Annotated in this window: 50 protein-coding genes and 1 pseudogene (2 of these 51 only partly in view); 21 read left to right on the top strand and 30 right to left on the bottom strand. The window is 65.8% G+C overall.

Going from position 1 to position 56,383, the window contains the following annotated elements:
- A protein-coding gene (locus BMY12_RS04670; RefSeq protein ID WP_177188841.1) for a glycosyltransferase family 25 protein crosses the window boundary here: on the top strand, nt 1–729 show its 3' portion. 6 nt of this gene lie to the left of the window's left edge; the window shows 729 of its 735 coding nt (coding positions 7–735); its start codon lies beyond the left edge, outside the window; its stop codon occupies nt 727–729.
- A gap of 285 nt (nt 730–1,014) precedes the next feature.
- Entirely contained in the window at nt 1,015–2,058 is a 1,044-nt protein-coding gene (locus BMY12_RS04665) for a glycosyltransferase (protein WP_093282724.1), read from the top strand.
- Here the strand turns inward: BMY12_RS04665 and BMY12_RS04660 are convergent.
- Nucleotides 2,036–2,758 carry a hypothetical protein gene (locus BMY12_RS04660; RefSeq protein WP_143068844.1) on the bottom strand — a complete coding sequence of 241 codons (723 nt, stop codon included), beginning with the start codon at nt 2,756–2,758 and terminating at the stop codon, nt 2,036–2,038. The two genes, BMY12_RS04665 and BMY12_RS04660, sit on opposite strands and share 23 nt — an antisense overlap.
- Nucleotides 2,759–2,855: 97 nt before the next feature.
- Here BMY12_RS04660 and BMY12_RS04655 point away from each other — a divergent pair, with 97 nt between their 5' ends.
- The 4 genes from BMY12_RS04655 to BMY12_RS04640 all read left to right on the top strand — a co-directional run bounded on the left by BMY12_RS04655 (nt 2,856) and on the right by BMY12_RS04640 (nt 7,192).
- Nucleotides 2,856–3,956 (top strand): glycosyltransferase, encoded by a 1,101-nt coding sequence (locus tag BMY12_RS04655; RefSeq protein ID WP_093282717.1) that lies wholly within the window; start codon nt 2,856–2,858, stop codon nt 3,954–3,956.
- A gap of 234 nt (nt 3,957–4,190) precedes the next feature.
- Nucleotides 4,191–4,940, top strand: a complete 750-nt coding sequence (locus tag BMY12_RS04650; protein ID WP_093282715.1) for a polysaccharide deacetylase family protein — start codon at nt 4,191–4,193, stop codon at nt 4,938–4,940.
- Entirely contained in the window at nt 4,937–5,965 is a 1,029-nt protein-coding gene (locus BMY12_RS04645; protein WP_093282712.1) for an NAD-dependent epimerase, read from the top strand. The genes BMY12_RS04650 and BMY12_RS04645 overlap by 4 nt, the downstream gene beginning before the upstream one ends.
- A gap of 123 nt (nt 5,966–6,088) precedes the next feature.
- Nucleotides 6,089–7,192, top strand: coding sequence for a glycosyltransferase family 4 protein (locus BMY12_RS04640; protein WP_093282710.1), 1,104 nt, complete (start codon nt 6,089–6,091; stop codon nt 7,190–7,192).
- 178 nt (nt 7,193–7,370) lie between these two features.
- Here the strand turns inward: BMY12_RS04640 and BMY12_RS04635 are convergent, their stop codons facing one another.
- From BMY12_RS04635 to BMY12_RS04615, 5 genes are all read right to left on the bottom strand, one after another.
- Nucleotides 7,371–8,168 carry a glycosyltransferase family 2 protein gene (locus BMY12_RS04635; RefSeq protein ID WP_093282707.1) on the bottom strand — a complete coding sequence of 266 codons (798 nt, stop codon included), beginning with the start codon at nt 8,166–8,168 and terminating at the stop codon, nt 7,371–7,373.
- An 8-nt stretch (nt 8,169–8,176) separates the two neighbouring features.
- Entirely contained in the window at nt 8,177–9,223 is a 1,047-nt protein-coding gene (locus BMY12_RS04630; protein WP_093282704.1) for a glycosyltransferase family 9 protein, read from the bottom strand.
- A gap of 78 nt (nt 9,224–9,301) precedes the next feature.
- A complete protein-coding gene (rfaD, locus tag BMY12_RS04625; RefSeq protein ID WP_093282702.1) occupies nt 9,302–10,261 on the bottom strand; it encodes an ADP-glyceromanno-heptose 6-epimerase in 960 nt (319 codons plus the stop codon).
- A 59-nt stretch (nt 10,262–10,320) separates the two neighbouring features.
- Nucleotides 10,321–11,205, bottom strand: a complete 885-nt coding sequence (locus tag BMY12_RS04620) for a glycosyltransferase family 2 protein (protein ID WP_093282700.1) — start codon at nt 11,203–11,205, stop codon at nt 10,321–10,323.
- Nucleotides 11,186–11,854 (bottom strand): sulfotransferase family 2 domain-containing protein, encoded by a 669-nt coding sequence (locus BMY12_RS04615; RefSeq protein WP_093282696.1) that lies wholly within the window; start codon nt 11,852–11,854, stop codon nt 11,186–11,188. The genes BMY12_RS04620 and BMY12_RS04615 overlap by 20 nt, the downstream gene beginning before the upstream one ends.
- A gap of 92 nt (nt 11,855–11,946) precedes the next feature.
- Here BMY12_RS04615 and rlmKL point away from each other — a divergent pair, with 92 nt between their 5' ends.
- The gene (gene rlmKL / locus BMY12_RS04610) at nt 11,947–14,151 is read left to right on the top strand and encodes a bifunctional 23S rRNA (guanine(2069)-N(7))-methyltransferase RlmK/23S rRNA (guanine(2445)-N(2))-methyltransferase RlmL (RefSeq protein WP_093282692.1); all 2,205 of its coding nucleotides are present in this window, start codon (nt 11,947–11,949) and stop codon (nt 14,149–14,151) included.
- A gap of 198 nt (nt 14,152–14,349) precedes the next feature.
- Nucleotides 14,350–15,063: a hypothetical protein gene (locus BMY12_RS04605; protein WP_143068843.1), complete on the top strand. Its 714-nt coding sequence runs from the start codon at nt 14,350–14,352 to the stop codon at nt 15,061–15,063.
- 33 nt (nt 15,064–15,096) lie between these two features.
- Here BMY12_RS04605 and dcd read toward each other — a convergent pair whose 3' ends face one another.
- Nucleotides 15,097–15,660: a dCTP deaminase gene (dcd, locus tag BMY12_RS04600; protein ID WP_093282687.1), complete on the bottom strand. Its 564-nt coding sequence runs from the start codon at nt 15,658–15,660 to the stop codon at nt 15,097–15,099.
- 81 nt (nt 15,661–15,741) lie between these two features.
- A complete protein-coding gene (gene apbC / locus BMY12_RS04595) occupies nt 15,742–16,824 on the bottom strand; it encodes an iron-sulfur cluster carrier protein ApbC (protein ID WP_093282684.1) in 1,083 nt (360 codons plus the stop codon).
- A gap of 128 nt (nt 16,825–16,952) precedes the next feature.
- On the opposite strand from apbC, the gene BMY12_RS04590 reads away from it, so the two are divergent.
- The 7 genes from BMY12_RS04590 to BMY12_RS04560 all read left to right on the top strand — a co-directional run bounded on the left by BMY12_RS04590 (nt 16,953) and on the right by BMY12_RS04560 (nt 24,484).
- Entirely contained in the window at nt 16,953–18,035 is a 1,083-nt protein-coding gene (locus BMY12_RS04590) for a capsular polysaccharide export protein, LipB/KpsS family (protein ID WP_093282682.1), read from the top strand.
- Entirely contained in the window at nt 18,028–19,329 is a 1,302-nt protein-coding gene (locus tag BMY12_RS04585; RefSeq protein ID WP_177188840.1) for a glycosyltransferase family 4 protein, read from the top strand. Before BMY12_RS04590 ends, BMY12_RS04585 begins: the two co-directional genes overlap by 8 nt.
- Before the next feature lie 49 nt (nt 19,330–19,378).
- Entirely contained in the window at nt 19,379–20,575 is a 1,197-nt protein-coding gene (locus BMY12_RS04580) for a polysaccharide biosynthesis/export family protein (RefSeq protein ID WP_093282676.1), read from the top strand.
- 68 nt (nt 20,576–20,643) lie between these two features.
- The gene (locus tag BMY12_RS04575; protein WP_093282674.1) at nt 20,644–21,813 is read left to right on the top strand and encodes a glycosyltransferase; all 1,170 of its coding nucleotides are present in this window, start codon (nt 20,644–20,646) and stop codon (nt 21,811–21,813) included.
- Between the two features lie 3 nt (nt 21,814–21,816).
- Nucleotides 21,817–22,998 (top strand): KpsE/RkpR family capsule polysaccharide export protein, encoded by a 1,182-nt coding sequence (locus tag BMY12_RS04570; protein ID WP_093282671.1) that lies wholly within the window; start codon nt 21,817–21,819, stop codon nt 22,996–22,998.
- An 8-nt stretch (nt 22,999–23,006) separates the two neighbouring features.
- A complete protein-coding gene (locus BMY12_RS04565; protein ID WP_093282669.1) occupies nt 23,007–23,840 on the top strand; it encodes an ABC transporter permease in 834 nt (277 codons plus the stop codon).
- Nucleotides 23,837–24,484, top strand: a complete 648-nt coding sequence (locus BMY12_RS04560) for an ABC transporter ATP-binding protein (protein ID WP_093282666.1) — start codon at nt 23,837–23,839, stop codon at nt 24,482–24,484. Before BMY12_RS04565 ends, BMY12_RS04560 begins: the two co-directional genes overlap by 4 nt.
- 38 nt (nt 24,485–24,522) lie before the next feature.
- On the opposite strand, the gene BMY12_RS04555 is transcribed toward BMY12_RS04560, so the two are convergent.
- The 10 genes and pseudogenes from BMY12_RS04555 to msbA all read right to left on the bottom strand — a co-directional run bounded on the left by BMY12_RS04555 (nt 24,523) and on the right by msbA (nt 36,876).
- Nucleotides 24,523–25,767, bottom strand: coding sequence for a glycosyltransferase family 9 protein (locus tag BMY12_RS04555; RefSeq protein ID WP_093282664.1), 1,245 nt, complete (start codon nt 25,765–25,767; stop codon nt 24,523–24,525).
- Between the two features lies 1 nt (nt 25,768).
- Entirely contained in the window at nt 25,769–26,560 is a 792-nt protein-coding gene (locus BMY12_RS04550) for an FkbM family methyltransferase (protein ID WP_177188839.1), read from the bottom strand.
- A 14-nt stretch (nt 26,561–26,574) separates the two neighbouring features.
- Nucleotides 26,575–28,419, bottom strand: coding sequence for a glycosyltransferase family 9 protein (locus BMY12_RS20960; RefSeq protein ID WP_218140087.1), 1,845 nt, complete (start codon nt 28,417–28,419; stop codon nt 26,575–26,577).
- Nucleotides 28,420–28,454: 35 nt separating this feature from the next.
- A pseudogene (locus BMY12_RS04540) lies at nt 28,455–29,907 on the bottom strand (mannose-1-phosphate guanylyltransferase/mannose-6-phosphate isomerase).
- Between the two features lie 33 nt (nt 29,908–29,940).
- Complete coding sequence (locus BMY12_RS04535) at nt 29,941–31,554, bottom strand: LTA synthase family protein (protein WP_093282660.1); 1,614 nt, start codon at nt 31,552–31,554, stop codon at nt 29,941–29,943.
- Nucleotides 31,551–32,915 (bottom strand): capsule polysaccharide biogenesis protein, encoded by a 1,365-nt coding sequence (locus BMY12_RS04530; protein WP_093282658.1) that lies wholly within the window; start codon nt 32,913–32,915, stop codon nt 31,551–31,553. The genes BMY12_RS04535 and BMY12_RS04530 overlap by 4 nt, the downstream gene beginning before the upstream one ends.
- A gap of 209 nt (nt 32,916–33,124) precedes the next feature.
- Nucleotides 33,125–33,895, bottom strand: a complete 771-nt coding sequence (gene kdsB, locus BMY12_RS04525) for a 3-deoxy-manno-octulosonate cytidylyltransferase (RefSeq protein WP_093282655.1) — start codon at nt 33,893–33,895, stop codon at nt 33,125–33,127.
- Nucleotides 33,892–34,074 (bottom strand): Trm112 family protein, encoded by a 183-nt coding sequence (locus BMY12_RS04520; protein WP_093282653.1) that lies wholly within the window; start codon nt 34,072–34,074, stop codon nt 33,892–33,894. The genes kdsB and BMY12_RS04520 overlap by 4 nt, the downstream gene beginning before the upstream one ends.
- A gap of 7 nt (nt 34,075–34,081) precedes the next feature.
- Nucleotides 34,082–35,089, bottom strand: coding sequence for a tetraacyldisaccharide 4'-kinase (gene lpxK / locus BMY12_RS04515; protein ID WP_093282650.1), 1,008 nt, complete (start codon nt 35,087–35,089; stop codon nt 34,082–34,084).
- Entirely contained in the window at nt 35,086–36,876 is a 1,791-nt protein-coding gene (gene msbA / locus BMY12_RS04510; RefSeq protein ID WP_093282646.1) for a lipid A export permease/ATP-binding protein MsbA, read from the bottom strand. Before msbA ends, lpxK begins: the two co-directional genes overlap by 4 nt.
- A 67-nt stretch (nt 36,877–36,943) precedes the next feature.
- On the opposite strand from msbA, the gene BMY12_RS04505 reads away from it, so the two are divergent.
- Nucleotides 36,944–37,285, top strand: coding sequence for a histidine triad nucleotide-binding protein (locus BMY12_RS04505; RefSeq protein ID WP_093283201.1), 342 nt, complete (start codon nt 36,944–36,946; stop codon nt 37,283–37,285).
- Nucleotides 37,286–37,589: 304 nt separating this feature from the next.
- Here BMY12_RS04505 and BMY12_RS04500 read toward each other — a convergent pair whose 3' ends face one another.
- From BMY12_RS04500 to BMY12_RS04475, 6 genes are read right to left on the bottom strand one after another with little or no spacing between them, the layout of a single operon-like run.
- On the bottom strand, nt 37,590–38,753 hold the full coding sequence (locus BMY12_RS04500; RefSeq protein WP_143068841.1) for a PepSY-associated TM helix domain-containing protein: 1,164 nt from the start codon (nt 38,751–38,753) through the stop codon (nt 37,590–37,592).
- A 23-nt stretch (nt 38,754–38,776) separates the two neighbouring features.
- Nucleotides 38,777–39,202: an ExbD/TolR family protein gene (locus BMY12_RS04495; RefSeq protein ID WP_093282641.1), complete on the bottom strand. Its 426-nt coding sequence runs from the start codon at nt 39,200–39,202 to the stop codon at nt 38,777–38,779.
- Nucleotides 39,203–39,204: 2 nt separating this feature from the next.
- Entirely contained in the window at nt 39,205–39,948 is a 744-nt protein-coding gene (locus BMY12_RS04490; protein WP_093282639.1) for a MotA/TolQ/ExbB proton channel family protein, read from the bottom strand.
- 2 nt (nt 39,949–39,950) lie between these two features.
- Nucleotides 39,951–40,601: an energy transducer TonB gene (locus tag BMY12_RS04485; RefSeq protein ID WP_093282636.1), complete on the bottom strand. Its 651-nt coding sequence runs from the start codon at nt 40,599–40,601 to the stop codon at nt 39,951–39,953.
- Nucleotides 40,598–41,278 (bottom strand): Fe2+-dependent dioxygenase, encoded by a 681-nt coding sequence (locus BMY12_RS04480; protein WP_093282633.1) that lies wholly within the window; start codon nt 41,276–41,278, stop codon nt 40,598–40,600. The genes BMY12_RS04485 and BMY12_RS04480 overlap by 4 nt, the downstream gene beginning before the upstream one ends.
- 17 nt (nt 41,279–41,295) lie before the next feature.
- Nucleotides 41,296–43,632: a TonB-dependent receptor gene (locus tag BMY12_RS04475; protein WP_177188838.1), complete on the bottom strand. Its 2,337-nt coding sequence runs from the start codon at nt 43,630–43,632 to the stop codon at nt 41,296–41,298.
- Between the two features lie 298 nt (nt 43,633–43,930).
- On the opposite strand from BMY12_RS04475, the gene hemP reads away from it, so the two are divergent.
- Together hemP and BMY12_RS04465 are read left to right on the top strand one after the other, a co-directional pair.
- Nucleotides 43,931–44,137 carry a hemin uptake protein HemP gene (hemP, locus tag BMY12_RS04470; RefSeq protein ID WP_093282627.1) on the top strand — a complete coding sequence of 69 codons (207 nt, stop codon included), beginning with the start codon at nt 43,931–43,933 and terminating at the stop codon, nt 44,135–44,137.
- A gap of 160 nt (nt 44,138–44,297) precedes the next feature.
- A complete protein-coding gene (locus tag BMY12_RS04465; protein ID WP_093282625.1) occupies nt 44,298–46,457 on the top strand; it encodes a TonB-dependent siderophore receptor in 2,160 nt (719 codons plus the stop codon).
- 7 nt (nt 46,458–46,464) lie between these two features.
- Here the strand turns inward: BMY12_RS04465 and BMY12_RS04460 are convergent, their stop codons facing one another.
- The 3 genes from BMY12_RS04460 to gltX form a co-directional block, all read right to left on the bottom strand.
- Entirely contained in the window at nt 46,465–47,301 is an 837-nt protein-coding gene (locus BMY12_RS04460) for a M23 family metallopeptidase (RefSeq protein WP_093282622.1), read from the bottom strand.
- Nucleotides 47,301–49,208, bottom strand: coding sequence for a threonine--tRNA ligase (gene thrS, locus BMY12_RS04455; RefSeq protein WP_093282619.1), 1,908 nt, complete (start codon nt 49,206–49,208; stop codon nt 47,301–47,303). The genes BMY12_RS04460 and thrS overlap by 1 nt, the downstream gene beginning before the upstream one ends.
- A 103-nt stretch (nt 49,209–49,311) precedes the next feature.
- Entirely contained in the window at nt 49,312–50,733 is a 1,422-nt protein-coding gene (gltX, locus tag BMY12_RS04450) for a glutamate--tRNA ligase (RefSeq protein ID WP_093282617.1), read from the bottom strand.
- Between the two features lie 133 nt (nt 50,734–50,866).
- On the opposite strand from gltX, the gene BMY12_RS04445 reads away from it, so the two are divergent.
- From BMY12_RS04445 to hisI, 3 genes are all read left to right on the top strand, one after another.
- Entirely contained in the window at nt 50,867–51,697 is an 831-nt protein-coding gene (locus tag BMY12_RS04445) for a 6-carboxytetrahydropterin synthase (protein WP_093282614.1), read from the top strand.
- Nucleotides 51,698–51,742: 45 nt separating this feature from the next.
- Nucleotides 51,743–52,255, top strand: a complete 513-nt coding sequence (locus tag BMY12_RS04440) for a hypothetical protein (protein ID WP_143068840.1) — start codon at nt 51,743–51,745, stop codon at nt 52,253–52,255.
- Between the two features lie 120 nt (nt 52,256–52,375).
- Nucleotides 52,376–52,852 carry a phosphoribosyl-AMP cyclohydrolase gene (gene hisI / locus BMY12_RS04435; RefSeq protein ID WP_093283199.1) on the top strand — a complete coding sequence of 159 codons (477 nt, stop codon included), beginning with the start codon at nt 52,376–52,378 and terminating at the stop codon, nt 52,850–52,852.
- Between the two features lie 36 nt (nt 52,853–52,888).
- Here the strand turns inward: hisI and BMY12_RS04430 are convergent, their stop codons facing one another.
- The 3 genes in view from BMY12_RS04430 to BMY12_RS04420 are tightly spaced (at most 20 nt apart) and all read right to left on the bottom strand, a layout consistent with a single transcriptional unit that may run on beyond the window.
- Entirely contained in the window at nt 52,889–55,156 is a 2,268-nt protein-coding gene (locus tag BMY12_RS04430) for a DNA internalization-related competence protein ComEC/Rec2 (RefSeq protein WP_177188837.1), read from the bottom strand.
- Between the two features lie 20 nt (nt 55,157–55,176).
- Nucleotides 55,177–55,875, bottom strand: a complete 699-nt coding sequence (gene lolD / locus BMY12_RS04425; protein WP_093282607.1) for a lipoprotein-releasing ABC transporter ATP-binding protein LolD — start codon at nt 55,873–55,875, stop codon at nt 55,177–55,179.
- A protein-coding gene (locus BMY12_RS04420) for a lipoprotein-releasing ABC transporter permease subunit (RefSeq protein WP_093282604.1) crosses the window boundary here: on the bottom strand, nt 55,868–56,383 show its final stretch. It continues 732 nt past the right edge of the window; only the last 516 of its 1,248 coding nucleotides appear in the window; its start codon lies off the right edge, out of view; it ends in the stop codon at nt 55,868–55,870. Before BMY12_RS04420 ends, lolD begins: the two co-directional genes overlap by 8 nt.

Here is a 56,383-nt window from a genome sequence, read left to right as displayed (position 1 = left end):
ATCCACGTCATCAATCTCGAGCGATCCGCCGATCGCCGTCAGCACATGCGCCAGCAGCTCGATGGGCTGGGCCTGGACTATGAATTCTTCAAGGCGACGGACGCTTCGCGCGGCGAACTGGCCGGTGTGTCGCGCTACGACGAAGCGCAGGCCTTGTGGAAACTGGGCCATCCCCTCAGCCCCGGCGAGCTGGGCTGCTTTGCCAGCCATTACCGGCTCTGGCAGCTCTGCGCCAGCAGCGGCGAGCCGCTGGTGATCATGGAAGACGACATCAGCATCACGCCCGAATTCGTGCAGGCCTTTGCGCACACCGGCGCGCTGATCGCGCAATACCATCTGATCCGGCTCTGCGGCCTGGTGCAACGCAAGCGCAAGCGGATCCGCGAACTCGGCAACGGCCATCAGCTGATCCGCTATCTGAAAGGCCCGTTCGGCACACAGTGCTACGCGCTGTCACCACAAGGCGCCCGCGCCCTGCTCGCTCACAGCCAGGTGTGGATCGACGCCGTGGACATGGTGCTGGACGCTTTCTGGACGCATGGTCTGGCCTGCTATGCCATCGTCCCCTATCACATCCGCCACGACGAGCCCGGCGTCACACCGGCCTCGCTGATCGGCAATTCGCGCTTCGAACAGCGTCGCAGTCTGGCGCGCCGGCTGCGGCGCAAGCTCACGCGCATGGGCGATCACCTCCAGCGCGACTGGTTCAATCTCTGGCATAGGGACTAGGGCCTGTTAACATTCAATTCGAGCGCCGCGTTGCTGCCGGAAATCGCGCCACGCAAGGCGCGAAACGCAGGCCTTGGCCCAAAAGCGATTGACGGGGCCAAGGCCAAGTTTCGCAACGCCGCACGGCGCAATTTCTGGCGCAACCCAAAGGGACGGGGCCGTTTTGCCGCAGGGCGGCGTTGGCAGCCGCTGGCTTGGAACCACCAAGCGGCGCGTCTGCCGCCTTGCCCTGCGGCAAAACGACCTCCGTCGCAGCCCCCAAAGTGAACGTTAACAGGCCCTACGGTGCACATCGTCCATTACTCGCCCAATCCCTATCCCATTCCGCCGGTCGGTTACGGCGGCACCGAGCGCGTGGTCTACTGGCTGGTGCGTGCGCAGCACGCCATGGGCCTGAAAGTCAGCGTGATCGGCAATCCGGCCAGCACCGTCGAACAGGTGCTGCCGGGCGTGACGCTGATTCCGCGTCACGGCGAGGAAACCCTGCGCGAGCTGCTGCCCAAGGATTGCGATGTGCTGCATCTGCACAAGGCACCGCCGGACCTGGAGACGCTGCAGCAGCATCCCTATGTGCTCACCGAGCACAGCGTGCGCCCGCCCGAGGTGAAGCTGCTGCCCAATGCGGTGTTCGTCTCGCAGGCGCATGCGCGCGTGCATGGCCGCTCCTGCTTCGTGCGCAACGGCGTGCCGGTGCAGGACTACCGCTACAGCGAAGAGAAGGACCGCTTCATGCTGTTTCTCTCGCGCATGGAATGGCCGCACAAGAACGCGCGCACCGCCATCGATCTGGCACTGCAGCTGAAGGTGCCGCTGAAGATGAGCGGCAAGTATCCGCCCTGGATCCGTCCCAAGCTCTGGGGCGACTGGTGCCGTCATCCGCTGGCGGTGATGCGCTATGTGCAGCGTCTCGGCTACATCGATGGCGAGCAGAAGCTGCAGCTGCTGGCGCGCGCGCCCTTCCTCTTCCACGCCGTGAACTGGCACGAGCCCGGCGCCATCGCCGTGCTGGAAGCCCTGGCCAGCGGCACGCCGGTGCTGGCCACGCCCAATGGCTCGCTGGCCGAATTCGTCGAGCACGAGCAGACCGGCCTGATCGTGCACAACTACCAGGAAGCCCTGGACGCCAGCCGCCGCCTGCTGGACCTGACGGCGCAGGAACACCGCGAATGGGCGCAGCGCTGCCGCGAGCGTGTGGCCCGCATCGAAGATACGGTGAAGGGTTATCTCAAGCTCTACGAGCGGGTGATGGCCGGCGAAACCCTGTCCACGCCCGATGAGCGTCGGCCGGACACGCCGCGCCCGATCATCACGGTGCAGAAGGGCGCTTGAGCCATTTGAAGCGCCAGAAGGCCTTCCAGGCACGGCGCAGTCCGGCGCGCAGTTCCAGGCGCTGCGCCAGCTCCAGATAGCGGTGCGGCCCTTGATAGCGGCCGTCGAGCACATCCTGGCAGATGGCGCGAAACAGCGGCGTGTAGCGATCATGCCGCGACTGGAACAGATGCATCACGCCGCCTTCGTAGAAGGTGCCGATGCCGAACAGCCGCTCGCCATCGAGCTGCCACATCGGAATCAGGCTGGCGGTGGGCTGCAGCAATTCGATGGCAATGCCATGTTCACGCGCCACGCGGCTCAGGCTCTGCGCGACATCCTGTTGCGCGTCGGACTGCGCTGACGGTCGCCCCATGCGCTCCCAGGTCGCCTTGCTGATGCTCATGAACATCGGCGCCGCATAGACGCTGCGGTCCTGCAGATAGTTGGCCACCTGCGCACACCCGAACAGGCGCCCTTCCTGCGCCGCCAGCCGCGCGCGCTCGACGATGCCGGCATTGAGCGCGATGCAGTCGATATCCACGATCAGCAGGATGTCGTCCGGCGCCGCGGCTTCGAGCATCGCGTCCAGCCAGAGGCCATGCGCCATGCCCGTGCGCTCCTGCTGCTCGATGACATAACCCAGTTTGGCGAACACCTCGCGCTGCAGACGCACGAACTCGCGGTCCACGTTGTTCCAGTACATCGACAGGATTCGCATGGGTCTTTCAGGCTCTGCGCAGCGGCGGGCTGTGGCGACGGGCGGCCAGTATAATGGAGCCTGTTCCCCTCGCTTTTTCGCAGATCACAGACGGCCGATGCTCAAGCTGATGCACGTTGAAGGCGGCCCCAACTTCTATGGTGGCGCGCGCCAGGTGGCGTTTCTGGTCGAAGGCCTGGCGCGGCGCGGCGTGGAAAATTTCGTGGTGGTGCCGCAGGACTCGCTGACCGCACGGCGCATCGCGGCACTGCCGGTGCACTGCCTGCCGATTGCCATCGGCGGCGATCTCGATCTGGGCCTGATCGGCCGTCTGCGCCGCCTGATCCGCCAGCACCGTCCGGACATCCTGCATCTGCACAGCCGCCGTGGTCCCGAAGTGCTGGGCGCGATGGCTGGTCGGCTGGAAGGCGTGCCGGTGATCTATTCACGGCGCATCGACAATCCCGAAACCCGCCTGCTGGTGCCGCTCAAGTACCGGCTGTATGACCGCGTGATTGCGATCTCGCAGGCCATCGCTGACGTGCTGGCGGCGCACGGTGTGCCACGCGAGAAGCTGCGCGTGGTGCGCAGCGCCTTCATGCCGGAAGCGGTCGAGCCGCTCAGCCGCGAGGCGCTGCGCCATGAACTGGGCATGCCTGCCGACAGCTTCGTGGTTGCGGTGATTGCGCAGCTGATCCGCCGCAAGGGCCATGCGCTGCTGCTGCAGGCCATGCCGCAGCTGCTCGCCGCGATTCCGAATCTGCGCGTGGTGTTTTTCGGCAAGGGCCCGCTGGCCGAGGAGCTGCAGGCCGCCATCCAGGCGCAGAAGCTCAGCGAGCGCGTACAGCTCGCCGGCTTTCGCGAAGACCTGCCGCGCCTGATCGGTGCGCTGGATCTGGTCGCGCATCCGGCCTATGCCGAAGGCCTGGGCGTGTCGCTGCTGCAGGCCTCGGCGGCGGGTGTGCCGATTGTGGCGGCACGTGCGGGCGGCATACCCGAGGCCGTGCACGAGGGCGTCAATGGTCTGCTGGTCCCGCCGGGCGATGCGCAGGCCCTGGGCCAGGCCATCATCACGCTGGCGCAGGACCCGGCGCGTCGCGCAAGCATGGCCCAGGCCGCGCGCGCGCTGATCGCCGGCGAGTTCTCGGTGGACACCATGGTCGAGGGCAATCTCGCCGTCTACCGCGAGCTGCTCGCCGAAAAAGCACGATCCCGGTAGGCGCGGGCTTGGCCGCACGATCGGCCGATCAAGCGCAAAGAATCACGCAGAGACGCAGGGACGCAGAGACTCCAAGTAGAAAATGATTGTCATGCCCGCGCAAGCAGGCATCCAGTAGCACTCTTACTGAGCTTGCGGCGCCCGATCACGGGATTCCCGCTTGCGCGGGAATGACAAAGCTTTGCCTTTTTCGCCTCACGCCTCACGTCCCGCTGCCGCTAAAATCACGGCCCTATGCGCGGCATCAGCATCTTCATGTATCACCAGGTCGGGCGTTTTGCGCCGATGCGGACGCATCGTGCCAGTTACTGCGATGTCGGCCGCTTTGCCATGCAGATGCGCTATCTCAAGGCCGTCGGCGCACAGGTGCTGTCGATGAGCCAGGCCTGCACCCTGCTGCGCGAAGGCCGCGAGCCGCCGCCGCGCGCCGTGGTGCTCAGCTTCGACGATGGCTGCGACAACTTTTACGAATACGCGCTGCCGATTCTGCAGCAGCACGGCTTCCCCGCGATTCTCTACGCCATTGCCGGCATGGCGGGTGGTCGCGGCGAATGGCTGGCGGCTGACGGCCATCCGGTGCCAACCCTGATGAACTACGCGCGCCTGCGGGAACTGCCGGCGCGCGGCGTGGAAGTGGGCAGCCACGCCTATCACCACATCCGCCTGCAGGGCCTGCCGGCCACGCAGCTGCAACAGGAGCTGGTGGGCAGCAAGCGCCGGCTCGAAGATGAAATGGGCCGCGCGGTGCCGCATTTCTGCTACCCCTACGGTTCGCATGATCTGGCCACGGTCGAAGCTGCCGCCGAGGCCGGTTATGTCTCCGGTGTGACCTGTCAGCGCGGCGCCGCCACCGCTGACTTCGATCCCCTGGCCCTGCCGCGCAAGGCCATCTCCTACGGTGACAATGTGCTGGGCTTCGCCTTCAAGCTGCACGCGAAGAACCAGCCCAAGGGTCAGGCCGTCAAGCGAAACACACTGCCATGAAAATTCTCGTCACCGGCTGCGCCGGCTTCATCGGCTTTCACACCGCGCAGCGCCTGCTGGCGCGCGGCGATGAGGTCATCGGCCTGGACAACCTCAACGACTATTACGAAGTGAGCCTCAAGGAAGCGCGCCTGGCGCAGCTCCGCTGGCAGGCAAGCTTTCGCTTCCACAAGCTCGACCTCGCCGACCGCGCCGGCATGGCCGAGCTGTTCGCCCGTGAACGGCCGCAGCGTGTGATTCATCTGGCGGCGCAGGCCGGCGTGCGCTACTCGCTGCAGAATCCGCACGCTTATGTGGACAGCAATCTGGTGGGCTTCATGAACGTGCTGGAAGGCTGCCGCCAGCACGGCGTGGAGCATCTGACCTACGCCTCGTCCAGCTCGGTATACGGCCTCAACAGCAGCATGCCGTTCTCGGTTCGGCAGAACGTCGATCATCCGATCAGCCTCTACGCGGCCAGCAAGAAGGCCAATGAGCTGATGGCGCACAGCTACAGCCATCTCTACCGTCTGCCCACCACCGGCCTGCGCTTCTTCACGGTCTACGGCCCCTGGGGCCGGCCGGACATGGCACTGTTCCTGTTCACGCGCGCGATTCTCGAAGGCCGGCCCATCGATGTGTTCAACAACGGCGATATGCAGCGCGACTTCACCTACATCGACGATATCGTCGAAGGTGTGGTGCGCACCTCGGACCATGTGGCCAGCGCCAATGCACAGTGGCACGGCGCCACGCCCGACCCTTCCTCGTCCTCGGCGCCCTATCGGCTCTACAACATCGGCAATCATCGGCCGGTGCCGCTGCTGCGCCTGATCGAACTGCTGGAACAGGCGCTGGGCAGGACCGCGCAGAAGCGCCTGCTGCCGATGCAGGCCGGTGATGTGCCCAGCACCTATGCCGACATCGACGCACTGCAGCAAGCCGTCGGGTTTTCCCCGACCACCCCTATCGAGACCGGCATCCCGCGTTTCGTGGCCTGGTATCGCGAGCACTACGGCGTTTCGGAAAGCTTCCCGAAAGCCTGATGCCGCCTTGCGATACCTGCAGTCAGAACCCCTGCGCCGCGTAAGCACAACATAAGTTTGCAGGCCTAAGGTAGCGGCCCTGCGCAACCGAGCGCGGCAGACCGGCAGGGGCGGGACCGTCGCATGAAAATCGTCGTGGTGATGCATAGCCACAAGCTGGGTGGCGCGGAGCGTCATGTACTCAAGCTGCTCGACGCGCTGCGCGCGCGCGGCCATCTCGTACATTTCGCTGGCCCGCACAACGGCTGGCTGGGCGAGCAGGTGCTGGCCCGAAACATTCCCAGTCTGCATCTGCCGATGCGGGGCATGTACGACGCGCTGTCGGCGGTGAAGCTGGCGCGTTATCTGCGGAAGGTCGATGCCGACATCGTGCACGGCCATTCCATGCGCGGCACGCGCTACGCGACCTGGGCCGGACATCGCGTCGGCGTGCCCGCCGTCGGTACCGCGCACTCCACCACGGCCGGGCGCTGGCTGGCGGATACGCAAGCCCTGATTCCGGTGTCCTGGGCGGTGCACCTCAGCCTGCGCCAGCAGGGCTATGGCCGCTCGCTGGTGGATCCCATCTATCCCGGCATCGCCGACAGCGGCGTGCTGACCCTGAGCCAGCGCCGCGAATCGCGCGCCGCCCTGGGCCTGAAGGATGAGGACTGCGCGCTGGTGATGCTCGCGCGTCTGATTCCGGACAAGGCTCAGGATCTGGCCATCGCGGCGCTGAGCCGCCTGCGCGATCTGCCGCTGCAGCTGTTCCTGTACGGCGATGGCGATGCGGACTGGCAGGAACAGCTCAAGGCGCAGATCGAACGCGAACAGCTGCAAAGCCGCGTGCGTTTCCTGGGACAGCAGCAAGAGGCCAGCAAGACGCTGGCGATGTTCGACATCTTCCTGCAGCCTTCGCGGCGCGAGGCCCTGGGACTGAGCCTGCTCGAAGCCAGCGCGCAGGCCCTGCCGATCGTGGCCAGCGAGGTCGGCGGCATCCCGGAAGTGATCGAGCACGAATACAACGGTCTGCTGGTTCCCGCCAACGACGCCGAGGCGCTGGCCGCCGCCATCCGCCGCCTGCACGCCGATCCGGCCTGGGCCGCCGGGCTGGGCGCCGCCGCACGCCGCCGCTTCCTGCAGGAGTTCACGGTGAACGTGATGGCCGCGCGCATCGAAGCGGTGTACAAGCGCGCGCTGCACCCCTCGCACCCGGCGGCGCTGTCGCCGGCCAGCCGGCCGCACTAGTGCAGCGCGCGCTGCACTAGTGTCGTGAGTCAGAAATTCGCATGCGAATTCGCCGGTCTTTTTCGCGTCTGGCGGCGTTGCGCCTCCTCGCCATAGTCACCACTATGCCTCGTCGGCGCGCCTTGCCAGCCACGAAAAATCCTCGGCGACTTCATCAAGGAACTTCTGACTCACGACACTAGGTTCCGGATACTGGCGGCGACTCCAGGCTCAGGCTCGCCAGATAGGCGTACTTGAGAAACGCGTAGTGCGCCAGCAGCAGCGCCAGCTGCAGGCCAGGCGCACCATCGCGCCACAGTCCGCGCAGCAGCAGCTGCACGAACAGCTCCCAGCCGCCGCGCAACATCGCCATGCCCAGGCTGGCGCGCTTGCCGGCGGCGTACTTCTGCTGCGCGATCAGCCAGGCGTATTCGCTGTGCTTCTCATAGGCATGCCGCAGGTTGCGGAAACTGTGATGCGGCAGCCGCGCCTGCAGCAGCCCGGTGGGGCCCGGCGGCAGTATCGGCGCTTCATGCACCGGCAGCGGCGGCCAGCGCAAGCCTTCGCGACGGAACAGGCGCGTCTGCGGTGATTCGAAGCGGCCATGCCGGATGCGCGCACCCAGAAACCAGAATTCCCAGCGCAGCTGCCAGCTGCCGCAGGCCGGCTGCGCCTGCGCCAGCAAGGCATCGATCTCGGCGCGCAGCTCGGGCGTGGCGCGCTCGTCGGCATCGATGGAGAGAATGTAGTCGCCACTGGCTTTCTCCAGCGCACGCTGCCGCTGCGCGCCATAACCCGGCCAGTCGGTTTCATAGACTTGCGTGCTGTAGCGCCGCGCGATGGCCACGGTGTCATCGCGGCTGCCGCTGTCGAGCACGATCAGCTCATCGACCCAACCGGCCAGTGACTGCAGGCAAGCTTCGATGCGGTCCGCCTCGTCGCGGCAGATCAGCAGGGCCGAGAGACGGTGCCGGCGCGGCGGACGGGCGCTGAGCATGGTGGCACTCAGTCGCGCAGACAGCGCTGCGCCGCCTGCAGCAGCTGCTCGGGGCTGATGTCGAGTACGCCCTGCTCATCGTGCTCGCTGGACACGAAGGCCTCGCTGCCGGGTTCATCGGCAATCCATTCCGGCGTGCCGCGATGCTGGCGGATCCAGGACACGGTCGGCACGCCGAACAGGCGCGCGACGTGCACGCCGCCGGAGTCCGGTCCCAGATGCAGCGCGGCGCCGGACACCAGTCGCAGGAAGGACACGGTGTCCAGATCACCGGCGAACAGCGCGGCGGGCTCGAACCGCAGCAGCGGCGCCACCGCCTGCCATTTGCGCGACTCGCGCGCGCCGGGCCCCAGCGAAACCACGATGGCACGCGCCGGCTGCAGCTGCGCCAGCGCGTTGAGTGTCGCGGCCACCTGCGCATCCCGCAGCCCGCGCCGGTCTTCAGATGCGAAGGGACTGACGTGCAGATACGACTGTCCGGCAAGCGCCCGCACCCGCGCATCGACCAGCTCCCAGGGCGGTGGCTGGGCATTGAAATGCGGACGGCCACTGCGCGTCGGCGGCAGTGCCGGCACGCCGGCGTCGCGCAGCGCTTCCAGTTTCTGTTGCCACATGGGCCGGTCCGAATACCTGGCGCTGATCTCGCGATTGTGCATCAGGCGCCAGTGCAGCAGCCGCCCCTTGCGCGGCACGCGGCCCACGCGCAGCGCCGCGCCGGAGAGACCCGTGATCCAGCCGGAACGGTCATTGGAGCTGCTGTTGAGCACCAGATCGAAACGCTCGGCGCGCAGCTGTGCAATCAGCGCGCGGTGCTCGGCGAAGTTCGGCTTGCGCGGTATCACCGGATAGCGCCAGACACGATCCACCCAGGGCGTGGCGACGAACAGATCGGCGACATGCGCACGCGCCATCACCTGCAGTTGCGCCTGCGGCAGTGCCGCGCGCAGCTCGTTGAGCGCGGGCAGCAGCTGCACGTTGTCACCCAGGCCCAGGAGTTCCACCACCAGAATCTTGCGCAGGCGCCCGCGATGCGCGCCGAAGTCGAAGGCTTTCATCGATCTTGCGTGGCCACTTACGGCCGGTTGGCGGCGCGCAGTGGCAGCCGGGGGACCGGATTCTGCGCCGCAGTGCTTTCAATCACCCTGCCGTGCCAGCGCTTGCAGATAGCGCTGCGCACCGGCTGCCACATCGAGAAATTCCTGCGTGCACCCAGCCGCGCGCAGGCGACCCAGATCAGCCTGCGTGTAACTCTGATAAGCCCCTTTCAGATGCTCGGGGAACGGGATGTAACGGATGCTGCCGCGCCCCAGCGCGGCGATCACCGCTTCGGCTGCCTCACGGAAGGTCTGGCTGCGGCCGGTGCCGGCGTTGAAGATTCCGGAAACCTGCGGATGGCGCCAGAACCAGAGATTGAGGTCCACCACGTCGCCGACGTAGACGAAGTCGCGACGCTGTTCACCGTCGCCATAACCATCACAGCCTGCGAACAGCCGCGCTTCGCCGCTGTCGAGAATCTGCTTGCGGAAATGCCAGAACACACTGGCCATCGCGCCCTTGTGCTGCTCACGCGGGCCGTAGACGTTGAAGTAACGCAGGCCCACCACCTGCGAAGCCGTCGGTCCCAGCTGGCGCAGATACTGATCGAACTGCCATTTCGAATAGGCGTAGGGATTGAGCGGATGCTCATGGGCCGGGTCTTCGGCGAACACCGCGCCGGCACCGTACACCGAGGCACTGGAGGCGTAGATGAAAGGCCGCGCCTGCTCCAGACACCAGTGCAGCAGGCGCTTGGAGTAACGGTAGTTCACCTCCATCACATAGCGACCGTTCCACTCGGTGGTGGTGGAACAGGCGCCTTGATGAAACAGCACCCGCGGCGGCGGCAGGGCGCGGCGCTCGACCAGCTCGGCGAAGTCATCCTTGTCCAGGTAGTCGGCGATCTGCAGATCGGCAAGATTGCGGATCTTGTGGCCATCCGTCAGGTCGTCGACGACGATGATGTTGCGCTCGCCGGCGGCATTGAGCGCGGCCACCAGATTGGCGCCGATGAAACCGGCGCCACCGGTGACGATGATCGATTCAGGTTTGTGCATGCACTTAGTGTCCGGTGTACCCCGCCAGCAAGGCAAGCGGCCATCGCCGTCGACCGTGATCAGGGCGGCGCGTCGGGTGTGGCGGTCTCGCGTCGCTGCCGCTTGTCGGGCATGAACTCGGCGCGCGGCGCGGCGCCGCTGGCGCGCAGGCTCCAGAGCGCGGCGTACTTGTGAAACGCGTACTGCGCCTGGATCGCCGACATCAGCAAGCCGCGCCGGCCATCCAGCAGCGCGCCGCGCAGCAGATACTGCATCAGGAACTCGCCCAGGCCGCGCAGCAGCGCGAATTCCAGCGAGGCCCGCTCGCCGCGCGCATGCTTTTCCTGCGCCAGCAGCCAGGCGTACTGCGTGTGCTTGTCCACCACATGGCGGTAGTCGCGGAAGCTGTCATGACGCAGGCGTCCGCGCAGCACACCCACCGCGCCCGGCGGTCGGCGCAGCTTTTCATGCACCTGGGCCTGCGGGTATTCGGCGCCCTGCCGGCGGAACAGGCGCAGCTGCGGCGCCTGGAAGCGCCCGAAACGCAGCGGCCGGCCCATGAAGATCGGCTGCCAGCGGATCAGGTAGACCGCGCAGCGTGGCGTCTGCGCCGAGAGTTCGGCGTCGATCTCGGCGCGCAGTTGCGGCGTGACTTCCTCGTCGGCATCCACGGTGAGCACGTAGTCGCCGCGGCACAGGCGTAGTGCGCGCTGGCGCTGCGGCCCGAAGCCGGGCCAGTCGGTCTGGTAAACCTCGCTGCTGTAGCGGCGCGCGATGTCCACCGTGCCGTCACGGCTGCCGCTGTCCAGCACCAGAATCTGGTCGGCCCAGCCGGCCACCGAACGCAGCGCCGCCTCGATGCGGTCGGCCTCGTCGCGGCAGATCATCAGCACCGAGAGACTGTGCCGGCGCGGCGCGCGCGCGGCGAGCGGCCGGGGATCAGGCTCAGGCAGCGACGTCGTCATAGCGGTAGCCGAGCAGTTCGATATCACGGTGGAAATGCTCGGCCACCATCTGCGCGGTGCGGTCGTTGTAGTAGCTGCGGTAGTCGTTCGCGCGGTCGGTGGCCTGGCGCTTGTGCGGCAGGCGCAGCGTCGCCACGCCGATGCGCTGGCAGATCACCTCGAAATGCTCCTGCATGCGCTCGTAGCGCCCGAGGTAGTCGATGAGCATGCGCCCGTGCAGATCGACCAGATAGTCGGTCTGCGGCGTCATCACCGTGTCCAGGTGGTACTGCGGCGGCCGGTTCGGGTCCAGCTTCCAGCGCAGGAAATCCTCGAAGTCCTCATGGCCCTGCAGCAGATGCGGGCGCTCGCGCTTCAGGTGATGGTAGGAGCTGACCTGCAGATCCCAGGGATTGCGCACGAAGGCGAACTTGAACAGCCCGGCGAAGAAGTCCTGCGGCAGCATCTCCTGCGCGCAGATGATCTTGGCGTGGCGCGGCAGCTTGGCGGCGATGCGGTGCCCGGTCAGGTGCGAGAGGCGCGAGCAGACGAACTGCGCCAGATAGTAAGGGTCCTTCCACTGCACACTCTTGAGTGCGGCACGCACGCTGGTGCCGCCGGTCTTGGCGATGTGCACGTAGAGAAAGTTATGGCGGTTGCTGAGCAGCATGCGTCGCAAAGATTTGGAATAAGCTTATTATCCCGCGTCGCGGCGCCTTTGTGCATCCCGGGTGCGGCAGACCATTTCAGCGATAATGCCGCATGTCCTCCCTGCCCCTGTTTCTCACCTGCCCGCGTGGCGTCGAACCCCTGCTCATCGAAGAGCTGCGCAGCCTGGGAGCCAGCGAGTTGCGGGAGGCGCGCGGCGGCGTGCATGCCCTGGGCAGCACCGAGATCGCCTACCGCGCCTGCCTGTGGTCGCGCCTGGCCAGCCGCGTGCTGCTGCCCCTGCTGCAGATCCCCATCGGCGATGCGCAGGCGCTCTACGAGGGCGCGCGCGGCTACCCCTGGACCGAGCTGTTCGCCAGCCATAGCCGCTTCGCCATCGAGGTGGCCGGGCGCACGCCCGGCATCGCCAACACCCATTTCGCGGGGCTCAAGCTCAAGGACGCGGTGGTGGACGCCTTTCGCGCCGCCGGCCAGGAGCGGCCCAACGTCGATACCGAAACCCCCGACATCCGCCTGCATCTGCATCTGGACCGCACGCAGGCGTCCTTGAGCCTGGACCTGGCCGGCGACAGCCTGCACCGGCGCGGCTATCGCGCGCGCGGCGTCGAGGCGCCGCTTAAAGAGAATCTCGCGGCGGCAATCCTGGCCCGCTGCGGCTGGGCCGAGCTGGCCGCGCAGGGGGCGGCGCTGCTGGATCCGATGTGCGGCTCCGGCACCCTGCTGCTGGAGGGCGCGCTGCAGGCTGCCGACATCGCCCCCGGCCAGCTGCGCCGACGCTGGGGCTTCGAGGCCTGGCTGGAGCACAAGCCGGCGCTCTGGCAGCGCCTGCGCGAAGAGGCCGAACAGCGCCGCCAGACCGGCCTGGCGACCCTGAAACCGCGCTTCTTCGGCTATGACCTGGACCCGCGCGCGGTGTCGGCGGCGCGCGCCAACGCCGAGCGTGCCGGTCTGGGCGCGGCGCTGCGCATCGAGGTCGGCGACGCGGTGGCCGCGCGGCCGCCAGAAGGCATGACCGGCCTGGTGGTCACCAATCCGCCCTACGGCGAGCGCCTGGCCAACGAGGCCGAGCTGATCAAGCTCTACTCGCTGCTGGGCGTGAGCCTCAAGCAGAACTTCCCCGGCTGGCGCCTGGGCTTCTTCACCTCGCGTGAGGATCTGGCGCAGCGCCTGGGCCTGCGCGCCGAATCCCTGCACGCCCTGTACAACGGCGCCATCGCCTGCAAGCTGCTGCGCTTCGAAATCCACGGTGAAGGCGCCGCCGAGCCGCCGGCCCCGGACTTCGTCAACCGCCTGCGCAAGAACCTCAAGCACCTGGGCAAGTGGGCCAAACGCGCCGAGGTGAACAACTACCGGCTCTACGACGCCGATCTGCCCGAGTACGCGGTGGCGGTGGACCTCTACACCACCGTGGACGGCGATACGCATGCCCATGTGCAGGAATACGCCGCCCCCAAGACCGTGGACCCGGCGCGCGCCGAGAAGCGCCTGCGCGGCGCCCTGGCCGGCATCCAGGACGTGCTGGAACTGCCGCCCGCGCGCCTGCACTACAAGTTACGACAGTCGCAGAAGGGCGATGCGCAGTACCAGCGCCAGGCCCAGGCCGAGCGCGAACATGTGGTGCTCGAACATGGCTGCAAGCTGTTCGTGAACTTCGAGGATTACCTGGACACCGGGCTGTTTCTCGATCACCGGCCGATGCGCCTGCGCCTGCAGCGCGAGGCCGCCGGCAAGCGCTTTCTGAACCTGTTCTGCTATACCGGCGCCGCCAGCGTGCACGCCGCCCAGGGCGGCGCGGCCTCGACCCTGTCCATCGACCTGTCCAACACCTATCTCGACTGGGCGCAGCGCAATCTGCTGCTCAACGACCACCATTCGCGGCTGCTGGAGCGCCCCCCCCAGAGCGGCGAAAAGCTGGCCCGTCACACCCTGGTGCGCGCCGACTGCCTGCGCTGGCTGGCCGACGAGGCGCGGCTGACCCATCCGGCCCAGTTCGACCTGATCTTCCTGGACCCGCCCACCTTCTCCAACTCCAAGAAGATGGACGGCGTGCTGGACATCCAGCGCGATCATGCGCAACTGATCCAGCAGGCGGCGGCGCTGCTGGCGCCCGGCGGGGTGCTGTACTTCTCCACCAACCGCCGCGGCTTCAAGATCGACGACAGCCTGAACCAAAGGCTGGAGCTAAGGGATATCAGCGCCCAGACCCTGGACGAGGACTTCCGTCGTCCCCCCCCGGCGCACCGGTGCTGGAAGATTGGCTTTAAGCCTACAGGCGCAGACGTTAATCATTCGTTATGATCGGGCGGAAACCTGTTTATTGAAGCAACGCGGGAGAGGCCCTTGGGGGGATTTCAGTGCGCGCAGGACCTGATTGTGACAGCAGGGTCCGGGAAGTGCCGCGTACGAGGTAAACCACAATGGTCTATGCATCCACCGCGCGCGGCAGGGGAGCTGTTGCCCGACGCTCATATAAGTTCCACATCAAGGAATGCGCTGATGTTCCGATTGCAGACCGCATTTGCCGTACTGGCCCTGGCGGCGACCATGTCGAGCCATGCCGCTGCCAACACCGCACTGTGCAAGCTGTTCGCCAAGCAGCAGTGGAGCGAACAGGGCACGCAAACCCTGGACGATTGCCTGCGCCTGATCGACGGCCAGAGCGTGGACCGCAACGCTGAGAATGCGCTGCGCTTCGGTTCCTGGGGGGACACCCTGCTGGCCGCCGATCTGTCCGTCTATTACCGCTCCGAGAACGGCGGTGCCGACTGGATCGCCATCGGCGCCAAGAACCACTCCATCGATCCGGCCACCATGAGCTCGCGGGCGCCGCCGCCGGCACCGACGCCGCGTCCGCGCCCGGCACCGGTTGCGTATGTGGCGCCGACACAGCCAGTACCCTTGGTGATGCCCACGGCCGCGGACGTGGCCGCTGCTTCCGCGCGCGACGCCGGGGAAGTCGATGCCTACACCAGCCTGGGCGTGGCCAAGGAGCAGCGCAACCGCTGCGAACTGATGGTGCAGCAGCTCTGGCGCGTGCAGCCCGAGAGCAGCCTGGAAGACTGCGCCCGCACCATGGAATATCGCGGTTCCTATGACCGCAACGGCCAGCTGCGCGCCTACTGGGGCAGCGTCTACCTCACCGCAGACCCCAAGTCGATCTACGTTTCCAAGAACGGCTCGAACTGGGTGCGCCTGCGCGAGCGCAAGTAAGCCCGGGCAAGGCCCGCCGCAGCAGGCCGGGCCTCAGGTCTTGGGCAGGGTGACGCCGGTCTGGCCCTGGTACTTGCCGCCACGATCGCGATACGAGGTCTCGCAGACTTCGTCGGATTCATAGAACAGCATCTGCGCCACGCCTTCGTTAGCGTAGATCTTTGCCGGCAGCGGCGTGGTGTTGGAAAACTCCAGCGTCACATGCCCTTCCCACTCCGGCTCCAGCGGCGTGACGTTGACGATGATGCCGCAGCGCGCATAAGTGCTCTTGCCCAGGCAGACCACCAGCGTCGAGCGCGGGATGCGGAAATATTCCACGGTGCGCGCCAGCGCAAACGAATTGGGCGGGATGATGCAGACATCCGAGCGCACGTCCACGAAGGATTTCTCGTCGAAGTTCTTCGGATCGACGATCGTGGAATTGATGTTGGTGAAGATCTTGAACTCGCTCGCGCAGCGCACGTCGTAGCCGTAGCTGGACGTGCCGTAGCTGATGATCTTGTGGCCATCCACATGCCGCACCTGGCCCGGCTCGAAGGGCTCGATCATGCCTTGGGCCGCCATGCGCCGGATCCACTTGTCGGATTTGATGCTCATGCTGTTTCTTGTCTGGTGAAATTGCATTGTAGGGCGGCGCGGCCGTCGGGGCGCGCAGACCACCTTGGCAGGCCTTGCGTATCAGTCGTCGCTGATCTCGATGCTGGGGAACACGTTCGCCGGCAGCCCGTAAGCCAGGCGCGCCGCAGCCAGGCGCGCGATGTCGCGATAACGCTGCGCCAGTTCGGAGTCCGGCTCGGCGGCGACCGTGGGTTTGCCGCGGTCGGCCTGCTCGCGGATGCGCAGTTCCAGCGGCAGCTGGCCCAGCAGCTCGCTGCCGTACTGCGCGGCCATGCGCGCACCGCCGCCTTCGCCGAAGATGGCTTCGTGATGACCGCACTGGCTGCAGACGTGCCAGGCCATGTTCTCGACGATGCCCAGCACCGGAATCTCCACGCGACGGAACATCTGCAGGCCTTTGCGCGCGTCCAGCAGCGCGATGTCCTGCGGCGTGGTGACGATGATGGCGCCGGCCACCGGCATGCGCTGCGAGAGCGTGAGCTGGATGTCGCCGGTGCCCGGCGGCATGTCGACGACCAGATAGTCGAGGTCGTCCCAGATGGTTTCGCCCAGCAACTGGTTCAGGGCCTGCGTGGCCATGGGGCCGCGCCAGATCATCGGCTGATCGTCGTCCACCAGAAAGCCGATCGACATCACCTGCAGGCCGTAGGCCTGCAGCGGGTGCATGCGCTTGCCGTCCGGCGAATCCGGCCGCTGCCCGGCCAGACCCAGCATCTGCGGCTGGCTGGGGCCATAGATATCCGCGTCCAGCACGCCCACGCGCGCACCTTCGGCGGCCAGCGCCAGGGCGAGGTTCGCCGCCACCGTGGACTTGCCGACACCACCCTTGCCGCTGGACACCGCAATCAGGTTGCGCACACCGGGCAGGGCCTGCAGATTCTTGCGCAGGCCCACGGCTTCGACGCGCCAGCTCAAGGCCAGGGCCGCGTCCACTCCCAGGCTGCGGCCGACGTGCGCCGCCAGTTCGGCCAGCAGCGTCTCGCGGATGCCGGCGGCGGGAAAGCCCAGCTCCACATGCACCCGCACATGGTCCTTCTCGGGCTGCGCCTCGCGCACCGCGCCAGCCGCCACCAGGCCGCGACCGATCAGGGGGTGGACATAGGCGTCCAGGCAGTTCAGCAGGGTTTCGCGGCTCACAGACATCGCGGCAGAGGGAATCGAGGCGGGGCGGCAGTCTACACCGAGACCGGCCGCACACTGCCAGGTCCCCGGCCTGCCCGCTTGTTGCTACCATCGCGCTCGCCGGCGCCCGCCGCCGGTCGGGCCGCACCATGAATACGACAAGATCGACGCCGCAGGCCGAAGTGATCGGCATCAAACCCTGGAAGCGCTGGCAGATCGACCCTTTTCTGCAGCGCCTGTACGCGCGCTGGCATTACGCCGGCTCCGCGGATGCAGCTCTGCGCCGGCAGGCGCGTCACGGCGGCGATCTGCTGATCTGGGCGGCGCGCGAACCCGCCGACTTTGCCGCCCGCGCCCAGGCGCAGCAGGCGCGCGTGATCCGCATCGAGGACGGTTTCCTGCGCTCCGTGGGCCTGGGCTCCAATCATGTGGGCGGGGCCTCGCTGGTGTTCGATGAGCGCGGCATCTACTTCGATCCGCGCCAGCCCAGCGCGCTGGAACATCTGCTGCAGAACCAGACCTTCAGCCCGGAGCTGCTGCGGCGCGCCGCAGCGCTGCGCGAATTCCTGGTGCGGCACGGGCTGAGCAAGTACAACGTCGGCGCCCCCAGCAGCCACGCGGCGGCGCGCGATGGCCGCCCGCGCATCCTGGTGCCCGGCCAGGTGGAGGACGATGCCTCCGTGCGCCTGGGCGCCGCCGGTCCGCGCACGAACCTGCAGCTGCTGCGCGCGGTGCGCGAACAGCAGCCAGAAGCCTGCATCCTCTACAAGCCGCACCCCGACACCGAGGCGCAGACCCGCGCCGGCCATGTGCCGGAGCATGAGGCGCTGCGCTACGCCGACCAGGTGCTGCATCACACCGGCGCCGCTGCCGCTCTGGCCCAGGCCGATGCCGTGCACACCATGACTTCGCTGATGGGTTTCGAGGCCTTGTTGCGCGGCCTGCCGGTGACCGCCTGGGGCCAGCCCTTCTACGCCGGCTGGGGGCTCACCGAGGACCGCACGCCCCTGCCGCGCCGCACTCGCCGTCTGCAGCTCGATGAACTGGTGGCCGGCGCGCTGATTCTGTACCCGCGTTACATCGACCCGCGCAGCGGCGCCGCCTGCGAGCCGGAAGAGATTGCCCGGCAGCTGGCCGAGGCCGGCAGCGGCCTGGCCGATGCCTCGCTCATGCGCCGCGTGGCGCGGCTGTGTCGGGGCTGGCTGCGCTCGCAAGGCCTGCGTCATGGCTGAACCGCTGACCGTGTACTTCGATGCCACACGCCTGCTGGCGCGCGGCACCCACAGCACGCCGACCGGCATCGACCGCGTCGACCTGGCGTATGTAGAGGCCCTGCATCGTCACCCGGACTTTGTGCTGCGCCTGATCGGCTTCGACGCGCTGGGGCCGCGCGTACTGACCCCGCGCAAGGCCGAGGCCCTGATCGAAGCCCTGCTGCAACGCTGGCGGCAGCGGGCGCCGGCGCGCACGCAACGGCATCCGGTGTTCACCTGGCTGCAAAGCCCGGAACTGCAGACGCGGCCAGCGCTGCCACCCAGCGCCGCACCCGGCCGACTGCAGCGCCTGCGGCAAAGCCTGCGCCCCGGCGTTTCCACCCTGCGCGCGCCGCGCCTGCGCGCGCTGCCCGACGACGGCAGCGCGGTGTATCTCAACACCTCGCACGGCCAGATGTACCGCCGCGTGGTGGCGCGCTGGCTGGAGCGCAGCGGTATCGCCAGCGTGTTCTTTGTGCACGACCTCATCCCCATCGAATATCCCGAGTACAACCGTCCCCGCGAAGCCGCGCGTCACGCCGCGCGCCTGCAGACCATCAGCCGCCAGGCGCGGCAGGTGCTGGTGAACTCGCAGGCCACCGCCACGGCGCTGCACCGCTACTGGGAAAGCCGCGGCGCGCGCCTGCCACCGATCCACGCCCTGCCGCTGGGCGTGGATGTGCCGCAGCCCGGCACGCAGCCGCTGCACACGCCGCGTCCGTACTTCGTCATGCTGGGCACGCTGGAGCCGCGCAAGAATCATCTGCTGATCCTGCAGTGCTGGCGGCGCCTCATCGAACAAGACCCCGAACGCGCCCCGCGCCTGGTGCTGATCGGCCGGCGCGGCTGGGAAAATCAGGCCGTGTTCCAGCTGCTGGATCGCGCCGAAACGCTCAAGCGCCACGTGGTCGAATGCAGGGATCTGAGCGACACCGAAGTTGCCGACCTGATCCGCGGCGCCCGCGCCCTGCTGATGCCCTCCCACGCCGAGGGCTACGGCCTGCCGGTGGTGGAAGCCCTCAGCCTGGGCACGCCGGTGCTGGCTTCGGATATTGCGGCGCATCGGGAGGTTGGCGGTGACTATGCACAGTATCTCGATGCGCTGGACGGACCCGGCTGGATGCAAGCCATCGCCACACTCCTGAACCGCGACTCGCCTCATTGCCGCCAGTGGCAGGACCGGCTGCAGAATTACCGCGTCCCTGACTGGGCAATGCATTTCTCAAGCGCACTGCCACTGCTGCACAGTGCGCTCAGCGGCGAGCTTGCCTGAACTTGCCGCTTGCCCGGACACTTCGACCCTAATCCCCATCAGTAACGGCATGCATACTATTCACGCTCTCCTCACCCCGCGTAGCGCGCTGCTGTGGCCGGCACTGGGCTGTGCGCTGCTCAGCGCCTGCGCTTCACTGCCCAGCGCAGGGCCGCGCACTGCAGAAATCCGTGCCGAGGCCCAGACAGAGGGACCACGACCATTTGAGCTGGTGGACCTCAGCCCCGACACGGTGGCCGCGCTGGCCCGACGCCAGCGGGCGAGCCTGATGCTTGCCTTCGGTGACAGCGCGGCAATGCCCGCCCTGAGCATCGGCCCCGGGGACGGACTCAGCCTCACCATCTGGGAGGCCGGCTCCGATCCTCTGTTTTCCGCCGCGAACGTCGGCCTCGCCGCCACTGCGAGCGGATCTGCACGTGCGGTCAGCATCGCCGAACAGATCGTCGGAGGCGACGGCAGCATCAGCGTGCCCTTTGCTGGCCGCGTCAGAGTGGCAGGCCTGAATGCGGCCCAGGCTCAGGAAGCCATCGAACGCGCGCTGGCCGGCAAGGCCCAGAAGCCTCAGGTCATCGTCAATCTTTCGCGCAACGTCAGCAGCGCCGTGACCGTCATCGGTGAAGCCGCCGGCGGCACCCGCATTCCGCTTTCGGCGCATGGCGAACGACTGCTCGAAGTGCTGGCTGCCGCAGGCGGCGCTCGCGCGCCCAGCTATGAAACCCAGATCGAACTGACACGTGCAGGCAAGACCGTTGCCGTACCGCTGGAGCAAGTGCTGAGCGATGCCCAGGAAAACATCACGATGCAGGCCGGTGACCTGCTGGTCGTCACCCGCCGCCCGGAAACCTTCACCGCTTTCGGCGCCACCGGTCGCAACACCCTGATCAACTTCGAAGCCCGCCAGCTGAACCTGATCGAAGCCGTGGCCAAGGCCGGCGGCTTGCAGGATCAGCGCGCCGACCCGCGCGGCATCTTCCTGTTCCGTTATGAACCCCGGGAGCTGGCCGCGCGCCTCGGGGCACAACCGGAAGCACTGCACGAAGCGCAAACCGTGCCCGTGGTCTACCGGCTGGACCTCACCAAGGCCGGGGCTTATTTCCTGGGGCAGAATTTCGCCCTGCAGGACCGCGACATGCTTTACGTCGCCAATGCACCTGCCACCGAGCTGGAGAAGTTCCTGCAGCTGATCGGGCTGGTTTCGCAGCCGGTGGTGAGCGGCGTGCTCGTCGAAAACGCAACGCATAACTGACGCCCGGCTCCTTGGCCTTCATTCACCTGAAACCCATGTTGCGCTCAAGCCTCTGGCGACGCAGTCGCATGCATGACCTCTATCTGCAGATGCGCCTGCAGCGGCTGCGTCGCAAGCAGCTGGGTGCGCAGCGGCGCGAGGTCCAGCCTGATGATGGCGCCATCATCGTCGGCGCACTCTCAAGCGTCAGCGGCATCGCCACCGGGGCCCGCCTCATGGCGACCCGCCTGCGGGCGCAAGGCCTGACCTGTCGCAGCCGCGATCTGACGCAGGAGCTGCACATCGCCGCCAAGCTGCAGGCATCGAAGGATCTGTCGCCCACCGATCCGCTGCCGGCTTTGCCGCGTGTTGTCCACTTCAATCCTCCGCACTTCGCACGCGCCCTTTCCTGTCTGGGCCGACGGGTGTTCGACGAGCCGGTGGTGGCCTACTGGGCCTGGGAGCTGCCGGCCGCTCCAGGAAACTGGCGCCCCAGCCTGGCATTGGCAGACGAGGTCTGGGTGCCATCGCCTTACGTCCGGGATGCCTTGCTGCAGAGCTTCGGGGACGACCCGGTTCTGCCCACGATCCGAGTGGTTCCTCATCCGATGCCGGCCGCAATGCCCCGGCCCGCTGCAGCCGTTCGAGCGCAGATCCGTCAGCGTCTGAGCCTGAGTCCCGCCGATTTCATCGTTGGCTTCAGTTTCTCGACGCTGGCCGGCGTGCGTCGAAAAAATCCGCAAGGCCTGATCGGGGCGTTTCGCCTCGCCTTTGCAGGCCGGGAACGTTCGGCTCGGCTGCTGCTGCGCGTGGTAGACGCCGCCAAGCAACCTGGGCTTTGTGCCGAGCTTCGAACTGCCGCAGGACAGGATCACCACATCCACATCCTGGATAGCGAGCAGCTGAGCATCGAAGACTTCTACGCCGCCATCGACATTCTGGCCTCGTTGCATCGGGCCGAGGGCTACGGCCTGCTGCTTGCCGAAGCACTGAGCAGAGGTATTCCCGTACTCGCCACGCAGTGGGCATTGCCCGAGCCGCTCAGCAGCCATCGCCTGTTCAAGGCGGTTAGCTCGGAGCTGATTCCGGTTGTTGATCCGCAAGGGCCCTACCGGCGTCATGCGAAACAACTCTGGGCCGAGCCGCACATGGCGTCTGCAACAGCCGGCCTTCGGGAACTACACTCGGCCTGGCGGAAGGCCCATGGCCACTACCCAAACGCCGACAATTCTTCCTCTTCCAACATCCGCCACGCCTGAGCAATGGACGACGACCAAACCCTCAGCGAGCCGTCTATGGCCAAGCCCGAGACGCCCGCCACCGCCCCGCCTTCTACCCTGCAGGACCTGCGTCGCTGGCTCCACAAGTATCGCAGCGCACTGCTCTTGCTTTGGTTGCCCACTGCGCTGACCGCCATCTACTACCTGCTCATCGCCTCAGACCTGTACGCGTCCCAGGCAACTTTCGTGGTCCACAGCCAGACGCGTGCACAAATCTCGCCGCTGAACAGCCTGCTGCAGACGACGGGGATCGGCCATGCGCAAAACGAGGTGTATTCGGTCAACGAATTTCTCGTTTCGCGCGACGCCGTGAAGGCGCTGCAAGCTCGACTTGCGCTGCGCACGCTGTTCAGCAGACCGGAAGCCGATTTCTTCTCTCGCTATCCGAACCCGCTTTTTGATCGCAGCGAAGAGGATCTGTTCCGCTACTACCAGGGTAAAGTGAAGGTGGCCTACGACGCCACGACTGGACTCTCGACGGTGACGGTGAAGGCTTTTCGCGCCGAGGATGCGCGGACGATTGCCAATCTGCTCATCGAAGCAAGCGAGTCCCTGGTCAACCGACTCAACGAGCGCGCCCGCGGCAATGCCGTCAAAGATGCCGAAACCGATGTGGGCTTGGCGCAGGCGCGTGTGATCGAAGCGCAGAAACGCCTGCTCGGCTACCGTTCACGCGAAGCACTTCTTGACCCTGGCAAGAGCTCCATTGCGCTGTTTGAAACGGTTGTGAAACTCAAAAGCGAACTGGCCGCCGTGCAGACGCGCCTGGCGGAGATCGAACGCTCCTCACCGGATAGCCCCTTGCGCTCGAGCCTCCAGGGCCGCGTCAACGCCCTGCAGAGCCAAATCAATACCGAGCAAGGCAAGATGGCTGGCCGAAGCGGTTCCATGGCGCCGAAGATTCCAGAGTATGAGCAGTTGACCTTGCAGCAGGAGTTCGCCGCCAAGGGCCTTGCCTCCGCAATGGCTTCTCTGGAGTCAGCCCGGGAGGAAGCACGCCGGCAGCAAGTCTATCTGGAGCGTGTTGTCGAACCCAATTTGCCGGACAAGGCCGAGTATCCCAAGCGCCTGAAGTCCATTCTCATTGTGTTCATCAGCTGCTTTCTTGCCTATTCGACCGGCAAGCTGCTGCTCGCCGGCATTCGCGAACACGGCCAGCTCTAGGGCAAGCCGTGGCCAGCAAGGCTTACTTCTTCAGCAAAGACATACTCGGCGGCCTGCTTTCAGGCGCAGCCTGGCGCGCCGCTCACCTGCGCATGATCGTGGTCGGCGCCCTAATGCTGCGTGAGGTGCACACCCGCTACGGACGCGACAACCTCGGCTTTCTCTGGCTGATTGCCGAACCCATGCTTTTCTGCCTCGGGGTCGTCGCCGTCTGGTCCGCCACCAAACCTCCGCACGAGCACGGCATCCCGGTTCTGGCTTTTGTGATGACCGGCTACATTCCCTTCTTCCTGTGGCGGCATTGCGTGTTCCGCTCGGTTCTGTGCTTTCGCGCCAATGGCAGTCTGCTTTATCACCGGCAGGTCGGGATCATGGACTTTCTCGTGGCCAGAATCCTGCTGGAGATTTATGGCTCTATCGTCACCTTCGCACTCATCGCCTTTGTCTTCGGCCTGGCGGATATGTATACAGTCCCTGAAGACCTCGGTCTTTTTTTTCTGGGCTGGACGCTGATGATCCTGTACAGCGCAGGATTGGCCATCATTCTGGCCTGCCTGAGCGAGATGTATGACTGGGTGGAGAAACTGGTCGCGCCGAGCACCTATCTCATCATGCCCATCTCCGGGGCATTCTTCATGGTCGACTGGCTGCCGTACTGGCTGCAGAAGTACGCGCTGCTGGTGCCATCGGTCAACGCCTATGAAATTCTTCGGGCCGGGCAGTTCGGCAGCGGTGTGCGTGTGCACTACGATCTCTATTACACGCTGTTTGTCTGCCTGCTTCTCATCACCATCGGCCTGGTCTTGACCCGGTCGGTACGAAGACATGTAGAAGTGGAATGATTCGCCTGCAGAACGTTTTCAAGTCGTATCGCGTGCACGGCGAAACCAAGCTGGTACTCAACGACATCAGCCTGGAAGTTGCGCGCGGCCACAAGCTCGCCTTGATGGGACGCAACGGCGCGGGAAAATCCACCTTGATCCGCTTGATCGGCGGCGTGGAACTTCCCACATCGGGAAAAATAGACCTTCGCATGCGGGTGTCCTGGCCTCTGGGTTTCACCGGCGCGTTCCAGGGCAGCCTGACCGGCTACGACAACATGCGTTTCATTTCACGCATCTATCGTCGTGACTTCAACACCCTTGCCAAAACAGTGGAGGACTTTGCCGAACTGGGTGAAGCCCTGCGCAAGCCGGTGAAGACCTATTCATCCGGCATGCGCGCACGCTTGGCTTTCGCTCTGTCAATTGCCATCGACTTCGACTGCTACCTGATCGACGAAGTCATTCTGGTTGGCGACCAGCGTTTTCATGAGCGCTGCCGGCAGCATCTGTTCGACCGGCAAGCCGGACGCGCCCTGATCATCGCCTCGCATGACACCGGCCTGTTGACGCAGATCTGCGACTCGGCGCTGGTTCTGGAGGGCGGGCGGGCGCGGCATTTCACGAATGTCGCGGAAGCCGCAGAGAACTACCGGGCTTTGTAATCAGAAAAGGCAGCGGCGCGACGTCAAGGACCGGCACTTCAAGTGCCAGCTTCGGCAGTATCACGCTGCGTTGAAGGACCTTCACTCGCGTTTGAATCGTTTTCCTCTAATTCATCCAGTGCTTGCAGGATTTGCTCCGCAACCACTTCGGGGGCCAGACGGTCCAGACAGACCGGCGTCTCATACTCCCGGGGACACGCTTCCATCCAGTTGCGTGTCGACCACCAGCATCCCCCACAAAACCCCGAATCCAGGTTGATATTGCCTTCATAGGAAAAATACGGCTTGGATGTCGGCCCAAACAGGACCAGCGCCCGGCGCCCGAGGCTGGCAGCGACATGCACCAGCCCGCCTTCGTTATCAACGTGCAGCATCCCGTACTTGATCAGCGCGGCCGCCTGCGCAAGTGAGGTTTTACCGATCAGATTGACGTCAACGCCCCTGATGAGTTCGCTGGTTTTGCCACCGACCTGCACAATGCCGACGTCTGGCCGCTGCCGCTTGACGATATCCAGCACGCGAACCCAACTGCTCTGTGGATAGCATTTTGTGGCCCGATGTCCTCGCACCTTGAATGCGGCATCAAAACCGTTGCTGACCGTGATCCAGGACGAGAAGCGGTCCTTCACCGTATTCGCAACCGACTCATCAATGCGCAAGGCCAGCAGATGCCCACCGTAGTTCAGGCCGAACAGGCGATGCAGCAGGCTGTAGCGGTTCTCTCCCAGCACCACCGCTCGGTGCGCCATTGCGCCGTCGAGATACGGATGACTCTGGATGTAAGGCTCCCATGGACCACGATTCTTTCCCAGAGTCTCCAGCAGCTGCAGCAACTGCGGCAGCCGCTGCTTGATTCGCGCGTACTTCACGTGCTCCGCGTAATAAAACGCCATCTGATTGATGACCAGGGCGCAGTCGTAGCCGGGAAGGGCGTGATGAAAGAACATCTCGCTGTAGATGCCCTTGATTTGGGACACCGGCTCAAATGCCCACGCAGCCGGCGCTGCTGTCGGCACAAACAGTTCAATTTTGATGCGACTCGATATCGCGCACAGATCACGCAGTAGCCGCGCGACAATCAGGAAGTCGCCCAGACCGCCCGTGACACATACCGCCACAGTGACATCACCGGTATCTTCGGCCAATGGCTCTACAGGCATTTTTCGTCCAGGCTTCAAGACAGACGGCAATCTGCCCTGCCAACTCAGCAAACTATACAGAACCACCTTCCGGGTCTTTCTGTAGCGGCGATAGATACGGGACCACCAGCGCGTGCCGCTCATGTCACGATACTCTTCCAGTAACCGCGAAGCGGTACTGGCTGCTCACGAAGAACCAGTTGCCCCGGTTTCGGAACACCGGCTCATATCCCTTCCTCTGTAGAAATTCCGATATCTCTCTTTCTTTTTCGGCGCGGCCTTCACCGCAGATTTCGGCACAGATCAGCTTTGGTGCCCACCGATCATAAGTGATGCTCTTGAGTATCCGGTACTCCAGCCCCTCCACGTCGATACTCATGAAGTCGGGAAACACGCCTCCGCAGTGCTTTTCGATGATCTGATCGACTGTCACCACTTCGATGGGAATCTCCAGCTCGATGCGAAACGCCGGATTTTCCCTCACGAACTGCTCGGCGCTGGCCTTGACGAAAGTATTTCGCCCCGACCACTTGTCGATCATGTAGAAAGTCATACTTCCCGGCTGGTCGCTGACGCCGCAGTTCAGGTTGACGTCGTCTGGCCTGAGCTGATGGAACGCTTCGATCAGATTGGGATTGGCCTCGACGTTGACCCCTCGCGATCCTCGCTTATACAGAAGGGCCGTGTTGCTGATGTTGACCGGATGATGCGCACCAATGTCGATGTAGCTGGGACGTTCGATCTCCATGGCGTCAAAGATATTCAGGATGATCAGGTCATCGCCGTGTTGTGCATATGTCGAAGGCCCATAGACTTGGTCGGGATGGCCAGCGTACGCCTCGGCAGCGGCTCTGCTGCCACTGTCTTCCCTGCCAGACTCCAGCAGTCGATCAACCTTGAACTCGATGTGAATCAGCCTCTCAATGGCTTCAGACATCTGTTTGCTGCTCTTTAGCATGACTCATCGCTCACATTTTTTTGATGACCATCACTTGCCCTAGGGTACATCGCCTCGAGCGCCGCTAATCCCTGGTGAATCTGGCCGGCGTCCATGCTGTCCAAGCAGACGCTCGACCATTGATCAAAAACCTGACATCGAATGTGTTCATTCCTCCAGCATGGTGAACATGGAAAACGATCTTTCATCTGTACGACGACCTTGCGTGACAAATGCCGGGCGAATGCGGCGGCATCGGTGGGCCCGAACAAGGCCAGCGCCGGCTTGTCCAGTGCCGCTGCAAGATGCAGCAGGAAGGAGTCGACGGTCACGATGTAGTCGCAGGCGCTGGCCGCGGCGATGACGTCTTCATAGGGCTCGGCAAACAGGCCCATAAAGCGCGCATCTACCGGCAGCTCGCGAACCTGATCGCAGAACACGATGAAGCGGTAGTCGCCTTCCATCGCCGACAGGATCGCCGGCAGCTGCGGCACGCTCTTGTAGTGGTCACGACTGAAAGCTTGAACACCGACGACGGTCGTCTTGCCCTTGCCCGCCCAGGCCTGCCGCCGCTGGCGCGCGCGATGTTCTTGCGCAGGGCTCAGCGCCAGAAGCGGCCGCAGCCCCTGTTCCCGCAGCTGTTGCGCAGACAGGCCCAAGGCATAGGCAAAGGTTTCGACGCGACTCTGCCGTACCTGCGGTATGGTCCTTCGTTCATATGCGGTGGCGGGGCATTCCGAAAAATTGAAGCAGCGGTCGAAGTGTGATGGCTCAATGCTTGAACCAATATCGAGCAGGCGAATACCCGGTACGCCCCGCAGGAACGGGAAGTAGCTCGGCAGCGTGGCAAACGAGATTTCTGCCTCAAACACTCTGGCCGCCGCGGCAAGCCCCGGCGTCATGGTCAGGATGTCGCCAATGCCACCCATGGCGCGGGTCACCAGAATTCTCCGCCGAGGCGAGGCAGCCTCGATGCGATGCCCTCGCGCGGCCGCTGAAGAGCGCACCGCAAGCTCGCTGGCAGGCGCCCTGCCGGAGGTGGCACGAAGCAGCAGCACCGCACTCGCGGAAATCAGCGCTGCCAGGCATCGGTAGAACTGCATGCGCAGCCGCCGGCGTGCGGTCTTGCGCAGAAACACGATGCCCTTGGATCTTGCCCGCTGCATCGCTCTGGCAAGCCAAAACAGCAAGGCACCGCGCCGATCATCAGTCAGGTGATTGCGGTCCAGCGCAGCGATGGCCGGTGCCAATTCGGCAAACAGCTCCTGGATGCGCGCCGGATCGCGGGCCGCCAGCAAGTAGAGCCGTGTGAGCGCCAGCTCATCCAGCTTGCGGGTGTGGCCAAGCGCCAGGGCCGCCTGGGTATCGAGAATCAGCAGCCGACGCGAAATTTCGCCGCCATCGCGAAGCACCACATTCGCGCTCAGCAGGGCTTGCGACAGCAGCGCCACCTCCGACCATCGCCCGCACAGCAGTGATATCTCAATGTGCAGTAGCTGGAGGTGTGCTTGAGACGGATGCTGCCCTGCCCTGCCGACCAGGGCCCCGAGCCTGTCGCACAAGCGCAGCAGCTCGCGCGAAACCGGTGTTGCGGGCCGCGACTCGCTCAGCTGCAAGGCAGGCAGCAAGCTGGAAAGTTCTGCGATCAGTCGCCTCGCTGCGGTCGCAGCATCTTCGCCATCGCTGCCATAGACCTGCTCCAGCCGATCAAGCCTGGCATGGCCCAGATCCGACAGTGTCGACAGATTGTCATCGGCCGCATGCCGCGCACGCGGTGCATTTACGGTGTAGGACTCGCCGGAACCGGACCAAGCTTCTTCAGGCGAAGCCTCAATTCTGCGGATTCTGGACGACTTCATCGCTTCAGCATCAGTGAACGCCCGGCGGCACCGGTTCAGGCCAGACGCCCGTAGAGATCACCGAAGCGCACGATGTCATCCTCGCCCAGATAGCTGCCACTCTGAACTTCGACGATGACGGCGTCCTCCTCTCCCGGATTTTCCAGACGATGGCGGTGCCCGGCCGGTATATAGCTCGACTCATTGGCACGAACGTGGACCGTCTTTTCACCATTGGTGACCGTGGCCACACCGCTGACGACGACCCAGTGTTCGCTGCGGTGGCGATGCATCTGCAAGCTGAGACTGGCCTGTGGTTTGACCACGATCAGCTTGATCTTGAAGCCGGGGCCTTCCTGAAGAACTGTGTAGCTCCCCCCAGGGGCGATATGCCGTGCGGCGCCTGCGATGCGCTTCGTGATCGTCGGCCTTGAGCCTTTCGTACAATACCCTCACGTCCAGCGCGTGTGCCCGGTCTGCCACCAGCACAGCATCAGCCGTGTCGACAATCATCAGGTTATCCAGACCCAGCCCGCTCGCCAGGCGATCCGGACTGCGCACATAACAGTTGCGGCTGTCGTGCATCAAGGCGCGACCTTCAATGCGATTGTTCTGACTATCGGCATCAACCAGTTCCCCGATGGCCTCCCACGAGCCGACATCACTCCAGCCAAGCTCACAAGGCACCACCGCCAGAGCGCCGTAGGTTCCGGAGCCGGTCGCCTCGGCACGGGATGCCGGTTCCAGCAAGGCGTAATCGAACGAGCGTGAGGGCACCGCCGAAAATGCGTCGGCGGGCAGTTCCAACTGCCGGAAATCGACGCCCTCGGCGCTTTGACCGCGCCGCACGCAGTCGCGCACCGCTGTCAGCACATCCGGACAATGCCGCGTCATTTCCCGCAGCACTGCGGCGGCTGCAAAGCAAAACATGCCGGCGTTCCACAGAAACTTGCCGCTCGCCAGATAGTCCCGCGCAAATTGCGCGGAAGGCTTTTCGACGAAGCGGCGTACCTGCCGGTTTTCCGCTTCGATATAGCCGAATCCAGTTTCCGGACTGTGGGGCCGGATACCGAAGGTCACCAGCTTGCCTGTGATCGCCAGTTGCTGAGCTTCGCGGACCGCCGCCTGGAATGCACCTTCATCGTCGATCAAATGATCTGCCGCCAGCACTAGAAGCAAGGCGTCCTCGCCGTGCACCCGTGACACCTCCAGTGCTGCAGCGGCCACCGCCGCAGCGGTATTGCGGGCATAAGGTTCGAGTATGTACGCCGTTGCCAGGCCCGTCCGATTCACCTCGCGAAATTCATCCTGCGTCTTGAAGAACAGCTCGCGATTGGTGACGGTAAGGATCTCCTGCACCTGCGGTAGACCGCTGGCACGCAGAAAGGCCTTCTGCAGGAGGCTCTGGCCGTCGGCCATGCGGATGAAGGGCTTGGGGTGTAGCTCGCGCGAGACCGGCCACAGGCGCGAGCCAGCGCCGCCGCAGAGGATAGTGGGAACTAAGCGCACGCCGCGTCTCTCTGGCTCATCGCGATAGATGCCCTAAGCTTGCACACCACGTACGGCGCCGGCAAGCATCGCTTCCGTCGTCCACTCCTGCCGCATGCGCGCCGGCAGCAAACCAGCCCAAGCTTGGAACACGGCTTCGTGCAGTTCATGAGCCTCGATGTCACGTCGCGGGCTCTCGCGCTGCGCATCGTGGTAGATGAGGTAATCACTGCGCAGATCACGCATCCCCAGCAATTCGAAAGCCTGGCCAAAAGCCGGCAGATGATCGCCGTAAAAGCCCAGCACGCCGGGCACCGGGCTGCCGTCGATTCCCGCGCTCAGGGTGGCAAGCAGCTCATCGGCATGGCGAAGGCTGCGCAGATAGCGCGCCAGGCTGCGGCGTGTGGCCAGCGGCAGATCCGGTGCGAAGTCCAGGGCTTCCAGTCCCGTCTGATCCATCGCCGGCCAGGGCCCGTGATTCTCCATGGTGATGATGAAGAGAAACACATAAGGCCCTTCATCCTCCAGGATCTGCATGGCACGCCGCGCGATGGCACGGTCGGAGACAAAGCCATTGACGCGTTCGGCACCGGCAAAGGCTTCCTCGCCAATGAAGGTGTCAAAACCCAGATTCGGCAGCACCCGGTCACGGCCGTAGAAGCGTCGGTCGAAGGGATGCAGGCAGATGGTGCGATGCCCCAGCGCCCGCATGCGCCAGGCCAGGGAGTTGATCGGCGCACGCGCAAAGCGGTGATAGGGATTGAAGCGGTCATAGCCCAGCGCTGAGGGTGCCAGGCCGGTGAGCACGCCGAATTCGGTGCGCACGGTGTTGGCGCCCCAGCTGGGTACGCTGAGGCGGCCGTGTTGCGCGCCGCCGGCCCGCAGGCGGTCCCAGGCCGGCAGCAGCTGTGCATCCACCGCCGGATGCAGGCGTCGCGCGTCGAAGAACGATTCCGCCTGCACCAGCACCAGGGGCCCGGCTTCCGGCCGCGCCGGCCGCAGGCGCGTGGGCACGCTCACCGGAGGCTGTTGCGCCTGCCGTGCACGGCGTTCGACGCGCGCCATGAAGGCGTAGGTCAGCAACAGCCCCAGGCTGCCAAAACCTTGCCTGTCGGCCTGCAGCTCGCCAGCCAGACCGGCGCGACGGAGCAGTGCGACAACCGGCGCGCGCAGTGGCGCCAGCAGCAGCATGACCACGACCGGCGGCAGCGCCAGAACCAGCAGCAGCTGCAGCCAGGACCGCGGCCACATTGGCGGCTCCAGCACAAACCAGATCGCGAAGAAGGCGAGGCCTGCCGTCACGCCCAGCAGAATCGGGAGCAGCCGTGGAAACGGCAGGGCCAGCTGCGGATGGCGGAAGATGTCCAGGGCCTGGAACACATCGGTATACACGATGGGTTCGGCCAGCACGCTTTGTTTGGCGCAGTCGGCGTACCGATAAGCGGCGCCGAGCAACAGCGTCGTCACGCCGGAGAACAGGGGACGCGCGCTGAGCGCCAGCAGCAGCATCAGACTCAGCAAGGGCAGGAGCAATTCCAGTATCAGCGCCAGCGGGTGACGCCAGATCGGCGCGGCGGAGCGAGCGGTGAACAGGCAGGCGCCTGCCGCCAGCGCCGTGCCGCCCAAGGCCTGCAGCCCCCCGGCGAAGGCCCAGTCCGGCGGACTCACGTGCCGGTCCGCAGTATTCCCAGCAGATCGTCCGTGCCAAACGGCGCGGGCTCGGCAGCCGCGTTGGCCTGCGTGGCCAGATTGAGCTGCGGACCATACAGCGAGGGTGCGTAAGGCGAATTGAGCTTGGCGGCAGCCGCCGCCACCGCCAGGCGTCGGCCCTTAAAGCAGAAGAAGCTGCCATTGAGCTGGGTCGCCTGCCCCACCACCTGGCGAAACGCGGCAAAGGTTTCGCTGTCCGGTGCCTGCGGCTGGGGCCAGAAATCGTCGAGCTGCCGCTGATCGCTGAGCTGGGGCATGTCGTAGATGGCCTCGCCCAGGGTCTTCACCGGCACACCCATCGCCAGTGCCTGGATGCCCACGGTGCTGTTCACGGTCACCATGCCACGCGCTTTCTGGATCAGATCCATGGGCGTGCCGCATTCCAGATAAATGATGCGCTGGCTCACCCCGGCGCGCTGCGCGGCCGCTTGCGTGACTTCGCGCTGATTCACCACGCCGGTGTCCAGGGGATGTTCGCTGACCACCAGCATCGCCTCGGCCGGGGCGCAACGTGCAAAGGAAGCGATCACCTGTTCGATGGCCGGCGCCATGCTGCCGAACGAGGAATGGAAGCGGATCTGCGAATCCGCTTCCAGCTGCAGCGGAAAGAGAAAATACGGCTGCTGCAACTCGCGCACCCGCTGCGCCATTCGCGCCGAACGCTTGCGCGCCAGCGGCCGTAACAGGAAGCGCCTGGCGCCGGCCTTGTATTCCGCCGCCGCCGGCCAGGGCCGATGCGTGCGGAAGTGTGGATAGCGCCAGCGGTACAGCAGCACGCCGATGTTGTGGGCGATATCCCAGATGGCGCGGCTGAAAAAACTGCGCGGCACCGGCCGGCCCTCATCCCAGGCCGGCAGGCTGGAAGCGGCATCACGAAACCACAAGGGACTCTTGGGCAGCGAGGAATGACGGTTGACGCCGCCCAGTTCCATGGTGATCCAGTTGGGCCGCAGATAGCCTTCCTCGAACACGTGCACGGCGATGCCGCGGCCACGCGCCTGACGGATCGCTTCGCGATGCAGCGGCCGGCAGTCGCCAAACAGCACGATGTCGCTGATCTGCCACTCGTCCAGCCGTTCGGCCAGAAAAGCCGGCCAGACCGAGCCCGGAGACGTGAAGCTCACCGCACCCGGCAGACGCCAGATCAGACGGTCGCCACCATTGAAATTGATTCGGTGAACCTGGTGGCCCAAGGCCAGCATGGCCTGCGCCAGCTCGCCGAAAAACGGCCCGATCGGTCCCTGCAGGAACAGATACCGGCGCCGTTCGGCAGGCGCAGTGATCTGCGCTATGGCAGCGTCGCGTATACCCAAAGCCATTAAGGCGATTCCCCTGAAGAGCGATGATCCGCGACCTCGGCACACCGCCGCCCCCCAGGCGGACAGTGCGGTGCTTCGGTTGGCATCAGGAACGCGGATGTCATCATCAGTATGACCGACGCAAGAAGTGTGCAACCGAGCGCCCTGTCACAAGCTCTGGCTGCATGCGTGGATTGAAACCGCGCGCCTGAGCACGCCCCAGCGCGACTTTAAGAGCCACCCAGCAAGCGTGCAACCGCCTGCAGATCTTCTTCCGTATCGATGCCGCGTGGCGGCGGCCTGTCCACCATACCCATGCGAATGCGCAGGCCGTGGGTCAGCGCGCGCAGTTGTTCGAGCGCCTCGCAGTCTTCCAGCGGCGCCGGCGGCAGCGCGCTGAACTCGGCCAGCGCCGAGACACGGTAGGCGTACAGACCGATGTGGCGGTAGGCCAGGCCCTGCGGCAGCTGAGGGTGCTCGCGTGTCGCGCCATCGCGACGCCAGGGGATCGGCGCGCGCGAGAAATAGAGCGCATAGCCACGCCGGTCCATGACCAGCTTGACCACGTTGGGATTGAGCCATTCCTCCAGACTGTGCACTTCATGACACAGCGAGGCGATATCGGCCTGCGGATCCTCGGCCAGCAGACTGGCGGCCTGACGCAGCACCGCCGGCGGCATCAGGGGTTCATCGCCCTGCAGATTGACCACGATGGTGGAAGCCGCCCAGCCGGCCTCGCGCGCAATCTGGTTGGCGCGATCGGTCCCGGAGTTGTGCGTGGTGGCCGTGAGCCGTACATCGGCGCCGAAGGCGCGACAGGCCTGCAGCACTTCATCGGAATCGGTGGCGATCACCACCTCTTCGGCACCGGCGCGACGCGCCGACTCCCAGACATGCTGCACCACGCTCTTGCCGGCGATCTCGCGCAGCACCTTGCGCGGCAGGCGCGTGGAGCCCAGGCGCGCGGGGATGACGATCTTGAAGGCCGGCGTGGCGCTCACTGCTGCAGTTCCTCGTCGCTGAGCGTGCGCGCCTCGTCCTCCAGCATCACCGGCACACCATCGCGCACCGGATAGGCCAGACGGGAGGCACGGCACCACAGCTCCTGGCGCTCGGCGTGCCATTCCAGCGGCGCCTTGGTGACCGGGCAGACCAGGATTTCCAGCAGACGTTTGTCCATCGTGAGTTCAGGCTTTCGCAAAACGGGACAGGCATTCTCGCATACGCGCATCAAAAGCCGCGTCCAGTCTGGCGCTGACCGGCACACTCCAGAGGCGCGCATCGGCAAAGGCGCGGCATTTCACGGCGTCCTTCTCGGTCATCAGCACCGGCGCATCGTCCGCAAATGCCAGATCCTCAGGCCGGAAGCGATGATGGTCGGCAAAAGCATGCTCCTGCAGCTGCAAGCCCTGCGCACGCAGCGCCGCGAAGAAGCGCGGCGGATGCCCGATACCGGCCACCGCATGCACGCGCCGCCCGGCAAACTCGTGCAGCGCACGCGGAGCACCACCGGCCAGCGGTCGCGCCTCGCCAAGCGCCAGCTGCATGTCGAACAGCTGCGCGCCGGGCAACAGCCCCGGCTCGCGCCAATGTCCGCCATTGACCACCACCAGGTCCAGCTCGCGCAGACGCGAGGGTGGCTCACGCAGGGGGCCTGATGGCAGCAGGGCGCGATTGCCCAGGCCGCGCGCGCCATCCACCACGCCAATCTCGATATCGCGCGCCAGGTGGTAATGCTGCAGACCATCGTCGGCGATGAGGATGTCCACCGCGCCACTGTCGATCAGCTGTCGCGCCGCCGCGACACGATCCGGTGCCACCATCAGCGGTACATCGCAGCGCTGCACAATCAGCAAGGGCTCGTCACCGCAGTGCGCGGCATCGCTGTCGGCACGCACCGCGTAGGGATAGTGCGGCGCGCGCGCGCCGTAACCGCGGCTCACCACGCCCGGCCGCCAGCCCCAGGCGCGCAGACGCTCCACCAGCGCAATCACCAGCGGCGTCTTGCCGGTGCCGCCGACGCTGATATTGCCGACCACGATCACCGGCAGCGGCAGGCGCGGCGCCCGTGCCTGCAGACGCGCACGACGGCGCTGCGCGATCCGGCCATACACCGCCGCCAGCAGCTGCAGCCAGGCAATCGGCGTCTGGCCGTACCAGCGCCGCTGCAGCCAGGCGCTGCCGGGCAGGCTCATGCCGCCGGCTCGTCCTTGAACTGCATGCGGTACAGCGCGGCGTAGACGCCGTCCTGCGCCAACAGCTGATCGTGCGTACCGCGCTCGACGATGCGGCCCTCGTCCATCACCACGATCAGATCGGCGTTCTGGACGGTGGACAGGCGATGCGCAATCACCAGCGTGGTCCGGCCCTGCGCCAGTTCATCCACGGCGGCCTGGATCACGCGCTCCGACTCGGTGTCCAGCGCCGAAGTGGCCTCGTCGAGAATCAGGATCGGCGCGTCCTTGAGCAGGGCCCGCGCGATGGCCAGACGCTGACGCTGACCGCCGGACAGGCGCGCGCCGTTCTGCCCCACTTCGGCGGCCATGCCCCGGTCGAGACGCTCGATGAACTCCATGGCATGCGCGCGCCGCGCCGCATCCTCGATGCGCGCGGCGTCCGGCGCCGGCTGCACGCCGTAGGCGATGTTCTCGGCTACGGTCTTGTTGAACAGACGCAGCTGCTGATCCACCAGGGAAAACTGCGCGCGCAGATCATGCAGGCGGTACTCGGCCAGCGGATGGCCGTCCAGCAGGATCTCGCCCTGGCTCAGATCGTAGAAACGCGGCAGCAGCGCGAGCAAGGTGGACTTGCCGCTGCCCGACTTGCCGACGAAGGCCACGCGCTGGCCCGGCTCGATCTTCAGGTCGATGCCGCGCAGCGCTGCGCGCTCCTGTCCGGGATAGGTGAAATGCACGGCACGGAATTCGATGGCGCCGCGCGCGCGACTCAGGCTGCGCTGGCCTTCATCCGCTTCGGCCTGCTCATCCAGCAGCTTGAACAGCTCCATGCCGGCGGTGATGCCACGCTGCAGCTTCTCGTTGACACCGCCCATGTTCTTGAACGGATTGAGCAGCGAGAGCATGGCCAGCATGAAAGCCGCGAAGGTGCCCGGCGTCATCACCTCCAGCATATGCGGCTGGGTGGCGAAGTAGACGATGGCGGCCACGGCCCAGGCGGCGATGAACTGGATCAGCGCCACGCTGCTGGCGCGCGTCGCCACGATCTTCATGCTCAACCAGCGATTGGCCTCGTTGACGCGTTCGAACTGCTCGCTCTCATACGCCTGGCTGTTGTAGATCTTCACCACACGCTGGCCGAGCACGGCTTCGTCCACCGCCTCGGTCACGCCGGTGATGCTGTCCTGGATACGCTTGCTGATGCGCCGGAAGCGGCCCGTGACATAGCGGATGATCAGCGCGATGGGTGGCGCCACCACAAACACGAACGCGCTCAGCTGCCAGTTCAGATAGAACATGTAGCTGATGTAGAAGATGATCGACAGCGAGTCCTTCAGGGTGCTGGTCAGCACCGTGGTGGTGGCATCGGCGATCTGCTCCACGAAGTAGGTCAGCTGCGAGACCATCTGCGAGGAATTGATGCGGTCGAAATAGCGCGCCGGCAGCTTCATCAGCTTTTCGAACACCCGCTGGCGCATGTCCTTGACCACGCGCCGCGCCACATAGGCCATGCCGTAGGTGGAGATGAAGAAGGACAGGCCGCGCAGGATGAACAGGCCGATGATGTAGACCGGAATCAGGCGGATGTAGGTCTGGTTCTGCTCCACGAAGGCGCGATCCAGCAGCGGCTTGATCAGCGCCGCGAAGGCGGTGTCCACGCCGGCGAAGGCCACGGTCGCCAGCATCGACACCAGCATGATCGGCCAGTGCGGCAGGGAGTAAGCGAGCAGGCGCCGATACGTGGGCCAGGCGCCTTGTTCGGCCGGCGCGCTGGCGGCGGGGCTGGGAGAAACCGGTTTTGTCATGAGGGTCGCTTGTGCGGGCGGCGGTATGCTATCAAGATGCGCTCTTTCGCATCACGGCATGAGTGCCATGGCCAAGACCCTGTTCGAGAAAATCTGCGACCGCGAGATACCGGCCGACATCGTCTACGAAGACGCGCTGTGCGTGGCCTTCAAGGACATCCATCCGCAGGCGCCGCTGCACGTGCAGCTGGTGCCGCGCAAGCCCATCCCGCGCCTCTGCGACGCCACGGTCGAGGATCAGGCCCTGTTCGGGCATCTGCTGCTCACCGCGCCGAAGATCGCCGAAGCCGCCGGCTACGGCGAAGCCTTCCGCTTGGTGGTCAACAACGGCGCCGGCGCTGGCCAGAGCGTGTTCCATCTGCATCTGCACATCCTCGCCGGCCGCCCCCTGAAATGGCCACCGGGGTGAAAAAAAGAAAAGATGACTCAATGTCATCTTTTCTTTTTTTCAGGCTGGTCATGGAGGGCCAGACCGGGGGTCGTTCCAGCGGTACAGTCCCGACATGGACGGCGCCCCTTAAGGCATAAATCAGTTCAGTGATGACTCAATGTCATCATTTTTTGCGAACGCCCGGCCATGGATGGCCGGGCCGGGGGTCAATCAGGAGAAGAGGCCCCGCCATGGATGGCCACAGCAAAGCCCAAGAACACGCTGTGATGGCTCGATGTCATCTTTCAGGCTGGCCACCGACAGCATCCGCACGCTTGAATCCTCACCCCAGCTGCGCCTCCCCGGCCGCCACACGCTGCTGCGCGCGCCGCTGCCGGCCACGCCGCTCCAGATACAAGACCCAGCCGCTGATGAAGAACAGCGGCATCAGCAGGCTCGCTGCGAACATCAGCAGCCGCCCCGGCCAGCCGAAGAAGCTGCCGGCGTGCAGCGGGAAGATGCTGGCGATCAGCTGGCCACCGAGACGCTTCCCGGCATAAGCCTGCCGCTCCAGCACGCGACCGTCTGCGGCGATCCGGATGCGGCTCTGCGCGCGCTCATGCGCGGCATCGGCGTCCAGATAGTTGAACTGCAGTGCCTCGCCCGGACGTTGCGGCAGGTTCAGCGAGACCTGCCGATAGTCCGGCACCTGCTGCACGAAGCTCGTCCAGGCCGGCTGCAGATCCGGCAGGCCCGGCACGGCCTCGCGGCCACGTTCGCCGGCACGTCCGCCCTCGCCACCGAAAGCAGAGCGCGGCTGGCGCGGCTCGCCCGCCAGCGCCTGCAGGGCATCGCGATACCAGTCGTAGGACCAGAACAGCCCGGTACCCGCCGAGAGCAGATAAAACGGCAGCACCAGGGTGCCGGCCACGGCGTGCAGATTCCACCAGAAGGCGCGGCCACGCCAGGGCACATCGACACGCAGCCAGCTGCGCCAGGAGCGCGCCCGGCGCGGCCAGCGCAGGTAAAGACCCGTGCTCACCATCAGCAGCAGAATCAGCACGCAGGCGCCGGTGATGGCCTTGCCGATCTCGCCGGCGGCCAGACGCCGATGCAGATCCTCGACGAAATGCAGGAAGGCATGACCCCGCAGCTGCGCCTCGCTGCCAGTGATGCGGCCGTCATAAGGATTCAGATACAGCTGCTCGCCACGCCGCTGCCGCGGCTCGCGACCGGCATAAGCGGCGCGCGCGGCACGCTGCCCATCGGCGAATATGGTCAGCGCCTGCAGCCGCGTCTGCGGACGCAGGGACTGCGCCCGTGCCGCCAGTTCCGACACCGGCAGCGGCTGGCCTTGCGGGCGCACCTTCAGCACCTGCGGATTGAGCGCTTCGATGATCTCATCCTCGAAGGCCAGGGTCGCGCCGCTCAAGCCCATGATCGCCAGCACCAGACCGGCGCTGATCCCCAGCAACCAGTGCGTTTGAAACCACAGCTTTCTCAACATGCGTTCTTGCTCTTCACTGCGGCTCAAGGTGCTGCGGCCGGCGGATCGGTGACGAATCCCAGCTTGGCGACGCCGCGCTGCGCGGCGTCGCTCATCACCTCGGCGATGATTTCATAACGGGTATTGCGGTCGGCGTGCAGATGCAGCTCCGGTGGCTGCGGCTGCGCGCCGGCGGCCTGCAGGCGCTGCTGCAGCTGGGCGCGATCCAGCTTCTCGCCATTCCAGTACAGCTGGCCGTCGGCATCGATGGACAGCTGCACCTTGTCCACCTTGCCGATATTGGCATTGCTGCTGGCGCGCGGCAGATCGATCTTCACGGCATTGGTCAGCAGCGGCGCGGTGATGATGAAGATCACCAGCAGCACCAGCATGATGTCCACCAGGGGAATGACATTGATCTCGGCCATCGGCGCGCTGCCGCGCTGGCCATGAAAGCTGCCGAAGGCCATGCTCAGCTCCTCTGCGCCGCGCTCTTGAGCGGCGCCACCTGGGCACCGGGCTGCTGCATATCGATCTTGACGCCGGTGGCCAGGAAGGCGAACAGATCGTGCGCAAAGGCGTCCAGCTGCGAGAGCGTGACGCGATTGGCGCGCACCAGGAAGTTGTAGCCCAGCACGGCGGGGATGGCCACGGCCAGACCGATGGCAGTCATGATCAGCGCCTCGCCCACCGGACCGGCCACCTTGTCGAGCGTGCCGGCGCCGGAAACACCGATGGCGACCAGCGCGTGAAAGATGCCCCAGACCGTGCCCAGCAGTCCCACGAAGGGCGCGGTGGAGCCCACCGAGGCCAGCACCGTGAGCCCGGATTCCATCTTCGCGGTTTCCTCGTCGATGGTCTTGCGCAGGGTGCGGGTGACGAAGTCCGAAGCCGAGCCGGCCTCGTTGAGTCGGTTCACGCCATGGCGCTCGTGATGCCGGCTGGCGGCGATGCCGTGATAAGCCAGATGCGAGAACGGCTCCTGCGGATGCGCATCGTCCAGATGAATCGCCACCTCGCGCAGCGAGGGCGCGTTCCAGAAGAACTCCAGGAACTTCGCGCTGCGCCGCCGGCAGCGCCAGTCGGCCCAGGCCTTGGTGAGGATCAGATACCAGCTGCTGATCGAGGCCAGCAGCATCAGCAGCAGGATGGTCTTGCTCACGCCGTCGGCATGGCTCAGGAAGTGCTGCAGGCTCAAACCTTGTATCGCGTCCATGGCTACTCGTGTTTCTTCAGTTCAAATGAAAGGGGAATGCGCACCCAGGCCGACACTGCCTGTTCGCCCTGCCGGGCCGGCACGAAGCGCCAGCGCTGCCGCACCACGTCCACGGCCGCCGCATCCAGCCGCGCAAAACCGCTGCTCTGCTCCACCTGCACCTGCCCGGCGCGTCCTTCGGCCGAAACCAGCACCAGCAACAGCACCGTGCCCTGCTCGCGCAGGCGGATCGACAGCGAGGGATAGGACGGCGCCGGATTGTTGAGATAGGCGGCGACGAAGCTGGGCGGAATCACCGCCGGGGCTGCGGGCGGCTCCGGCACCGTCGGCGCGGGCGGCGGTGGGCTCTCCTCCATCGGTGGCGCCACCATGTCCGCCGGTGCCGCTTGCGGCGCGGCGATCAGCTGCGGCCGTGGCAGCGGCTTGCGCTGCGCCGGCGGTGGCGGCGGCGGAACCTCCGGCGGCGCCGCGCTGATCAGACTCACCATCAGCGTCGGTGCGGGCTGGGGGCCGGGCGCTTCGCGCATCCGCAGCAGCAGCAAGAGCGCCAGCGCATGCAGGACGACGATCAGCAGCAGGGCCGGCAGCTGGCGGCCGCGCCCCGGCGCGCCACGCAGATAACCAGGCAAGGCCGCGCTGGCGACCGCGCTCATACCTGGCTCCAGCGACGCAGCAGGTTGTGATACACGCCGGTGAGCTGCACCAGCGCGGCGTGTTCGGGCAGCGCGCCGCGCAGCTGCTGGATGCTGCGATCCAGATCGAACAACAGGGTGCGCGCGGCATCATCGCGCACCAGGCTCTGGATCCACATGAACGAGGCCAGGCGCGCGCCGCGCGTCACCGGCCGCACCTGATGCAGGCTGCTGGCCGGATACAGAATCAGATGCCCGGCCGGCAGCTTGACGCGCTGCACGCCGTAGGTGTCTTCCACCAAGAGCTCGCCGCCCTCGTATTCCTCCGGCTCGTTGAGAAACAGCGTGGCGGACAGATCGGTGCGCAGGCGCAGGCCGCTGGGCGGATGCTCGCGGATCGCGTTGTCGATATGGGTGCCGAAGCTGCCGCCGTTTTCGTAGCGGTTGAACAGCGGCGGATACACGCGATCCGGCAGCGCGGCACTGACGAACAGTGGCTGACGCAGCAGGGCCTGCACAATCAGCGCGCCCAACTCGCGCGCCAGCGGATCATCCTCGCGCAGCTGCAGATTGTGCTTGGCCTGCGCCGACTGATGGCCCGCCGTCACGCGGCCATCCACCCAGCCGGCGGCCAGCAGGGTTTCGCGCATCCTGCGCAGCGCCTGGGTATCCAGAACCTGGGGAATCTGCACCATCATGGTGGCGTTTGCTCCGGCTAGAAGTTGTAGTCCGCAGTCAGCACGAAGTTGCGGGCATCGCCCGGCGTCGCCCAGCCGTTGTTGCGTGCACGGATGAAGTAATCCTTGTCGAACAGATTGTTCGCATTCAGGCGCAGATTGAGTTTCTGTGTGGCGCCGTAGGAAACCATCGCGCGATGGATGAGATAGCTGGGCATCCTGATCAGCGGAAACGTGCTGCGCACACCGCTGACGTCCGGCTGCGTGCTGTCATAGCTGGTGCCGGTGTGCTGGGTGAGGAAGAAGTCGCCCTGGTACGAGAATCCATAACCGAGCTGCACGCGATGCGGCAGGCTGTAGCTGGTCCACAGACTCGCCGAATGCCTGGGCGTGTTGGTCAGCGCATCGCCCTTGGTGTAGTCGTAGCCCTTGGCCGCGAGGAACCGGGAGACGCCGCGATCCACCTTGCTGTTCAGATAGGTGTAATTGGCGAACACCGCCCAGCGCTCGCTGAGTTCGCCGGCAATGCCGAGGATCGCGCCATCGACATGCGCCTGACCATCGAGCTGTTGCGTGGTGACCAGCGGATCGCCGGAAGCGACCTTGTAATTGCTGCGTTCATTGCGGAACACCGCTGCGGTCAGCGACAGACGCTGCGCCAGCACGTCCCATTTGCCGCCGGCTTCGATGAGGCGCGCCTGCTCGGGATCGACATCGGCGGTGGCATCGCTGAGCGAGCCGTTGACGGCCGTCTTCGAGGGCGTCTGCGCATTGCCGTAAACCAGATAGACGCTGGCATTGCTGCGCGGCTTGTAGACGATGCCGGCGCGATACGAGAGCAACAGCTCGTCGCTGTAATAGGTCTTGCTTGGCGAGCTGGCGAGCACGCTGCCATCAGGGTTGTAGGAGACCGTGCCGTAACTGCCCTTGTTGCGCTCGTAACGCACGCCGGCATTGAAGTCCACTTGCGAACCCAGCTTCACGGTGTCGAACAGATAGATCGCGGCATTGTCCAGACCGCCGTCCTGGGTGGCGGAGCGGATGAAGTTCACCGGCCCGGTCCAGGTGGAATCCGGATCGGCAATCAGCATGTCCGGCAGCGTGGGATTGGGCGTGGCCCCGCCGGCATTGCGCAGCACATTGCCGGTGTCCAGATGAAAGGTTTCATGCGTGATCGCAAACCCGGACAGCAGGGTGTGCGCCAGCGGCCCGGAGCTGAAGGTCCATGTCAGATCGGTCTGATTCATGATCAGCACGTTCTCGGTGTCGCGCGTGTTGCCGCGCGGCCCCGAAGGCCGGTAATAACCCGGGGCCGGATCGGAAGACGTGCAGGCGCTGTAGCCGCTGGGCGCGCTGGCCGAGATCGCCACCGGCTTCAGGCCGTTTTCCAGACAGTAAATGCCCTGCGGGGGATCGACGATGGCATGTTGCGTGGTGTAGCCCAGGCGCGAGAGATTGCGCAGCGACACCAGATCATTGAACTCGTGTTCGACGATGGCGGTGGCCAGATCAGAATCGATCTTCTGGCGGTCGATGTTGTGATAACCGAAGTAGCGGCTGTCATCGACACCCGGCAAGGCCTTGCCGTTGTGGAAAGGCACGCCGTACTGCGGAATGTTGTCGTCGTGCTGATGGAAATAGCTCAGGGTCAGGCGTGTGGGCGTGCCCATGCCCAGCGTCAGCGAAGGCGCCAGGCCCCAGCGCTGGAAGTCCTCGTAGTCGCGACCGGGCGCGTCATTGCGATGCACCATCAGGTTCACGCGGCCGGCCAGCCCCTCCGCCAGCCGCTGATTGGCATCCATGCTCATGCGCGCATAGCGGTCGGTGCCCAGACCAGCGCTGATCAGCGTGAAGTTCTCGGCCAGGGGTCGCTTGGACACTTCGTTGATCGAACCGCCCACCGAACCGGCACCGGCATACACCGAGTTGGCGCCGTTGATCACTTCGATCTGCTGCACATTGAAGGAATCCGAGCGGCTGTACTGGGCGCTGTCGCGCACGCCGTCGATGGTGATGTCGGTGTTGGCGGAGAAGCCGCGCAGATTGATGCTGTCACCGTAACCGCCGCCGCCTTCGCCGGCGCCGAAGGTGATGCCCGGCACGGTGATGAGCACCTCGCGCAAACTGAGCAGGCCCTGCTCCTGCATCAGCTGCGCGGGCACCACGGTCACCGTCTGCGGCGTGTCCAGCAGCGGCGCGGTGTACTTGGGGGAATCCACCTTGCGGGTCTGATACGGACTCGCGGTATCGGCCTGAACCTTGACCTCCTTCATCTGCGTGACGGCGCCGGCTTCCGGCGCCTCCTGGGCTTGGGCGGAGGCGGGCAGCAGATGAAAAGCGACGGCGGCGGCAGCCACCGGGCTGAGACGGAACATGAATCGACACTCCCTGGGCAGAACCATCAAAAAACACCGGCGCCTGGGGCGCACGGTGGACTGCCTGGGGATGCATCGAGGCCGAAGTCCGATGATCCGTGGGTGCGGCGCAGTTTAATTGATAACAATTCTCATTACAAGAAACTTCCCGGGATGCGCGCTTCGGGCGGAGCGGTATCGCGGACCGGCACAGGGTGCTTGCGAAAATCAGTATTGGTAATTATTCTCATTTGCAGGCAGTGGCCTCGAGCTGCGAACCCAAACGCCCGCCAACCCCGAATCGCAGGAGCACCCGCCCATGTCGCACAGCCTGAGTCTCGATCTGCCGCTACGCGGCATCGTCCCCTCCCCCGGCCGCGAGGCCAAAACCGCCGCACCGCAGCCACGCTGCCTGCGTTCCGAGGACTTGTTCGCCGGTCACGACAATCTGGTGCTCATCGAACACCGGGGCGCGGTGTATCGCCTGCACAAGACGCGTCTGGGCAAGCTGATTCTCAACAAGTAGCCCTTCGCCCCCGCAACAGGCCGGACCCTGCGCCAGACGGCGCCGCGTCCGGCCTGTTCATGTTGCGGCCCGCAGCCTGCGGGCCTTCATCAGCCCGCCAGCCGCTGTTCCAGCCAGCCAAGACCACGCCATCCCCCGTGATGGCTTCGAGGAGTCTGGAATGTCGTCTGTCGTCCGTTTCACCACCCGCCACGCAGCGCTGCTGCCGCTGCTGCTCAGCCCGCTGGCCGGCGCGCAGGAAAGCCCGGCCGCCCCGGTCACGCTGGACAGAATCACTGTCAGCGGCGAGGAAGCGCCGGCCTATGCCGTGCGTGAAACCGGCGCGGCCACGCGTCTGGACCTTGCGCCACGCGAGACCCCGCAGTCGCTGAGCATCGTCACGCGCCAGCAGCTGGACGATCAGAACCTGCAGTCGCTGCGCGATGTACTGGACCAGACCAGCGGCATCTACTCCTACGCCTACGACAGCGAGCGCGTGGTGTTCAGCTCGCGCGGTTTCATCATCGACAATCTGATGTACGACGGTCTGCCGGCGGCCTCCAACTTCGCCACCGAATCACTGGACGACAATCTCGACACCGCGCTCTATGAGCGCATCGAGATCGTGCGCGGCGCCAACGGCCTGATGATGGGCGCCGGCAATCCTTCCGCCGCAGTGAACCTGGTGCGCAAGCGCGCCGACCAGCGCAGCTTCACCGGCGATCTGAATCTCTCCTACGGCAGCTGGGACAACGCGCGCGCCAGCGCCGACTTCGCCACCCGGCTCAACGCCAGCGGCAGCATCCGCGCCCGCGCCATCGGCGTGTATCAGCACCGCGAGAGTTATCAGGATCTGTACCAGAAGGAAAAAGGCGTGCTGTACGGCGTGATCGATGCAGACCTTTCGCCGCACACGCTGCTGACACTGGGCTATGACCTGCAGAACACCATGCCGCAGGCCAACACCTGGGGCTCCTTCCCGCTGTTCTTCAGCGATGGCAGCCTGAGCAACTGGCCACGCTCGGTGACCACCGCCACCCGCTGGAGCTTCTGGGACAAGCGCAAGCAGAGCTTCTTCGGCGAGCTGCGTCATGACTTCGACAACGGCTGGCAGGCGCGCGCCGCGCTCAATCGCCGCAGCTTCAAGGAAGACCTCGCGCTGTTCTATGTCTACGGCTTTCCCGATCCGCAGACCGGCGAAGGTCTGGTGCCGTTCGCGTATCGCGAGAAGGTCAAGACCACGCAGAACGCTGCCGATGCCTATGCCAGGGGTCCGTTCCAGTGGTTCGGCCGCCGGCACGAACTGGTGCTGGGCGCCAGCGCCTCGAAGCTCTACATCAAGGGCAATGAATACCAGCACGGCGCGCTGGCCGAGGTCGGCAACTTCTTCGATTGGGATGGCCGTTATCCGCAGCCGGAATTCTCCAGCACGCCGACGCCCGACAGCGATATCGAGGTGCGCCAGACCGGACTGTATGCCGCCGCGCGTCTGTCGCTCGCCGATCCCTTGAAGCTGATTCTCGGCGCGCGCCGCAGCGGCTTCAAGAACGACTACTACTATCTCTACAGCGGCGCGCCCTTCGCGCAGCAGCGCAACAAGCTCGTTCCCTACGCCGGTGCGCTCTACGAGCTGAACGCCAGCTATTCAGCCTTTGTCAGCTACACGGCGATCTTCAATCCGCAAAACAAGCGCGAGTACGACGGCACTTATCTGCAGCCGCTGCAAGGCAAGAGCTATGAGACCGGCATCAAGGGCGAGCACTTCGGCGGCCGCTTCAACACCGCGCTGACACTGTTTGAAACGCGCCTGGATCATGTCGCGGAGAATGCGCTGGATGCCAGCGGCAATCAGCTCTACGTACTCGACGACGGCCGCACCCCGGCCGCCAGTTCCGTGGACGGCACGCGCACCCGCGGCTTCGAGGCGCAGGCCAATGGCACCCTGCGTGAGAACTGGAATCTGAGCCTGGGTTTTTCACGCTACATCCTGCAGGGCCCGGATCACGGCGAGATCCGCACTTACATCCCGCGCACCCTGATCCGCGGCTTCAGCAGCTGGACGCCGGCCCTCGCGCAGCGGCAACTCACGGTCGGTGCGGGCGCCAACTGGCAGTCCTCCAGCCATGTCACGGTGGGTGCGCCCTCGGGCGCGGTGGACATGCAGCAGAGTCCCGTCACCCTGCTCAGCCTGATGGCGCGCTGGCAGTTCACGCCGCAGCTGAGTGTGCAGCTCAATGGCGACAACCTGCTGGACCAGACCTACTACGTGCTGGACGAGTACGGCAATCTCTACTACGGCACGCCGCTGAATGCGACGGCGACGCTGCGCTACCGCTTTTGAGCCCGCCCTACGGTGCCGCTGGCGCTTGCGCCGGGACCAGACGCTGCGGGTCCAGGCGGGTGTTGAACCAGTACACGCCCCAGTGCAGATGCGGGCCGGTGGCGCGACCGGTCATGCCGGACAGCGCCACCAGCTCGCCTTGCTTCACGCGCTGCCCCGGCTGTGCGATCAGCCTGGAGAGATGCACCATGATCGAGTTCAGACCATGGCCGTGGTCGATCACCAGGGTGCCGCCGGTGAAGTAGAGATCGGTCTCGGCCAGAGCAATCACGCCATCGGCCGGCGCACGCACCTCGGTGCCGATGGGCACTGCCACATCCAGGCCGTAATGCGGCTGCTTGGGTGTGCCGTTCAAGATCCGCTGGCTGCCGAACACACCGGAGATGCGCCCCGTGGCCGGCCACGCGAAACTTTGCGCAAAGCCGTCGATTTCGCTGTCGCGCGCGCGCGCGGCGCCGAGCTTCTGCTGCTCGGCCTTGATGCGCGCCTGAACCTCCGGCGGCGGCGAGACGAACTTCGGCGGCAGACCTTCGATGCGCTGAATGTCGTACTCGCGCCTTTCGACGTCGAAGCGATAGTCCTGCGCCGCCTGGCCCGGCAGCTGCACCCGCAGCAGGGCCTGCGCCGGCGCATCGCGATCCAGACCGAACACGAAGGCGCCGGAAGGCGAGACGCGCAGCTTGCGCGACTCGAACCAGACCTGCGTGCCGGCCGGCGCCTGGCCCAGCAGCAGCGCGCTCTGCTGCCAGTCACCGCGCAGCTGCACAGGCTCCGGCAAGCTCGGCTGCGCCGCAGCCGCAGCGGTGAACAGCAAGCCCAGCAGCGCCGCGCGCAGGCCGCGCATCAGCGCATGGCCTTGAGCCGTGCCAGCGCCTGATCCAGCGGCAGCGTCTCCTGCGCATCGATGCCGCGCAGACGCAGGGTCACGGTGCGCTCCTCGGCTTCCTTGCGGCCGACCACCAGAATCACCGGAATCTTCTGCAGCGCGTGCTCGCGGATCTTGTAGTTGATCTTCTCGTTGCGCAGATCGGCCTGCGCGCGCAGACCTTCGCCCTTCAACAGCTCGCAGACCTCGCTGGCATAGCCGTCGGCATCCGAGACGATGGGCGCCACCACCGCTTGCACCGGCGAGAGCCAGAACGGCAGTGCGCCGGCGTGATGCTCGATGAGAATGCCGATGAAGCGCTCCATGGAGCCCACGATCGCACGATGCAGCATGATCGGCCGCACGCGCTGCGAGCTTTCGTCGATGTAGGAAGCGTCGAGACGCTCCGGCATCATCGGATCGAACTGGATGGTGCCCACCTGCCAGCTGCGGCCGATGGAATCCTTCAGGTGGTACTCGATCTTCGGGCCGTAGAAAGCGCCCTCGCCCGGCAGCTCTTCCCAGGCCACGCCGGCGGCTCGCAGCGCGGCGCGCAGCGCGTTCTCGGCGCGATCCCAGGCCTCGTCCGTGCCCAGACGCTTGTCCGGACGCAGGGCCAGCTTGACCGCCAGATCGGTGAAGCCGAAATCGGCGTAGACCTGCATGGCCTGCTGATGAAAGGCCGTGACCTCGCCTTCCACCTGCTCGGGCATGCAGAAGATGTGGCCATCGTCCTGGGTGAAGGCACGCACGCGCATGATGCCGTGCAGGGCGCCGGAGGGTTCGTTGCGATGGCAGCCGCCGAACTCCGCATAGCGGATCGGCAGATCGCGATAGGAATGCAGCCCGGCGTTGTAGATCTGCACATGGCCCGGGCAGTTCATGGGCTTCACCGCGTAGGTGCGCTTCTCGCTCTCGGTGAAGAACATGTTCTCCTGGTAGTTGTCCCAGTGCCCGGAACGCTTCCACAGGCTCACGTCCATGATCTGCGGGCCGCGCACTTCCTGATAACCGCTGGCCTTGTACACGCCGCGCACGTACTGCTCGACGGCCTGCCAGATCGCCCAGCCCTTGGGATGCCAGAACACCATGCCCGGCGCTTCTTCCTGCTGATGGAAGAGATCCAGCTGCTTGCCGAGCTTGCGGTGATCGCGCTTCTCGGCCTCTTCCATCTGCTTCAGATAGGCCTTGAGTTCGTCGTCAGTGGCGAAGCACACGCCGTAGATGCGCTGCAGCTGCGCATTGTTGGCATCGCCGCGCCAGTACACGCCGCCGACGCGGATCAGCTTGAAGGCCGAGCCCAGCTTGCCGGTGGAGGGCAGATGCGGCCCTAAGCACATGTCCAGCCAGTTGTCGCCCTGGCGGTAGATGCTCAGCTCTTCGTCCGCCGCGATGCCCTCGCGGATCCACTCGGCCTTGAAGCTCTCGCCTGCGGCTTCGAAGTGCTTCAGCGCGGCATCACGGTCCCAGACCTCGCGCTTGATCGGCAGATCGCGCTTGACGATCTCGCGCATCTTGTTTTCGATGGCTTCCAGATCGGCCTCGGTGAACGGCGTGTCGCGCGCGAAGTCGTAGTAGAAGCCGACCTCGGTGGCCGGACCGAAGGTGATCTGCGTGCCGGGAAAGAGTTCCTGCACCGCCTGCGCCAGCACATGCGCGGCGTCGTGCCGGATCACTTCCAGGGCCTCGGGCTTGTCGCGGGTGATGATGCTGATGCGCGCGTCGCGCACGATGGGACGGTTCAGGTCCCAGAGCGCGTCATCGACCTTGATGACCGCCGCTTTCTTGGCCAGGCCCGGCGAGATGCCCTGGGCGATGGCCAGGCCCGTGACCGGCGCGTCGAAGGATTTGACGTTGCCATCCGGGAAGGTGATTTGAATGCTCATGATGAAGCCCTGTATTTCGTGCGGCGGCCTGGCGAAGCGTAAGCCGCCGCAGCGGAGGATCGATCTGGCGAGTGAGGCCTGCGGCTAACCCGCCCTACTGTTTCTACTGCTTCTGTTGCACGTAGGACACTGCGGCCTTGAGCCGCGCAAGCGTTCGTTCACGCCCCAGCAGATACAGCGTCTGATCGATGGGCGGCGATACCGCCATGCCGCAGCAGGCGACACGGATCGGCTGCGCCACCTTGCCCAGGCCCAGGCCGCGGCCTTCGGCAAAACCGTTGACCGCAAGATGCAGGGCCTCGGCGCTCCACTGCGGCAGCGCTTCCAGGGCGCTGGCCAGCTCGGCGAGCAGCGCAGCGGATTCGGCATTCAGATGCTTGGCAGCGTCCTTCTCGTTGTAGCCGTCCAGCTCGGCGAAGAAGAACTTGCTCTTCTCGGCCATCTCCACCAGGGTGCGGCAGCGCTCGCGCTGCTGCACGATCACCGCCGGCAGGTCCGGACCCTGCGCGGGATCCACGCCGATGCGGCGCAGATGCCAGTCGAACTCGGTGGCGACCAGCGCCGGATCGGCGCTCTTCAGATACTGGTGATTGACCCAGTAGGCCTTTTCCATGTCGAAGCGCGCCGGCGAGGCCGAGACGTGGTCGAAGTTGAACTTCGCACACATCTCCTCGCGCGTGAACAGCTCCTGATCACCGTGGCTCCAGCCCAGGCGCACCAGATAATTGAGCATGGCCTCGGGCATGAAGCCCATGGCGCGATACTCCATCACGCCCAGCGCACCGTGGCGCTTGGAGAGCTTGGCGCCGTCGGCACCGAGAATCATCGAGACATGCGCGTAAGCCGGCGGCGTGGCGCCGAGGGCCTTGAGGATGTTGATCTGGCGCGGCGTGTTGTTGACGTGATCATCGCCACGGATGACATGGGTGATGCCCATGTCCATATCGTCCACCACCACGCAGAAATTGTAGGTGGGCGTGCCATCGCCACGCGCGATGATCAGATCGTCCAGCTCGGCGTTGTCGAACACGATCTCGCCCTTGATCAGATCCTGGAGCACGACCTGGCCGTCGAGCGGACTCCTGAAGCGGACGACGGGCTGCACGTCAGCCGGCGGCGTCGGCAGGGTCTTGCCGGCTTCCGGGCGCCAGCGGCCGTCGTAGCGCGGCTTCTGCTTGTTGGCCATCTGCTCGGCGCGCAGGGCGTCGAGTTCTTCCTTGCTGCAGTAGCAGTAATACGCGGTGCCGGCCGCCAGCATCTGCTGGATCACTTGCCGGTAGCGGTCGAAGCGCTGGGTCTGGTAGATCGGCTGGGCGTTGTCGCCGTTCAGGCCCAGCCAGGCCATGCCTTCGAAAATCGCATCCACTGCTTCCTGCGTGCTGCGCTCGCGGTCGGTGTCCTCGATGCGCAGCAGGAACTTGCCGCCGTGACCCTTGGCGTAGAGATAGGAGAACAGCGCCGTGCGGGCGCCGCCGATGTGCAGAAAGCCGGTCGGGCTGGGGGCGAAACGGGTGACGACGCTCATGGAGTTCGGGATGACGGCAGGTCGCGGAAAAGACGGCGATTTTAAACCATAGTCCGCGCCACGCCGCGCCGCCGCGATGCACGGCGGCAGGCGGATGGCTAAGCTAGCCCCCCTTTTTTGCCTGCGGCGCGGTATGGCCAGCCTGTTTGTCGACAATTTGAGCGTCATCGACTGTGCCTATCTGGACGCGCAGCGCGGCCTGGTGGGCGAGAGCTTTCTGGTGGACGTGGTGCTGGACGGGCCGCTGGATGCGCAGTCCATGGTGCTGGATTTCAGCCAGACCAAGCGCCGCCTGAAGGCCGGCATCGATGCCAGCCTCGACCATCGCCTGCTGGTGCCGCGCCAGCTGCCGGGCCTGCGCATTCAGGAGGACGGCGCGCAGCTGCACCTGCAGCTGGACGCCGCGCCCGGCCGCTACGAGCATCGCTCACCCGCCAGCGCGGTCTGCCTGCTGGACGCCGCGCGCATCGATACCGAAACCGTCGCCGCCGCACTGCAGCGCCAGCTGCAGCCGCTGCTGCCGCCCGCGATCCGCCTGCACCTGAACCTGCGTCACGAGGCCATCGAGGGCGCCTACTACCACTACGCGCACGGCCTGAAGAAACACGCCGGGCTGTGCCGCCACATCGCCCACGGCCACCGCTCGCGCGTCGAGCTGCGCGTGGACGGGGTGCGCGACCGCGCGCTGGAAGCGCAGCTGGCGGCGCGCTGGCGGGACATTTACCTGGGCACGCAGGCGGATCTGCTGGATCGAGGCGACGGCCAGCTGCACTTCGCCTACCAGGCCTGCGACGGTGCCTACGAGCTGCGGCTGCCCGAATCACGGGTGCAGCTGCTGGACTGCGACAGCACCGTGGAAGAGATCGCCGCCTGGCTGCACCGCGAGCTGGCGCCGCTGCGCGCCGGTCATCGGCTGCAAGTGCGCGCTTACGAAGGTTGGGGCAAGGGCGCCATCGCCGGCTGAAAAATGTTCAGGCGCAATTCAGAGCCTGCGCCTAGAGTGGCCATCATGAACAAGCACCTGCGCTACACCCGCCTGCCGCTGCTGACCGCGACCCTTGCAGCGACGCTGTCCCTGGGCGCCTGCGTCGCCTATCCCGTGGCCCCGGTACGTCCGGGCGTGGATCAGGGCATCGTCTCCGGCGGCTTCGGCGCACCGGCACCGACCTACAGCTATGCGCCGGCGCCGAGCTACACCTACACGCCGCCTGCCACGGTCTACTACGACCAGTACTACAGCGCGCCCTATTACGCGCCGTCCTACGGTCCGGCCTATGGCTACTACGGCCCCAGCGTCAGCGGCAGCTTCTACTACTACAACGGCGGACACGACCGTGGCCGCTACTACCCGCCTCCCGGCGGCTACGACGGCGGCTACCACGGTGGTCACGGCGGCGGTCATGGCGGTTATCCGGGTGGCAGCGGCGGTGGCGGTCATTCCGGGGGTGGCGGCGGCAACCGTGAATCGCCCCTGGCGCCGGCCTTCCGTGGCCTGTTCAACAAGCCCGGCCGCAATCAGTAAGCCGCGCCGGCTCTGAAAAAGCCCGGTCCGGGCGCCTTCCTCGCGGCGCCCGGGCCGGGCTTTGTGGTATAAACAGCGCCCTTTTTTGCGCCCCCACCGGGCGTGCCGCGGATGTTCCACATGGCTGCCGACGTTCAGTTCTTCAAGCGCGTTTCCATCGAGCAGGTCGAGGAGGGCAAGGAGCTTGCCCCGAAGTTCGACGAGCATGGCCTGCTGCCCTGCGTCACCACCGCCGCGCACACCGGCGAGGTGCTGATGCTGGGCTATATGAATGCCGAGGCCCTGAAGCTCACCATCACCACCGGCGAGGCGCATTACTGGTCGCGCTCGCGTCAGGTGATCTGGCACAAGGGCGCCACCTCGGGCCTGACCCAGAAAGTGGTGGAGCTGCGCATCGACGACGACCAGGATGCGATCTGGCTGCGCGTGGACGTGATCGGCGACGCCAGTTGCCATGTCGGCTATCGCTCCTGCTTCTACCGCTCGGTGCCCACCGGCGAAGGTCCGGCGGTGCGCGAGCTGCACTTCGAAGAGCGCGAGAAGACCTTCGATCCGAAGGCGGTTTACGGCGACGCGCCGAATCCCACGCAGCTCTGAGCCGCCCCCAAAAGCCCGCAGCCGCTGCGGGCTTTTTTATGGCGCGCAATCCGCGCCCGGCTCGCGCCAGTAAGCCTGCGCCTGCGGCCGTGCGTTCCAAAAGTGTCGCGCGCTGGCGCGCCAGGGCTGCTGGCGCAGCACGCCCGCCTCATCCTGAAAGATTTCCAGGGCCCCGGACTCGCCGCTCAGCCACATGCTGGCCTTGCTGCCGCAGGCGCCATAACGCTGCACCACCTCCGGCCGCGGGTGCGCGAAACGGTTGTGCCAGCCGGCGGGAAACACCACCACCTGCGGCGCCACCGCCGCCACGAACTCGGGCGTGGAAGAGCTGCGGCTGCCGTGATGCGGGGCCAGCAAGACCTCGCTGCGCAGCGCGTCCTGATGCCTCAGCAGCAGCTGGCGCTCGGCGTTCTTTTCGATATCACCCGGCAGCAGCGCGCCGAACGGTCCCTGGATCTTCAGCACGCAGGAATTGTCGTTGCGTTTCTTGTTTTCACCGCCCGGATGCAGGACTTCGAAGTGCACGCCGTCCCAGTCCCAGCGCTGGCCGTCGCGGCAGGGCAGCGCGCCCGGCGTGCCCAGTTCGTGGCGCACGCGCAGCAGGCGCCGCACCGCGGGCACGCCGCCAGCATGATCCAGATCGCCATGCGAGAGCAGCAGCAGGTCCAGCTCGCGCAGCCCCAGCCCCAGCACATAGGGTGCAACCACCGAAGCGCCGGCATCGAAGCCTTCTTCATAGGCCGGTCCGGCATCGAACAGCAACGCATGCCGCGCGGTGCGCACCAGCACCGACAGGCCCTGCCCCACGTCCAGCACCGTCAGCTCCAGCGCGCCGCGCAGCGGCTGCGGGGTCTGCAGCAACAGCGGCGCGAAGCAGATCAGGCCCAGGGGCTGCAAGGGCAGCCGCGCCGGCGCAAACAGCAGCAGCGCCCCCAGCGCCGCCAGCAGCAGCGCGGCGAATGCCGGCGCCGCCGGCCACCACAGCGCGCCGCCCTGCTGCGCGCACCAGCCGAGGCCGGCAAACACCTGCTCCAGCAGCCAGGCCAGCGCCGGCAAGGTGAAGCCGGCCGCGGCCGCGGAGAGCATGGCCGGCATCATGCCGAGCAGCACCAGCGGCGTAAGCAGCGCAAACACCGGCACCGCGAGCAGATTGACCGGCAGCGCGCTCAGGGAAAAGCCGTGAAAGTAGAACAGCCCCAGCGGGGCCAGTGCCAGGGTGAGGAACAGCTGGATGCGCAGCGCCGCGCGCCAGTTCACCTCGCGCCGCCAGCGCGCACTGCTCAGGTAAAAGATCGCCGCCACCGCCGCGAAGGACAACCACAAGCCCGGCAGCAGCACCACGCAGGGATCGGGCAGCAGCACCGCGATCCAGGCCAGCGCCAGCAGCCGGCTGGGGGTGAGCGGACGATCCAGACCGCTGGCGGCCAGGGCCAGGGCCAGCATGAACAGCGCCCGCGCCACCGGCGCCTCGAAACCGGCCAGCACCGCGTACAGCGCCGCCAGCAGCAGGGCGCCGACACCGGCCACGCGCTGCGCCGGCTGCCACTGCGCGGCTCTCGGCCACAGCGGCCAGAGCCAGCGCAGCAGCCACCAGGCCATGCCCGCCACCAGCGCCAGATTGAAGCCCGAGATCGCCATCAGATGCGTGGTGCCGGTGAGGCGCAGCACATCCCAGTCCGCATCACGCAGCCCGCCGGTGGCACCGACGCTCAGCGCCGCCAGCAGGTTCGCACCCTGGCGCGTGCCCAGCACCGCCGCGATGCGATTCAGAAAAGCCTGTCGCGCCTTGAGCGCGAAATGGCCGGAGGCCGCGCCGCAGGGCTGCGCCTCCCGCACCGTGGCGGTGGCGCCCAGATGCTGGCGATACAACCAGCCCTCGTAGTCGAAGCCCTGCGGATTGAGCGAGCCATGCGGCGCGCGCACACGCAGCTTCAGCTGCCAGCAGCTGCCGCCCTGCAGGGCTTCGGGACCGCCGTACCAGGACACCCGCATCGCCGGCAGCGCCTGTCCGTCCTCGGGCTCGAAACGGAAACGCCAGATGCGCTGCTCCTGCTCCTTTTCATCGCGCAGGCGCGCCAGTTCCGGCAGCGAGGCGATGGCGCCGCGCAGCGTGATCTCTTCATTGAAACGCGATTCCGGCCAGCGCAGTTCGAGCTGCTGCCGCGCATGCCAGACGCTCAGCACAAAGCCCAGCACCGCGGCGGCCCAATACGCGCGGCCGCGCCAGCGCGGCAGCACGCTGAGCAAGAGCACCAGCAGCAGACCCAGCGCCGGAACGGCGCTGAGCGCATGCAGTGCCAGCACGCCGGCGGTGAACGCCAGCGCTAGGAGGCGGACGTCTCCCGCAACACCCCGTTCTCCAGAGTCCATAAGCGATCCATGCGGCTGGCCAGCTGCATATCATGGGTGACGACCACCAGGCTGGTACCCAGCTCGCGATTGAGTTCGAGCATCTGCTCGAACACGCGCTCGGCGGTCTTCTTGTCGAGATTGCCGGTGGGCTCGTCGGCCAGCACGCAGGCCGGCCGCGTCACCAGCGCGCGTGCCACGGCTGCACGCTGGCGTTCGCCGCCGGACAGCTCGCCCGGCTTGTGCTGCAGGCGCTCGCCCAGCCCCACGCGGCGCAGCAGCTCGGTGGCCTGGTCCTGCGCCTGCGCGCGCGACAGGCGCCGGATGCGCAGCGGCATGGCGACGTTTTCCAGCGCCGTGAATTCCGGCAGCAGATGATGAAACTGATAGACGAAGCCCAGGGCGCGGTTGCGCAGCTGCGAGCGCGCAGCATCGCTCAAGTCCGACATGCTCTCGCCCAGCACCCGCACCTGTCCGCCCGTGGGCGCATCCAGGCCGCCCAGGCAATGCAGCAGCGTGGACTTGCCGGTGCCGCTGGCGCCGACGATGGCGATGCGCTCGCCGCGTCCCACCGCCAGATCCACCGACTTGAGCACGTCCAGCCGCAGCCGGCCGTCGTCGAAGGTCTTGTTGAGGCCGAGGGCCTCCAGCACCGGCGCCTGCGGGCTATTCATAGCGCAGCGCCTCCGCCGGATTGATGCGCGAGGCGCGCCAGGCCGGGTAGATCGTGGAGATCAGGCCCAGGGACAGCGACAGCGCGCCGATGCGGATCACATCGGACAGCTTCAGCTCCGATGGCAGATCGCTGATGTAGTAGACATCCGGCGCCAGGAACTGCTGATGGGTCAGCCGCTCCAGCAGCGGCACCAGGGTCTCCACGTTCAGCGCCAGCGCGATGCCACCGGCCAGCCCCAGGGCCGTGCCCACGAAGCCGATGATGCAGCCCTGCACCATGAAGATCGCCATGATCGAACGCGGCGTGGCGCCCAGGGTGCGCAGGATGGCGATGTCCGGCTGCTTGTCCTGCACCACCATCACCAGCGTGGAGACGATATTGAAGGCGGCCACGCCGACGATCAGCGAGAGGATGATGAACATCACCATCTTCTCGGTCTTCACCGCACGGAAAAAATTACTGTGGCTGCGCGTCCAGTCGGAGACGTAGTACAAGCCCGGCAGCTC

The sequence above is a fragment of the Solimonas aquatica genome, assembly GCF_900111015.1.
Lineage (GTDB): Bacteria > Pseudomonadota > Gammaproteobacteria > Nevskiales > Nevskiaceae > Solimonas > Solimonas aquatica.
The sequence above is the reverse complement of the archived record's forward strand: the minus strand, read 5'-3'. Positions and strand labels throughout refer to the sequence as shown.

What these genes read in the sequence shown, in the direction of transcription:
- BMY12_RS04660 (WP_143068844.1), bottom strand. Translation starts at nt 2,758, where the DNA reads ATGCGAATCCTGTCGATGTACTGGAACAACGTGGACCGCGAGTTCGTG.
- BMY12_RS04655 (WP_093282717.1), top strand. Translation starts at nt 2,856, where the DNA reads ATGCTCAAGCTGATGCACGTTGAAGGCGGCCCCAACTTCTATGGTGGC.
- BMY12_RS04650 (WP_093282715.1), top strand. Translation starts at nt 4,191, where the DNA reads ATGCGCGGCATCAGCATCTTCATGTATCACCAGGTCGGGCGTTTTGCG.
- BMY12_RS04645 (WP_093282712.1), top strand. Translation starts at nt 4,937, where the DNA reads ATGAAAATTCTCGTCACCGGCTGCGCCGGCTTCATCGGCTTTCACACC.
- BMY12_RS04640 (WP_093282710.1), top strand. Translation starts at nt 6,089, where the DNA reads ATGAAAATCGTCGTGGTGATGCATAGCCACAAGCTGGGTGGCGCGGAG.
- BMY12_RS04635 (WP_093282707.1), bottom strand. Translation starts at nt 8,168, where the DNA reads ATGCTCAGCGCCCGTCCGCCGCGCCGGCACCGTCTCTCGGCCCTGCTG.
- BMY12_RS04630 (WP_093282704.1), bottom strand. Translation starts at nt 9,223, where the DNA reads ATGAAAGCCTTCGACTTCGGCGCGCATCGCGGGCGCCTGCGCAAGATT.
- rfaD (WP_093282702.1), bottom strand. Translation starts at nt 10,261, where the DNA reads ATGCACAAACCTGAATCGATCATCGTCACCGGTGGCGCCGGTTTCATC.
- BMY12_RS04620 (WP_093282700.1), bottom strand. Translation starts at nt 11,205, where the DNA reads ATGACGACGTCGCTGCCTGAGCCTGATCCCCGGCCGCTCGCCGCGCGC.
- BMY12_RS04615 (WP_093282696.1), bottom strand. Translation starts at nt 11,854, where the DNA reads ATGCTGCTCAGCAACCGCCATAACTTTCTCTACGTGCACATCGCCAAG.
- rlmKL (WP_093282692.1), top strand. Translation starts at nt 11,947, where the DNA reads ATGTCCTCCCTGCCCCTGTTTCTCACCTGCCCGCGTGGCGTCGAACCC.
- BMY12_RS04605 (WP_143068843.1), top strand. Translation starts at nt 14,350, where the DNA reads ATGTTCCGATTGCAGACCGCATTTGCCGTACTGGCCCTGGCGGCGACC.
- dcd (WP_093282687.1), bottom strand. Translation starts at nt 15,660, where the DNA reads ATGAGCATCAAATCCGACAAGTGGATCCGGCGCATGGCGGCCCAAGGC.
- apbC (WP_093282684.1), bottom strand. Translation starts at nt 16,824, where the DNA reads ATGTCTGTGAGCCGCGAAACCCTGCTGAACTGCCTGGACGCCTATGTC.
- BMY12_RS04590 (WP_093282682.1), top strand. Translation starts at nt 16,953, where the DNA reads ATGAATACGACAAGATCGACGCCGCAGGCCGAAGTGATCGGCATCAAA.
- BMY12_RS04585 (WP_177188840.1), top strand. Translation starts at nt 18,028, where the DNA reads ATGGCTGAACCGCTGACCGTGTACTTCGATGCCACACGCCTGCTGGCG.
- BMY12_RS04580 (WP_093282676.1), top strand. Translation starts at nt 19,379, where the DNA reads ATGCATACTATTCACGCTCTCCTCACCCCGCGTAGCGCGCTGCTGTGG.
- BMY12_RS04575 (WP_093282674.1), top strand. Translation starts at nt 20,644, where the DNA reads ATGCATGACCTCTATCTGCAGATGCGCCTGCAGCGGCTGCGTCGCAAG.
- BMY12_RS04570 (WP_093282671.1), top strand. Translation starts at nt 21,817, where the DNA reads ATGGACGACGACCAAACCCTCAGCGAGCCGTCTATGGCCAAGCCCGAG.
- BMY12_RS04560 (WP_093282666.1), top strand. Translation starts at nt 23,837, where the DNA reads ATGATTCGCCTGCAGAACGTTTTCAAGTCGTATCGCGTGCACGGCGAA.
- BMY12_RS04555 (WP_093282664.1), bottom strand. Translation starts at nt 25,767, where the DNA reads ATGAGCGGCACGCGCTGGTGGTCCCGTATCTATCGCCGCTACAGAAAG.
- BMY12_RS04550 (WP_177188839.1), bottom strand. Translation starts at nt 26,560, where the DNA reads ATGTCTGAAGCCATTGAGAGGCTGATTCACATCGAGTTCAAGGTTGAT.
- BMY12_RS20960 (WP_218140087.1), bottom strand. Translation starts at nt 28,419, where the DNA reads ATGAAGTCGTCCAGAATCCGCAGAATTGAGGCTTCGCCTGAAGAAGCT.
- BMY12_RS04530 (WP_093282658.1), bottom strand. Translation starts at nt 32,915, where the DNA reads ATGGCTTTGGGTATACGCGACGCTGCCATAGCGCAGATCACTGCGCCT.
- BMY12_RS04520 (WP_093282653.1), bottom strand. Translation starts at nt 34,074, where the DNA reads ATGGACAAACGTCTGCTGGAAATCCTGGTCTGCCCGGTCACCAAGGCG.
- lpxK (WP_093282650.1), bottom strand. Translation starts at nt 35,089, where the DNA reads ATGAGCCTGCCCGGCAGCGCCTGGCTGCAGCGGCGCTGGTACGGCCAG.
- msbA (WP_093282646.1), bottom strand. Translation starts at nt 36,876, where the DNA reads ATGACAAAACCGGTTTCTCCCAGCCCCGCCGCCAGCGCGCCGGCCGAA.
- BMY12_RS04505 (WP_093283201.1), top strand. Translation starts at nt 36,944, where the DNA reads ATGGCCAAGACCCTGTTCGAGAAAATCTGCGACCGCGAGATACCGGCC.
- BMY12_RS04500 (WP_143068841.1), bottom strand. Translation starts at nt 38,753, where the DNA reads ATGTTGAGAAAGCTGTGGTTTCAAACGCACTGGTTGCTGGGGATCAGC.
- BMY12_RS04495 (WP_093282641.1), bottom strand. Translation starts at nt 39,202, where the DNA reads ATGGCCTTCGGCAGCTTTCATGGCCAGCGCGGCAGCGCGCCGATGGCC.
- BMY12_RS04490 (WP_093282639.1), bottom strand. Translation starts at nt 39,948, where the DNA reads ATGGACGCGATACAAGGTTTGAGCCTGCAGCACTTCCTGAGCCATGCC.
- BMY12_RS04485 (WP_093282636.1), bottom strand. Translation starts at nt 40,601, where the DNA reads ATGAGCGCGGTCGCCAGCGCGGCCTTGCCTGGTTATCTGCGTGGCGCG.
- BMY12_RS04480 (WP_093282633.1), bottom strand. Translation starts at nt 41,278, where the DNA reads ATGATGGTGCAGATTCCCCAGGTTCTGGATACCCAGGCGCTGCGCAGG.
- BMY12_RS04475 (WP_177188838.1), bottom strand. Translation starts at nt 43,632, where the DNA reads ATGTTCCGTCTCAGCCCGGTGGCTGCCGCCGCCGTCGCTTTTCATCTG.
- hemP (WP_093282627.1), top strand. Translation starts at nt 43,931, where the DNA reads ATGTCGCACAGCCTGAGTCTCGATCTGCCGCTACGCGGCATCGTCCCC.
- BMY12_RS04465 (WP_093282625.1), top strand. Translation starts at nt 44,298, where the DNA reads ATGTCGTCTGTCGTCCGTTTCACCACCCGCCACGCAGCGCTGCTGCCG.
- BMY12_RS04460 (WP_093282622.1), bottom strand. Translation starts at nt 47,301, where the DNA reads ATGCGCGGCCTGCGCGCGGCGCTGCTGGGCTTGCTGTTCACCGCTGCG.
- thrS (WP_093282619.1), bottom strand. Translation starts at nt 49,208, where the DNA reads ATGAGCATTCAAATCACCTTCCCGGATGGCAACGTCAAATCCTTCGAC.
- gltX (WP_093282617.1), bottom strand. Translation starts at nt 50,733, where the DNA reads ATGAGCGTCGTCACCCGTTTCGCCCCCAGCCCGACCGGCTTTCTGCAC.
- BMY12_RS04445 (WP_093282614.1), top strand. Translation starts at nt 50,867, where the DNA reads ATGGCCAGCCTGTTTGTCGACAATTTGAGCGTCATCGACTGTGCCTAT.
- BMY12_RS04440 (WP_143068840.1), top strand. Translation starts at nt 51,743, where the DNA reads ATGAACAAGCACCTGCGCTACACCCGCCTGCCGCTGCTGACCGCGACC.
- hisI (WP_093283199.1), top strand. Translation starts at nt 52,376, where the DNA reads ATGGCTGCCGACGTTCAGTTCTTCAAGCGCGTTTCCATCGAGCAGGTC.
- lolD (WP_093282607.1), bottom strand. Translation starts at nt 55,875, where the DNA reads ATGAATAGCCCGCAGGCGCCGGTGCTGGAGGCCCTCGGCCTCAACAAG.